This is a genomic window from Methanosarcina baltica, assembly GCF_055394095.1.
On record NZ_AP042463.1, the window covers coordinates 2,652,592 to 2,708,311 of the forward strand.

Below are 55,720 nucleotides of genomic sequence, written 5' to 3' on the forward strand. Positions count from 1 at the left end.
TAATCCAACTGTATGTATAAAAAATAAGTGTAAATGAGTGATAAGATGTATGGTTCTAATTATTTATTCAATACTGGAGATTTAAGAAATTTCCTCCAAGAACAAAAGGAGTCTGCGCTTAGAGAAATCAAAGATAAAAATTCTAATTATATATTAAATATAAATGTCCCTGATTACTCTAAGTACTTAGTTGAAAAATATACACTTGCACCACCTATTCTTCAAGAAGAAAAAATTTCTATTGACTCTAATGAAGTAGAAATTGATGTATCGAGAGATCCAAGTCTACACTTTAGAGATAGTAATAAGCCCTATTATGTGACTGGAACAAAGATTACCTTGTATATCCCTTTTGAGGGGGATTCAGTTTTATTTAAATACAAGCCTTCACGTTCTTACGTTGGTCAGATTTTTGAAGGTACGTTAGTAGGTCAAGAAATACACGTCCCTTTCTCTTTTAAAGATAAAACATCTGAGTTTGTAAACAATGGAATTGATAGACAAATTGGTTATATAAAAGATTACTTGGGTTTTGTTGAGAAGGACGTGAGACAATTTAATAATTCTATATCTCAAGCCATCGAGCAACAAATAATATCTCGAAGAGAAAAACTACTGAGAGATAATAATCTTGTCTCAGCTCTTGGCTTCCCTTTGAGAGAAAGAAGTGGAATGCCCACAACCTACAGCGTTCCTACAATAAGAAAAAGCATCCCTAAACCTCCAGTAGCTTCAACAGAGAGTTTCGTACCAGAACCAGCATTAGATATGGAGAACTACGAGCATATTCTTAATGTAGTCAGCAACATGACTCTAGTTATGGAACGGAGCCCAAAAGCGTTTAAAGATATGGGTGAAGAAGATATTAGACAACATTTTCTTGTTCAATTGAATGGACACTATGAAGGCCAAGCAACTGGTGAAACATTTAACTATCAAGGAAAAACGGATATATTAATTAGAGAGAATGGGAAAAATATTTTCATTTCAGAATGTAAATTTTGGAAAGGCGGGGGTGTTTTCAAAGAAACTATTGATCAGATACTTGGTTATTTGAGTTGGAGAGATACAAAGACTGCTATATTCATATTTAATAGAAATAAGGATTTATCCAATGTCTTGTCTCAAATTCCAGGAATAGTAAAGGAGCATCCCAACTTTAAAAAAGAAATTAAGTACAACTCAGAAACTGGGTTCAGGTTTATACTTGGCCATAATAACGATTCCAATAGAGAAATATATTTAACAATATTGGTCTTTGACGTGCCAAAATAAAGTATATCAAGAGAAAAAAACTCTTCTGTAAATAACAAACAGATTTAGTTTTGAGACATATCACATATTTTAATATAGATTAAGACAAAAACATATATTGATGGTTTCCAATGAAAGCTCCTTACATAAAACCTTCTTACAGAAGTAACGGATTTAATTGTCCTTATTGCAAATTTTTTGCACATCAAAGCTGGTATATTATTTTTCATACTTATGATGATCAAATAGATCGGTTGCCCATTTACAAAGAAAGCAATGATTTGCAGGGTAATTCTAGGCAATTGGATCCGGGTTCTTCGATTCGATGGAAGTTAGGTGTTGAAAATGTTTGCGATACTTCATTAAGTAAATGTAGTCACTGTGGCAAATACGCTTTTTGGATTGAAGACAATATGATTTTTCCAAGAGTTTCTCTTGCACCATTGCCTTCTGATGATATGCCTGAAGATGTAAAAGCTGATTATTTGGAGGCCATGTCTGTTGTTGAAACTTCACCTAGAGCTTCATCGGCACTATTAAGGCTTGCTTTGCAAAAACTCATGCCTCATCTTGGAGAAAAGGGACAAAATATCGATGGTGATATCGGTAACTTAGTCAAAAAAGGTTTGCCTCCCGAAGTCCAAAAAGCTCTTGATTTGGTACGTGTTATTGGGAATGAATCAGTTCATCCTGGAATATTAGATTTGGAAGACGATAAGGAAACTGCTTACACTTTGTTTAAATTATTGAATTTTATTGTTGACGATAGAATTACTCGAAAAAAAGAAATTGATGATCTATACTGCAAACTACCGCCATCGAAATTAAAAGGTATAGAAAATAGAGATTCGAAATGTTGAGAGGTGCATAAGGTAACTGATTAATTCCGGCAGCCTTTTGCCGCAGTTTCTCAAAAAAGAAATGTTTGTTTTTTGTGATATGAACTCCTTTTTCATAGTTACCTCATATAAACGAAAACTCCATGCCTTCTGAATGATCTATACTCACTGAAAGCACCTAACAGCATCATACAAACTCCAGAAATCCAGAAAATATTAGAAGAAGCGTTTTGAGTAAAGGCCATTACAAAAGTCCCGCTACTAAACACTACAAAACCAAAAAACATTAAAATAATGCCTAAAATGCGTATCCCCCAGCAATACAGATCATTTTCGAGATTAGCGCAGGAGAAATTATGAAATTGAGCATGTTTTCCTTTCAAAAAACGAAATTCAAACAATCTACAAGGTTTCAAAAAGATCAAATATCAATAAGGATAGGATAAAGCTTTATAGATTCTCATATACAAAGGATTAGAAGAGATAAGAATAAATTCCTAAGAAGCGGAAAAAGATAGGAATAATAAAGAGGAAAAGCTCCAAAAGTTCTCCTTTGAGTAACTTTACAATACCTTAATACAATTATACCTTATGAGGGAAAATTAGTGATATTTGATATTGAAAATCTGGGTGCAGTTATAAAAGGTCAAGTTGAAATAAAACCATTAACTGTTTTTATAGGACCTAATAATACTGGAAAAACGTGGGCTGCTTATGGGATCGCGGGTATTTTTGGTCCAATGAGTTGGAAAATTTACACTAGTTCTTTTTTAGATGGAAAGCTGGAAGAAAAGTATCCAGAAATTGAGGCCCTTATAGAGACTCTTTTTGATAGAGGAAATGCAAAAATTGACATTATTACATTTTTTAAAGACAATGGGGTCTCATATTTTAATAATCTTTCAAAACTTTTACCTTTGTGGCTAAACAGGTTCTTCTCCACAGACAATGTTCCATTCAATAATTTATCGATATCTATAACTGGAGATATTAATCTAAAAAATCCAATAAACAAACTTTTGCAAGAATCTATTGATAAACAAATATCCCCTGATAAGGACGGACAGCCAATAGTCAAAATACATAAAGATGAGCAAGATTCTTTAATTTATTTTTATCTCTCAGAAAATAGGAAAGAGGAATTGCCAAAAAAAATATTGATTAACTCGATTTACAAAACTATTTTTCGGTCTATACACAGAGCTTTGTATTACAATGTGCGGTATTTACCGGCTGAAAGAACTGGTATTCTAGCCCTTCTAACCTCAGAGGTTATTGTGAGTAATAAAACAAATGATAAGGAGCAAGATAGTCAATTTGATTCGATGGATTCCATTATGCCTCCTATGCCAATAAACAATATGATTTATTTATTAGGAATAATTAAACAATCTTCAAAATATAATGCAACACTTAAAAAAAGGATGAATAATAAAAGTTTAAATAAGTTTTTTGATCTGGCAAATGTTTTAGAAAATGAACTTTTGAATGGAATGCTGGAGTGTAATGAAGATAAAGAAAACAATGGAGTCTCTAACCTTTATTATAGATATAAGGAAAATAATAATGTACTCCTTGAGTTACCAATTGTATCCTCTACAGTTAAAGACTTAGCACCTTTATCCGTATATTTAAAGTGTTTTTTAAATAATAATGATCTTCTTGTAATTGATGAACCAGAAATGAATCTTCATCCTATTAACCAAGCAAAATTTATTGAATTTTTAGTGATGCTTGTGAATTCTGGGGTTAATTTGATGCTCACTACCCACAGTCCTTATATGGCAAACCATCTTGAGAGTCTAATTAAGGCCTTTGATAGTGAACAGCTAAACTTGGAAAGCTCATTTTACTTAAAAAGACGAGATGCCTTCATTTCAAAAGAAAACGTTTCAGTGTACTATTTTGGGAACGGCGGTATTAAAAGTATACTTGAAGAAAATGGAAGTATTGATTTGGAATCGTTTAGTGAAGTTGGCGAAGAAATTTCAGAAATTTACTATGAAATTGAGTGAGGTATTTTATGCCCTTCAATATGCTTGTCACTTCGTGCTATGTGCAAGGAACTTCGTTTAAAGATATAGATCCTAAAAGTCCAAAATTGAGCTTTACATTAAAAGACTCAAACTCTGAAAGAGCTATGTTTTTTTTAATAGATGATGAAAATAACCCAAAATCAAAATTTCGGGAATTCTTTAATATGAATGAACCCGGTGAAAAAATTTGTGACTTGCTTGTCTATTATTCAGATGATGCTACCGGAAAAAACTCTCTTATTATTACTGAGACAAAAGGAACTGACTTTGAAGGAGCAGCAAATCAGATAATAAATACTTATAACAAACTAAAATTAAATAATGGTTTCTGTAAAAATGGTTATTGTAAAGATCTGAATTTAAAGGCATGCTGCGTTTCAAACCGTGCAAAAAAAGTTGGGGTCAATAATAAAAAAAAGAAAGCTATGGATAGAATAATTAAAACTACCAATCTTAATAAAAAAGATTGTGATTTTATTGAACCTAACATGTTCTATAGTTTTATCACAGGTAATAAGCAAAAAATGAAAAAATAAATGAGAATAGTTTCTGTGAGGGAATAGAGATGAGGAATAAACATTGAAACAAAGAGTGAAAAAGGATTATGTTTTTATAGCAATAGTCATTAATTAGATGAGTTCAATATGTGTAGGGTCACATCTCGTAATTGACATAGGCATAATATTCATAATATTTATGATTGGCATAGGGAACGTAATTCTAAGCATCCTGTGTACATACATTTCAGGAGAAATTATGATTTTGAAAGGAACATTTACAATGGAAAGCATCCTTGGTGCAGGGATTTAGAATATAGCTTTCCCTTGTTATATGCCCTTGAGTTATATGCCTTTAAATGCGAGAATCATACCTGCACCAAAGATGAAAGAGGGTGCAAATCCCTCGCCCTGCTATTTCTTTTATCCTAAATATCTTGGTGTTCAAGGCACCATATAAAAAAGTCGTTCTTTTATTATCCTGTTGTATACGCCAGTCAAGAAGCTTTTATCATCTATAGAACTTGTTTTTTTATGTTTGTTAGTCCCAAAGTTTAGGGAAAGGGAACTCATCCTTCAAAATAGAGAAGGGCCTTTTTTATTTTTTCCCCGGTTTCACTTTAGCAGGCCCCCGGGGTTTTTATGTTGTATTCGAGTTTGCATCAGCCGGGAATGGGGAATGTGAGCTTCTTCAGGAGATGTCGGCTGCCGGTAGGGGCTCGAAGCTTGAGGTTTTTGGGGGGAGATTCGGAGAAGTGAGCTATTGTAGCAGGTTCGTTAAGTCAAAGGCTTCAGAAGCTTATTTGCCGGGTTCGGTAAAAGAGGAAAGGAAAAGAGAAAAAAGATCGTAAAGGAGGGCTATAAAATGTTATGTGGGCCAAAAGTAATAAATTAACAACTAAGAGCAATTCCCTGGTTGCTTACTGGAAGGTTCATGCTGTTTAACCCGAGGGTTTCCATGCATTTACCTCTCGTAGCAGAAGGCCCCTTCCTCGACAGTTCCGACTTTGGAGGAACTGGCAGGTGGGGGATGAATGCGTCGTTATGTATTGTTTAATCTGGGTATTATTTAGCATGGTATCTGTTTATCTATCCAACAGAATCCTTTCCCATATTTCACGATTTTAACTTTTTTAGAGTTGATCGTGTTGGCCGATTTTTGTTCGGGATCTTTAACTCTTATGTATTTTCCGTATGTGATTGATCCTGATACATAATACAATTTTTCATCGGATACAATCAGATCCATTGGTTGGAATGGATAATGCTTTTTTCTGACGCTATATCTTCCTTTTTTTTTTCATTCCGATTTTCATATAAATTTTTATTTTGCAGTTGCTCGCTTCAGAAAACCCCTTATACTCTGATATGCATATATTTCTATAAATTCCATCCTATAATATAGGGGTTGGGTGGATTTTTGTAACATCTGTTTCTCATTCCATTTCAGATTTTACTTATAAAGGGGAGTTCTACATGGGGATTGATAAATTCATAAAAGAGTTATTTTTGATTTTAATACTGGGAATACTTATCGGGCCTGCGACAGCTATTTCGGGTTCCATGGGGGACCGAATCTGGGACGAAACTACCAACCAGAGCCTTAGCTATACCTGGACCCCGCAGACCTATTCGGGGTTTTACTATGACCTGGATACCGGGGAAGGCTCCGAAAATATGACGATTTCACTTACCAATGGCAGCCGGAGCATTGAAGATAAAAAGTTGCAGTATTTCACAAAACCCATAGAAACGGACTTTGAATACGGGGATTGGGGCTCATACCAGGTCATAGGGTTTATGGCCGAGCGCTTCTTTGCCGGGTATACGGATAATTCCAAGTTTGCGGATGACTCTCTGAGCCTTATCTCGGATGGCCAGCTTTCTAAAGTGCTGATCGATTCCGACGACAAAAAATCTCTTTATACCGGCTCTTCGCTGCTCCTTGAGGAAGACTATACCCTCAGTGTCCTGGAAGTCGATTTGAACGGGGACACGGTATGGGTAAGGCTCGAAAAAGATGGAAAGGTCATGGATGACGCTTTTCTTTCCTCAAACGAGGACTACGTCTATGAAACGGAGCTCGGGGGCGCCGAGGACGTGCCCGTAATTATCGTTTATTTTTCCCAGATCTTCAGCGGGGCCGAGACAAACGCCGTCTTTACGGAGGGAGTCTTCCAGATTTCGGACAACTACATTGAAATTGAAAATGGGGACGAGTTCGGAGAGCTTGAGGTAAGTTCGCTCTCAAGATCAGGTATAGAGATGGAAAACAAAGACTCCATTTCCCTGAGCAGGGACAAAACGGTTGACATAATGGGTAAACTCAAAATCCGGGTCGCGGATGCCGAAGAACTCCGTTTCGCCCCCGAGGTCGATATGTCCGAGTCTGGAATGTATGAACTTCGGGGGACCGTGTATGACGAGGATTTCAAGACACTTGAATGGACTCCTTTCAATTTCGAAGGTTTCTATTATGACCTTGACGAAAACGTTTCCACCGAGTCCCTGCTGATAGAGAACCTCGACGGCAAAACAATCGATGAAGGAAAGCTCGTCTATACCACGCGCCCGAAACCTGTGGAGTTTGAGAGAAAAGAATGGGGCAGCTACGAGGTCATCGGCTTCCTTGCGGAAAAATACTTTGCGGGCTATCCCGAAGGGGCCTTTGGCAGTTCAAAGCAGGTAAACGTGCTTTCGGACAGTCTCCTTTCCCGTGTGATCATCGACGAGGACGACAAAAAGTCGCTCTATACGGGTTCATCCCTTTTCCTGGAAGAAGACTATTCCCTCAAAGCGGCCCAGATCGACGTTAACGGGGACAAGGTCCTGATGGAACTGTACAGAGACGGAAAACTCCTTGACACGGAAGCCCTGGCCAGCGGCAGCGACTACATTTATGAAATCGATGTGAATGGAGCCGAAGATGTCCCGCTTATTGCCGTCCATGTCAGTGAGATCTTCCGCGGAGCCGAGACAAACGCCGTGTTTCTGGAGGGGGTCTTCCAGGTCTCGGATGAATTCCTGGAAATCGATTCTGACACCTCATTTAAGGAAATGAAAGTAAGTTTGGTTTCAGGGGATGGGATAATACTTGAAAACGAAGACTCGATTTCCCTTTCAAGAGATGATACCATTGAGCTGATGGGAGATGTCAGTTTCAGGGTGGCCGATTCTGATGTCCTGAGGTTCTATCCCTTTGTGGAGATCGAAAGCGGAGCCGAAGGGCAACAGCTTGAAATCGATCTGCCCGATACGCTTGTCCTGGGCCAGCCGGTTGAGATAATGATAACTGCCCGGGGGGCGGCCGTGGGCGGAGCCGAGGTCCTTATCGAGGAAGAAAGCCTCGGGACCACTCCTGATTCTGGAAATATAAGCTACACCCCGGAGAAAGCAGGCAGTTTTACAGTCCATGCGAAAAAGGAAGGTTATATCTCCGCAAGCTGGGACTTTGACGTCATTGAGGAAGGAGCACGGAAACTGCACATCACGATTTCCCCTGACCCGGCTTTTGTAGGGGATACGCTGAGCATCCTGGTCAGAGATTCTATTCCAGGAAACCCTGTTGAAGGGGCCGATATCTATTTCGGAGGGCAGAAGCTTGAGGAACAGACCTCGAAGGAGGGGACCGTCGCCTACAAGCCGCTTGCGCCCGGGACCTACATGGTCAATGCCACATTCCTGGACTTTGAAGAAGGAAAGACGAGCATCGAGGTAAAGGCCCTGGCTGCGGAATTCATATTCTCGGAACTCCTTATTGAGCCTGACCCGGTCGAAGCCGGGAAGGCCGTGAAGATTAGCGTAAACATCGAAAATTCCGGGAACCTGGCAGGAGAAACCGAAGTCGAGCTCCGGATAAATGGCAGTGTCAAAGACACGAAGACAGTAAAGCTTGAGCCCGGGGTGGGCACGGGTCTGGAATTCGAGCATGTGGAAGAGGAAGCCGGGACCTATCTGGTCGAGCTTGGCTACCTGAGCAAAAGCTACATCGTTTCGGAAAAAGCGCCTTTTGTTAGCGGAATTGTAACCCTGGGCCTCTTCTTTATGGCCGTGCTGCTGCTGAAACGGGGGAGTAAAAAATAATTTAAGGGAGTTTAAGGCTCCAAAACTATTAAATCCCTTTAATTTTCTTTTTCTTTTTTGATGCTTGAACCCTTTATCTCTTTCTTAGCTTTCTTTCTTGCCGAGTATGGTTATCTGAACCTGTTCGTCTTCAGTTTTCTGGCTTCCACCATCTTCCCTTTTGGCTCGGAGGCCCTGCTTATAGCCCTCGTTTACCAGGGTTTCAACCCTTTTACCCTGGTAATGGTCGCAACCGTTGGGAATTTTCTGGGGTCCTGTACCACCTATTACCTGGGGTTAAAAGGACGCGATGCCCTTGAAAAATACCTTTCCGCATCCGAAAAAAGCCTGAAAAAAGGGGAAGAATTCTTCGAAAAATACGGGGTCTATGCCCTCCTTTTAACCTGGCTTCCCGGAATAGGAGACGGAATCACCATGATGGCGGGAATTATGAAGCTCTCTTTCAGGAAATTTTCTGTCCTGGTGTTTATAGGAAAGTTCGGCCGGTATTTTGTACTCGCCTATTTCATTGATTATTTGAACCATGTAGTCTGATTTCCGGATCCTGGTTTGATTTCCGGATTCTGGTTTGATTTCGGAAATCCGGTTTGATTCCTGAAACATAATGGCCGGTTCATTGATTTTCGGGTTGCAAAATATCAGTGGTTCGTGAATCACGGAGTATTTTATTCATAAAAAAGCATAATATAAGTCATTCATTATGTTCTTTGGTTAATCAAGTTTGTTTGTTCTGGCAGATTTAACTCACAATCCATTAACTATTTTTAACATTGAGTCATCTATTTAAGTAACTGGTTTACTTGTTTTAATACCGTAAGCTTTATCTATTAATTTACACAATTTAACTTGTCTTTATCACAATAATAATTAACTGAATTTAAATAATATTTTATATTAATTTATCTTTATACAAGTGATATTATGCACATAATGGAAGGTTTTTTGCCCACTCCCTGGTGGCAAATCTGGTTTGCGATCTCCATCCCCGTGATCGCTTACGGAATTTATAAGCTGAATAGACTTGTAAACGAAAAACGTGAAATATTACCTCTCCTTGCGGTGGCCGGTGCATTCGTTTTTGTCCTATCATCCCTTAAACTGCCCTCGGTTACGGGAAGTTGCTCGCACCCCACGGGAACCGGTATGGCTGCAATAATCTTCGGGCCGGCGATTTCGGCTGTTTTGGGGGTAATTGTGCTGCTTTACCAGGCCCTTTTCCTGGCTCACGGTGGGCTAACCACTCTTGGGGCAAACGTCTTTTCCATGGGCATAGTCGGGCCTGTGGTGGCCTACCTGGTCTATAAGGCAGGCATGAAAGCCAGGCTCAATTTCTTCCTTGTCGTCTTCCTGGCAGCAACCCTCGGGGACTGGGCGACCTATGTGACGACTTCGGTGGAACTCGCCCTTGCCTTCCCGGACCCGACCGGAGGGTTCGCAGTTTCATTCGGAAGGTTCGCAACCATCTTTGCGCTAACCCAGGTGCCTCTCGCAATCATGGAAGGCGCAGTTACGGCCCTGCTTTTCAAGTATGTGATCAGTGTCAAGAGCGACATCCTTGTGGAACTTAAGGTCGTCGAGGAAGCCGTGGTCAACAAAATCAAGGGAGTTACAACATGAGCAGAAAACTCGAACTTATCGTAGTTGCAATCTTTCTGGTCTTTACAGCCCAGTTCCTTTACATGTCCTCCACAACCGATGCCGAATACGGAGGAGCTGACGGAGAAGCCGAGGGCGTAATCATGGAAATAACCGATGGGAATTACGAACCTATCGCAGAACCTCTCTGGGAGCCTCCAAGCGGGGAAATCGAAAGCCTGCTCTTCGGACTCCAGGCCGCCTTCGGAGCCGGGATCATTTGCTACTTCCTTGGATATTACAGGGCCAAAAACAAGTATGAAAACAAACTTGGCTATCAGGACAATAAGGAATCGAAAAGTGAACCCCGATCTCTCTGACCAGTCTCCCGGACCAGGGCCCTGAACCGGGCCCATAATATTTTTTTATAATTTCCGGTACTATATAAATAACTCCACAAAACTTGCTTTCTCTTTCCCCCCGGAAAGGAAAGCTTTTATTCTTTGTCTCTTCTTTTTATCTTTAGGCTTTATTTGCTCACCATCACTATCTGTATTTTATCTGCCCATCATCCATACATGTCTGCATCTGTACGTTGTACACCTGTACATTGTATCTGTGTTCCCAGTTCTGAAAAATAGATGTACTGATAAATATGACAAATATCCTTGACGATTATGCCCTGATAAGTCCCCTCAGGTACCGGAACAACTGGCTGAAACTGACAATCGTAGCCTTTGGCCTGCTTGCGGGAGTCTCTTCAAGCTCTCCCATCCCTCCTTTTTTCATGACTGTTTGCATGGCTTTTGCGACCGTCTTCCTGGGGAAAGCTCCCCCGAAACTTTACCTCAAACTTCTCGTAGCACCCTTAGGTTTTGCAGGGATAGGAGTCCTTATCATAGCCTTTTTTTCCGGAACCGGCCAGGAACTGTATTCATATTCCCTTCTCGGCTATCCCCTGATCATCCGGGCGGACGGGCTGGCCCTGGCACTCCTCGTGTTCGCAAGGTCCGTAAGCGGGATGTGCTGCCTTTACTTCCTGGCCCTGACGACTCCAATGGTCGAACTTTTCGCCGTCCTCAAGGCCACCCGGCTGCCTGACTCCGTAATCGAGCTTTCCATGCTGATCTACCGCTACATCTTTGTCTTCCTGGACATGGCCCTGAGCATAAAATATGCCCAGACGGTCCGGCTCGGCTACGGGAATTTCAGACACTCATTTAATTCATATTCGATGCTTGTGAGCACACTCTTTATCCGTTCTTGGGAACAGGGAGAAAGGCTCTTTGTGTCCATGGACTCCAGGTGCTATAACGGAAAAATGGCAGTTTTTGAAAACAAAAGGCCTGTAAAGGCCCCTGAATTGCTGCTCACCTCAGTGTATTTCCTGACCACCCTTGCGCTGCTCTACTTTACAAAAAACCTATCAATCATTTGAGGTAAAAAAATGACAATTCTCGAAACCAGAGGGCTTACTTACTCCTACCCTGACGGAACCGTGGCCGTCCAGGACCTTGATATCGAAATTAAGACCGGGAAGAAGATTGCTTTCGTGGGAAAAAACGGTTCGGGAAAGTCCACGCTTTTCCTGCTCCTCAACGGGACCCTGAAACCGAAAAAAGGCGAGGTCCTCTTCCATGGAGCCCCTTTCAAATATAGCTCAAAGGCCCTCAGGGAAGTCCGCAAATCCGTCGGAATAGTCTTTCAGAACTCTGACGACCAGATCTTTGCCCCGACAGTCTATCAGGACGTTGCCTTTGGTCCAACAAACCTTGACCTCTCGAAGGAAAAAGTAGGGGAACTGGTAGACCGGGCCCTTGAGCAGGTTGGGCTTAACTCTCTGAAGGAAAAGCCTCCCCACCATCTGAGCGGAGGCCAGAAAAAGAGAGTTGCAATAGCGGGGATCATGGCAATGGAGCCCGAGGTCATCATTCTGGACGAACCCCTTGCAAACCTGGATCCGGTCGGAGCGGATGAGATAATGGACCTCCTCAACGAGTTCAACCATTTCGGAAGCACCCTCATCATCTCGACCCACGACGTGGACCTGGCCTACCGCTGGGCTGACTACATTTACCTGATGTCAAACAGCAAACTCATAGGAGAAGGTGTCCCCGAAGATGTCTTCAGGGATGTGGAGCTTTTAAAGGAAGCAAACCTGCGCCAGCCCTCGACCCTTGAAATCTATAACGAGATCGAACGGAGAGGCCTGACCAACGGGAGAAGCTCTCCGAAAACCGTGCCCGAACTCGTAAATGCACTCAAACCTCCTGACCTTATGTGGGTCGATACCCCTCCCGGCGTCAAAGAAGGCGACACCATGAACCTCGGGGTGCTCTACGGGGAATACGCCCAGAGTTCCCCCTACGAGGCCATAAACGCCAGAGTCCTGCACATCTACCCTGACGGAAAAGCCATTGCGGAAATCAGTCGGAGGGGCTTCAAGGCAGGCTGCATCCTCATCTACGATACGGACAGTTACTCCCATTCCGAAGTAAGAGAAGTAATCAATGAAGGAGAAATTGATTTCGTGGGGGCCATGGGCAAGAGGAGCAAGACCCTCGCCGAAGGAGACGGCATTTACCTCGACGTTAGCTCAGGCGTAATCGACAAATCCCTCCTGACCGCCCTCTGTGGCAAACGCTGCCTCATCCTGACCGGCGGCGGGATGGTTGACCATGCCCTGCAGCGCATCCGGGAATATGTGAAAAAAAGTGGAATAGAGCTGAATGTCGGAACAGTTAACAGAGACGGCAAAGGGCTCTGCTGGCTGGAAGGCTTTGAGGAACCGGTGGAAGGAGTGCACCAGGTTCTCTAAACCTTAATCAGCTTTTCTAAAAAATTCGGAATGCATCTAAAAAATTTAAAACATTTCTTTTTTACAGGGCCTCGTAACTTTTCTTAAGCAGCAAAGCGTCCTCTTCAAGGTTGGGACTCTCACAGATAAGGAGGCCCTTTACCCCGAACTCTTTCAGCGCCCTCAGGAGTTCGGGATAGTTGAAATCGGATTCCTGAAGGAGGAGATGTTTCTTTTCCCCGTTTTTGCTGTAGTCAATCCCCGAGACGTGCATGTGCATGTCGTGCAACCCCTCTTTTCCGAGCACCTTTTCGACTTGCTCCAGAATGCCCGTAAATTCGGGATAGGAGTTTTCCTTTCCTTCCCTCGCGTGCATGTGGGAAAAGTCCAGGCAGGGCCGTAATCCCTCGATTTCGGAGCTTAAGGAAAGAAGTTCTTCAAGGGTGCCGAACTGGGAACGTTTACCCATGGTCTCGGGCCTGAGGACTGCCGGAATTCCTTCGCTCCGCAGCCTCTCAGAAAGTTCTCGAAGGCTTTTAGAGACTTTCGTGTAGGCTTCCTCTTTGCTGCTTTTCTGATAGAAGGCCGCGTGAAAAACGATGGACTCAGCTCCGCAGAGGCTCCCTATCCTTGCGGCCTGGTAGATTCTCTCGATGCTGGCTTTCAGTTTCTCTTCTTCGAGGGAGTTGAGGTTGATGTAGTAGGGAGCGTGGACGCTGAGGGCCACACCTTCCTTTTTTGCGGCCTCCATAACCTTTTTCGCCCCGTTTTCCCGCATCCTCACGCCCTGCACGAACTCGAGTTCCATGCAGTCCAGGTCCAGTTCCCGGATGCGTTCGATTCCGACAACGCTGTTTCTTTTCGAGGCGCTGATGGGGATTCCTGCGGTCCCGAAGAGCAGTTTTTCCTGTGCCATGTTTTCTCTGTGTTCTCTAAAATGTTTTCTCTAAAAAAGGTATTTGCTTAAGGTCAGAGCTCTGATCAGATTTCGGATCTCAGATAATCCCGATATGGTCCTTTATTTCCTTTGCCCGTTCAGGTGAAATTTTTTCAGCCACAACAGCGATAAACTCGTCCCGGTCCTCGTCCAGAGAACGGATATCTTCAATTTCATCCAGAACAAGCCCGACCAGGTAGTCGAGTTCTTTCGGATTCAACCGCTCCAGACGCTCCCGAAAGTCTTCTGAGGATTCGGCAAACTTATGTGAGATGGGCCTCAGGATGAAGGGGAAATGGTGCCCTCCTTCGGGGGATACGAAATTTCCCCGGGCTTCGGGGGCCAGCTTGTCAAAAATATCAATGTCCATTTTGGAGAATTTTCTTGTCATGGTATCTCTTATCTCTTTTTTATGATTTATAATTATTGAAAAACCGGGCTTGGTCAAAGCTGAAAATTTCAGAAACCGGAGCAGGCTTAATAGCCGTCTTCCGTTATTCTTGTCACGCGCGCAGCGCGGCCGTTTCGTGATGACTGGACAGATGAAGCGCCATTCACTGCTCTGATCACGAAATTTAGATGAAACCACCTGTAAACGGGCCAGATATGGGCATATCAGCTCAAAAAAGAAATCTTGAGCCATCAGAGGAAGAAAATAGATACAGGAATTCCAGCTACGGTTTAGTTTGGGATTTTTGTAAATGGTTGTGATTATGATCTTCCTTGTGTCCTGCTGCAATAGGCGTTCCAATTCATCTTTGAATCTGTAATAACGACATTCGAAACATTGGAATTGTTAAAGGTTGCACTTATCTGAGAATTGAGATCGATCCTGTCCACAACCACAAGCACAGTAGGACTCTTTAGTTTTGGATTCTGTCGAAGCTGCATAGTTGCAAGACCATAAGCAAGGATTTGCCAGAACCCTGGAAATGCCATATAAGACCTTTCTTTATCCTTCCATCAATAACCCTTTGAACGATTTGTTTTGCAGCTTCATACTACTACACAGATTCCAAAACATTGTCATAAATATGAACTTTTAAATCTGCCTGCAAATCAAGGTAAAGAACCATGGATGAACACGAATTTCGGTTATCTGTGTTTATCTGTGTCCATCCGTGGTTTATTCATAAACTTTGGAATCGATGTACTACTAATAACGTATCTATTCAGCTACCTCTGTTTCTAACTTATATTTCGTATAAACTCAACAATTACTTTTTTCATATAGATTAATATAAAAATCATCGGATTTTGGAATGAGGTTTATGAAATGTGAAGAGATTCTTACTCAATGCCGTTCAGACCCTGAATCCATTGTTTCATATATTGAGGATCTTGAGTCTCGGTATGAAGATCTTGGATCTCGGTATGAAGATCTTGGATCTCGACACGAAGAGCTTGAATCTCGGTATGAAGATCTTGGATCTCGACACGAAGAGCTTGAATCTCGATATGAAAATCTTGAATCCGAAAACACCGAACTTCGAGAAAGACTTAATGAGTTAGAATCTCGCCTAAAAAAGAATAACCAAAACCAAAAAAGAAATCGACTTCCCTCTACTAACAATTCTACTGATAAAATACCTCAATCAAAAGGTTCACAAAAAGGAAGTTTTAGACGTCCTGGCGGCCAAAAAGGGCATCCTGGTTCTACATTAAGGATGATTAAAAATCCTGATAAAACAATCATTTATAAGCTACATAAATGTGAACATTGTGGTTGTAACATTGAGAAGATTGAAGTTATAAATTACGAGAAGAGACAAGAATTTGAAATAATTGTAAGGCGTAAAGTGACCGAACATCGTGCTGAGATCAAAAAATGTCCTTATTGTAACCGCAAAAACAAAGCTGCTTTTCCGAAATCAATTACAAAACCTGTCCAATATGGCAATATGGTTTTAACAATTGCAATTTACCTCCGAAACTACCAATTGATTCCCTATGACCGAATCAAGAAATTATTTAAAGATGCCTTTGGATTTGATATAAGCGTTGGTACAATAATTAGGGCAGAAAATAAGTTATTTCACAAGTTGAAAGGTGCTACAAACCACATCAAGAAGCAACTGATAAAAGAAAATGTCATCCATGGTGATGAAACTGGAATCGACGTTGGTGGTCAAGGGGAATACTGCCATTTAATCTCTACAAAAAAATATACATACTATTTCCATAATAGGAGTCGAGGATCAAAAGCAATGAATAAAATGGGAGTGTTGCCTAAATATAGAGGAATTATAGTCCACGATTTCTGGAAACCCTATTTTAAATACAAATGTGAACATGCGGCATGTAATGTCCACATTCAAAGAGAACTTAAAGACATTTATAACATATTCAAGCAAGTGTGGGCTGAGGAGATGTCTGATCTCCTATATGAAATTAAAAAATGCGCAGACTTTGCCAGAAAACAGGGCATACAAATAGATGAAGATACGCTCAAGACCTTTAAAGAAAAGTATCAGTCAATACTAATGAAAGGATTTGAGGACAATCCTCCACCTGAAATCTCGAAAGACAATGGGGTTAAAAGAGGAAGAAAAGCGCAGAGCGATGCAAAAAATCTCCTTGATAGACTTTCAAAGTATGAAAAAGAAATCTTGAGGTTTGCTACGGATCTAAGAGTTCCTTTCAGTAACAACCAAGCAGAAAGAGATCTCAGAATGATAACAGTTCAGCAAAAAATATCGGGAGATTTTAGGAAACCCCATGGAGCAGATGTTTTCTTTAGAATTAGGGGATACATATCTACACTAATAAAGAATAATATACCTACTATAAGTTCACTTCATGCGGCGATTGAAAATGTGCCACCCTTACCCTGAATAGATACCTAATAACGACAGAGAATCTTGATCTTCTGACCGCCTTTTGTAGTGCTGTACAAGGTGAAGTCTTTCAGTAGCTCAAGCACAATTTCAGGTTTGAGTATCCTTTTAACTGAGCTTTTGATCTCTTCCAACATATCGAAATCATCTTCATCAGTCTCTCTCCAAGGTATCCATTTTTCTATTGACAGCTTTATGGAATCAACACGATACACCTGCCTTCCGTAGCAAAGCAGAATACATAAGGTACAAAGATCTCAAGAACATAGTTCTGGTACTCATCTAGTTGAACAGCTCCATCAACTCATGATACCGCAGGCCTTACATGGCTTTTTGCCTCCCCGATAACCAGAGGGATGCCATTTACCAGCAGAACAAGATCAGGCCGTCTTTCCGGACCAGTCTTAAAACTGTATTGGGTCGTTACAATGAGATCATTATTTTCAATATTGTCAAAATCTATGAGCCTAACAGAAACATGCCCCTCGTTCTCCCCAAAAGGCATTGTCTTTTCATTATGAATCCATTCGGAGAACTCCTCATTTGCTCTTATAAGTCCCATTCCCTTTGCACTCTAGATAATTACACGAAGCCTGTAGAGAACCTCCTTAGCACGGCTCACATCTTCAGCAATAGAAGGATTCAGTCTGATAAGAGAATCTATGAGAAGCTTCTCAACCAGTACCGCAGTTTCATTCCTTGGAAGCTGATCTTTTGGTACAAATTGCCATCCTATATCTATCAGAAGGTCTCTGACTAAATTCTCGACTGAATTTTATTCATTGAACACATTAATCATTCTCCTGAGCAAGCGAATTTAAGAACTGTGTGAAATCATTTCTTAATTCATCACTATAATAAATTCCTCTGTCCCAAACCATTCGATCGTGATTATGCTCTACAGGATATTTGAGAAAATCTATGAAAGACTGATTTACTCTTGAATACATACACACTTTATCTTTAATGGATTCCTTATATTTTTGTAACTATTCAGCGTAAGAAAAACAATATCAATAGGCATCTTCTTAAATATGAAACGACCAAAATCATCATATCTCATATTATGAAATTGTTGGCTATTGATTGCGTTTTTCGGTTTTACGTAAGTTGGTAATTCGATACCTTTGAAACATGATAATCAGTATCAATCGGCTGCTTTTTGGTACGCTGAATAGATACATATTTTTCTACATATTGTGACATTTTCTCTTTGTCGTAATGTGCTGCAAGTTCAAAATAATTTTCGATTACTATTCCTCGGAGATAACTTTTAAATGCATTTCGCAATTTCGAAGAAGAAGATATTTTTTCTATTACAGCAACAACCATTTTTATAGAGTATTCTATAATTAGATTATTTTCAGGAGTTGACTCTTCTTTTTCAATATATCTTATCCAGTTTCTAAGACAACTAACAATGAGATATAAATTATATTCATACATGTTTGCAAATTCAGCATTTTCATGATCTTCATACTTTATGTTGTGTAGTATGTGTTCAACCCAATGATCAAAGTACATTAGCCACATATGATCATGGACATTTTGTTCCAAAGCTTGATCAACCATTATCTCGAAGAATTTGATTCCAGAATATAACTTTGAGTTATTCATTCTTTCTTGATATTCTTCATAAAAATTATATTCATCAATATCCTTGCGACCTTGTTCTCTTAAGTGTTGTATTACATATTCTCCAATTGGCATCCATAAAAGCCATTTTTCACACTTTTTAACATCATCAAATAGAAAATCAAGAATTTTTGTTTGTCTAGATTTTTCATTGCCGAGTTCTTTATAGAGCTTACTTTTTTCATTAGAGATTAATTGTGTTCCAATTACAGACCAAACATCCTCTTTACTATATGGTAACTTATTATCAAGAAGCATGAACATCAAATCAGTATTATTCATTGCAACATATTCAAGAAACTCACTATTCCCGGTAAGTTCATAATAATAATTGTTTATAAGTTGGCAATAAGATTCTCTTTCACTCCTTATAAACCTTAAATGATGAATAAAATTTTGAATTGAACTCTTTTTTTTCTTTTTATTAAGAGTTGAAGCACGCATCCATCCGATACTTTCTGAAATTTCTTTTTGTTTCATTTTATAAGCTTTGTATGAAATAAGCTCTCCTTGTATATTTTTAATTGTCACTTTCGGAGATCGTACATTTTGGATGTTAATATTGTTTTCCAGAACTTTTTCTATAAATTTAATATAGTTAAAAAAGTAATGTGGTTTGGTCTTTGGTGGCTTATACGATTTGAGAAGACCATAATGGAACAACTCAAGATCAGCAGCAACTTCAGCGTATTGTTGTCTTCCAAGTTTATCAAGAGAATTAGCAACAAAACCCTTTTTCTGTTTTAATTTAGTTGAATTTAATTTTCCTCTCGTAAACAGAAAAAGGATAACAGAAACCGTAAAAGCAGGAACTGAATACAAAAAAGAGTAAGTAATTTTATAACCATTTGGTGAACCTACATCATAAATAAATGGGGTTTCTGATGATGAAATATTAATGTATGTTTCTGATGCTTGATCTGACCAAAAATTAGCTGAAAAAATTGCGAATATTAGAATTACTGCAAAAAAACTTAAAAATGCTTTATCGAACCAACCAAATTTAAATATGAAATTCCTTTTTCTAGATTCTTCACTAATTTGATAAATAGAAATGATAAAACCTATGACAGTAAGAGGTAGCAAAAAGTCCATTTAAAGTCACACATCTCCTTTAAGATATTTATGGGTTAATTTTCTCTTCAAATTCTTTAAACATTCAACATGCAATAAAGTGTTTTTCTCGACAGTATGAAAATCATCAAGTTTACTCGAAATTATTTCTTGCTCATTCATTGGGGGAACTGCAAGAGGTAATTCAATATAGGTAGCTTTTTTCAGTTTGTACTTTCCTGCTCCCCGTCGAGTTAGATGTGAGATGATGTCACGATGTCTAAAGTAGTGAAAAACCTACTCTGTTGAACAATTATTAATTCCTCTAATTACATGAGCATGATTGTTTACATCCTTAGGGCCCGCAACGAAATAACCTATGCAATTTAGCATTCATTGTGATTTCTATTGGCTACCTTGATATTGAAAACTAACACATTAAATAGAAATTATGCATAAGTTATTCAGTGACGAGTCCTTAGTTCCCAAATTTTAAGCGCATATAAATATTTTTACAACTCAATGGCCAATAGATGCCGATTTTAAAATACAGCCAAAAGAATGACGTGCTTAAAGTTAAGCGTATAATTCGGCATCAAGAGACATTTATACGACTAAAAATGCGGAATGCAGGTTTACATTGAATTTTCCTACAACAAGTTGTGTCATTGACCAATCCTTGTACTTGAGGAAGTGATCGACGTCTTCACCTATCAAAACTATGGTGTCATTATGGGGTTGGAAATATTGATTTTGGAGAGCCTATTTTCAATTGAGTATTCGTCTTCAAGCTATCGTTTTTGTTACGCCTAGTAGTTGTTTTACTACGGTTCCACTACAATATAATTACCAGTCTGCAGTAAAAAACGCCATATTAGGCACGTAAAAGTAGAATGGACTGCTATGGTGGGATTTTTGTGAACCAAAAATCCAACCTCATTTTGACCCCATAGTAATAGGTCTATGTAAATTTTTAAATATGTTGACTATACAGTTAAGGATGAGGGTTTTTTGTGTCTTACGTTGATTTATTATCGACAATTTTTGAATCGCCAGAACAATTTGTTTCCTTTATTTTAGAGAATTTTCTCCCAATAATGGAATTGTTAATCACTTCAATCATTGTTCCATTAATATATTTGAAAGTTAGTATAACATCAAATGAAAAACAGATCAAAAATTTGGAAGGTTTATGGAAAGATGTAATTCGAAGGAACAGATCAGTGAATAATTGTTTTGCTGACTTCAAAAAGTCCGGTTATAAAAGCTCAGAATGGATCTGGTACGTTTATTTAGGAGTTTTAGCTGGTATTATATTCACTCTAATTTCCCTGTTTTTATCCCTAAAATTATCTCAACGGATAGAATCATTTTCTGTAACTATTCAGCCATACTTTGAACAAAGGCAATTTTTCCTCGTTTCGAGGAAAAATTGCATATAAAATAACTCTATCTCTTCAGTATCATGCTTACACGTGAAGAGATTCTTGAAATCTATGAAGAAGGCCCTGAAGCAGTCGTTGCTGTAATTCAGAGACTTGAGACTATCATAGAGAAACAGGCTTCTCAAATTGCTGAACTTGAGGAACGTGTAAGGGTTTTAGAGGCTCGTCTAAATCAAAACAGCCAAAACAGCAGTAAACCTCCTTCTACTGACGTTTTTGTGAATGAAAAACCTAAACCTAAGAGTAGCCGCACAAGAAGTGGGAAAAAACCTGGTGGTCAAAAAGGTCATTCTGGAAGTACTTTCGAAATGGTTGGGGATCCTGACCATATAATATTTCATTCCCCTCACTGCTGTGAAAATTGTGGTCATGATCTTGAAGATACTGAAGTTCGGGACTGTGAACGCAGGCAAGAAGCTGATATTCCTCCTGTGAACATCATATTTACCGAACATCGTGCTGAGTCCAAGAAATGCCCTCACTGTGGGAAAATAAACAAAGGTACTTTTCCAGACTCTATAAAATTCCCTATTCAATATGGACCTCGCCTTTTATCCTCTCTTGTATATTTAAGGAACTTTCAATTGATTCCTTATAAACGGATTTGTGATTTGTCAGAGGACTTTTATGGAATACGTATCAGCCCTGCTACCATAAAAAGAGCTGAAAAGGAATTATTCCAGAAATTGGAACCTTTCGAAAAAGCTGTTTTCGAACATCTACGGGTAGCCTATTCTGTACATTGTGATGAAACAGGAATGAGGGTTTTAGGGACAAAATGGTGGCTCCATGTTGTTTCAAACAGTCTGTGGACATACTATTTTGTACATCCAAAAAGAGGATCAGAGGCAATGAATGCTTTGGGTTTTCTTCCAGAATACAAGGGGGTAGTAGTTCATGATGGTTGGGCATCATACAACAAATATGGATGTGAACATGCTCTCTGCAATGCTCATCTTAAGAGGGACCTCACTGGAGTTGAAGAGAATTTTGAGCAGCAATGGGCTAAAAAAGTAAATGAACTTCTGAGTGAAGTAAAAAAATATACCGACGAATGCAGAGAAATGGAAATTCCAATAGATCCAATAAAAGTCAGGGCATTCGAGGAAATATACGATAAAATAATTAAAGAGGGAATTGAAGAAAATCCACCTCCTGACCTCTCAAAACAGGTTAAAAAAAGAGGAAGACCAGCACAAACAAAAGCAAAGAATCTCCTTGATAGGTTCATAAAATACAAGGATAGGATTCTGAAATTCCTCAATGACCTGAGAGTTCCATTTGATAATAATCAAGCAGAGCGAGACATCAGAATGATGAAGCTACAACAGAAGATTTCGGGAACTTTCCGAAGCATCGAAGGAGCGGTAGCTTTCTGCAGAATTCGGGGATACATATCCACTATTAGAAAGAATAGCTTGAATGTCATGGATGCTATTCGAGCGGCGCTCAATGGAGCGCCGCTATTATCCGATAGTTGCAACATTAGCTGAAACTATGCTTTTTTTATCAGTAGGCTGAATAGTTACCATTTTCTTTTATAAATGTTATTTTGAACGAGGACGATAGCCACAAAGATGCAATATTTGAATTCTGTTACATATTAATTGTTTCTTCATTTTCTGTATCTATTCAGGGTAAGGGTGGCACATTTTCAATCGCCGCATGAAGTGAACTTATAGTAGGTATATTATTCTTTATTAGTGTAGATATGTATCCCCTAATTCTAAAGAAAACATCTGCTCCATGGGGTTTCCTAAAATCTCCCGATATTTTTTGCTGAACTGTTATCATTCTGAGATCTCTTTCTGCTTGGTTGTTACTGAAAGGAACTCTTAGATCCGTAGCAAACCTCAAGATTTCTTTTTCATACTTTGAAAGTCTATCAAGGAGATTTTTTGCATCGCTCTGCGCTTTTCTTCCTCTTTTAACCCCATTGTCTTTCGAGATTTCAGGTGGAGGATTGTCCTCAAATCCTTTCATTAGTATTGACTGATACTTTTCTTTAAAGGTCTTGAGCGTATCTTCATCTATTTGTATGCCCTGTTTTCTGGCAAAGTCTGCGCATTTTTTAATTTCATATAGGAGATCAGACATCTCCTCAGCCCACACTTGCTTGAATATGTTATAAATGTCTTTAAGTTCTCTTTGAATGTGGACATTACATGCCGCATGTTCACATTTGTATTTAAAATAGGGTTTCCAGAAATCGTGGACTATAATTCCTCTATATTTAGGCAACACTCCCATTTTATTCATTGCTTTTGATCCTCGACTCCTATTATGGAAATAGTATGTATATTTTTTTGTAGAGATTAAATGGCAGTATTCCCCTTGACCACCAACGTCGATTCCAGTTTCATCACCATGGATGACATTTTCTTTTATCAGTTGCTTCTTGATGTGGTTTGTAGCACCTTTCAACTTGTGAAATAACTTATTTTCTGCCCTAATTATTGTACCAACGCTTATATCAAATCCAAAGGCATCTTTAAATAATTTCTTGATTCGGTCATAGGGAATCAATTGGTAGTTTCGGAGGTAAATTGCAATTGTTAAAACCATATTGCCATATTGGACAGGTTTTGTAATTGATTTCGGAAAAGCAGCTTTGTTTTTGCGGTTACAATAAGGACATTTTTTGATCTCAGCACGATGTTCGGTCACTTTACGCCTTACAATTATTTCAAATTCTTGTCTCTTCTCGTAATTTATAACTTCAATCTTCTCAATGTTACAACCACAATGTTCACATTTATGTAGCTTATAAATGATTGTTTTATCAGGATTTTTAATCATCCTTAATGTAGAACCAGGATGCCCTTTTTGGCCGCCAGGACGTCTAAAACTTCCTTTTTGTGAACCTTTTGATTGAGGTATTTTATCAGTAGAATTGTTAGTAGAGGGAAGTCGATTTCTTTTTTGGTTTTGGTTATTCTTTTTTAGGCGAGATTCTAACTCATTAAGTCTTTCTCGAAGTTCGGTGTTTTCGGATTCAAGATTTTCATATCGAGATTCAAGCTCTTCGTGTCGAGATCCAAGATCTTCATACCGAGATTCAAGCTCTTCGTGTCGAGATCCAAGATCTTCATACCGAGATCCAAGATCTTCATACCGAGACTCAAGATCCTCAATATATGAAACAATGGATTCAGGGTCTGAACGGCATTGAGTAAGAATCTCTTCACATTTCATAAACCTCATTCCAAAATCCGATGATTTTTATATTAATCTATATGAAAAAAGTAATTGTTGAGTTTATACGAAATATAAGTTAGAAACAGAGGTAGCTGAATAGATACCATTTTCTTTACTATATTTTCAGATCTCAACAAAAATTGATGATTACAGAAAATCGATCATTGAAAAAAAGAAGAAACCGAAAAAAGAAACTTTGTTCAAGTGTTATAATAATTTTATTAATTATTCATTTAGTAACGCTTCATCTGTGTTAGTATTCTCTTTTTTTTTATACCCTTCATTGTTTGAAATCCTTAAATTTGAGATATTAAATAGTTATAAATCCTCAAATATAGTCATCCCCCTATCCTTACTTCCACCAATAATTTCAATATTAACTTTGCATATTTTACATTTAAGTCAGAGAAATTTCATAAGGCATATTAAAAATTATTTGAATGACGACTATTACAATAAATTTCCTTTTGTTTATATCAGAACTACAGTTGGAGGGGAAATAAAGGGTAAACTAACTGATATTTTTAACTCTAAATGTATCGTTTTAAGGAAAGGGAATTTTGGAAATGAGGAAATTGAAATAGCTCTTTTCAGATCAATTGACATTTTAAAAATAAATAGTGGAAAAACAGGTAGTGACATATACAAACAAACGAAACTAATTGACTATGATAAAAATAGGTAATTTAAGGACCCGTCACTAAATAACCTATGCATATTTCATTTGAACATATTGATTTTCAAGATCAAGCTTACCAATCGAAGTTACAATGTATCTATTCAGGGTAAGGGTGGCACATTTTCAATCGCCGCATGAAGTGAACTTATAGTAGGTATATTATTCTTTATTAGTGTAGATATGTATCCCCTAATTCTAAAGAAAACATCTGCTCCATGGGGTTTCCTAAAATCTCCCGATATTTTTTGCTGAACTGTTATCATTCTGAGATCTCTTTCTGCTTGGTTGTTACTGAAAGGAACTCTTAGATCCGTAGCAAACCTCAAGATTTCTTTTTCATACTTTGAAAGTCTATCAAGGAGATTTTTTGCATCGCTCTGCGCTTTTCTTCCTCTTTTAACCCCATTGTCTTTCGAGATTTCAGGTGGAGGATTGTCCTCAAATCCTTTCATTAGTATTGACTGATACTTTTCTTTAAAGGTCTTGAGCGTATCTTCATCTATTTGTATGCCCTGTTTTCTGGCAAAGTCTGCGCATTTTTTAATTTCATATAGGAGATCAGACATCTCCTCAGCCCACACTTGCTTGAATATGTTATAAATGTCTTTAAGTTCTCTTTGAATGTGGACATTACATGCCGCATGTTCACATTTGTATTTAAAATAGGGTTTCCAGAAATCGTGGACTATAATTCCTCTATATTTAGGCAACACTCCCATTTTATTCATTGCTTTTGATCCTCGACTCCTATTATGGAAATAGTATGTATATTTTTTTGTAGAGATTAAATGGCAGTATTCCCCTTGACCACCAACGTCGATTCCAGTTTCATCACCATGGATGACATTTTCTTTTATCAGTTGCTTCTTGATGTGGTTTGTAGCACCTTTCAACTTGTGAAATAACTTATTTTCTGCCCTAATTATTGTACCAACGCTTATATCAAATCCAAAGGCATCTTTAAATAATTTCTTGATTCGGTCATAGGGAATCAATTGGTAGTTTCGGAGGTAAATTGCAATTGTTAAAACCATATTGCCATATTGGACAGGTTTTGTAATTGATTTCGGAAAAGCAGCTTTGTTTTTGCGGTTACAATAAGGACATTTTTTGATCTCAGCACGATGTTCGGTCACTTTACGCCTTACAATTATTTCAAATTCTTGTCTCTTCTCGTAATTTATAACTTCAATCTTCTCAATGTTACAACCACAATGTTCACATTTATGTAGCTTATAAATGATTGTTTTATCAGGATTTTTAATCATCCTTAATGTAGAACCAGGATGCCCTTTTTGGCCGCCAGGACGTCTAAAACTTCCTTTTTGTGAACCTTTTGATTGAGGTATTTTATCAGTAGAATTGTTAGTAGAGGGAAGTCGATTTCTTTTTTGGTTTTGGTTATTCTTTTTTAGGCGAGATTCTAACTCATTAAGTCTTTCTCGAAGTTCGGTGTTTTCGGATTCAAGATTTTCATATCGAGATTCAAGCTCTTCGTGTCGAGATCCAAGATCTTCATACCGAGATTCAAGCTCTTCGTGTCGAGATCCAAGATCTTCATACCGAGATCCAAGATCTTCATACCGAGACTCAAGATCCTCAATATATGAAACAATGGATTCAGGGTCTGAACGGCATTGAGTAAGAATCTCTTCACATTTCATAAACCTCATTCCAAAATCCGATGATTTTTATATTAATCTATATGAAAAAAGTAATTGTTGAGTTTATACGAAATATAAGTTAGAAACAGAGGTAGCTGAATAGATACGTTACAATGAGTAATAAGTTGCACAGATTATTTCGTTGTGGGCCTCAGTTTTTGCTAATCGAGGACATGTTGGTCAGTGAGTCCTTTTCGACGTGGAAGACGTGGTCCGCAGAATCGATCAGGGACTCGTCGTGGGAAACCACGATGATCTGGCCCACCCCGATGTTTCGCATCAGGTCAATGAGTTTAAGGAGCTGCTGAATGTGTCCCCTGTCCAGGAAAACGGTTGGTTCGTCCAGGATCATGGGGGGAGGTTTGTCGCCTCTTTCTCCTGCGAAACCTAAGGAGAGCAGGCGGTAGATGGCACAGCGCAGGATGAGGTTGAAAATGGCGCGTTCCCTGCCGCTCAGGAATTTGGGCTCCAGAGGAACCCCGTCTTTTCGGTACACGGTCAGGTTGTACTCAGGGTCCAGCTCGATATGGGAATAGGCGTTGTTCGTGTACATGAAGGAGAACATCTCATTCAGGAGCTTGGAAAGCGCCCCGAGGTTCTGGATTTCGGCTTCAAGTCCGGAAATCCGGTGTTCTATGTTTGTTATGCCAAGCAGGTTTTCCCTGAGTTTTTTAGCCCGGCCCAACAGTTTTTCAGCTTCAGAATGGGCCTTTTTCCCTGCCTCTTCTTTATCCCTCAGGGCCGAAATGTCCAGCTTGAGTTTTTCGAGCTCAGCTTTTCCTTCGGTTTTCCGGGCCTCATACCCTTTAATCTTCTTTTCAAGTTCTCCGGCCCTTTTCTCATAGCTCTCGATCAGGGTTCCTGCGGCCTGGATTTTTCCTTTGAGTTTCTCAATTTCCGAGGCATTCTCGGAAAGCTTTTTCTCAAAGGCTTTTGCTTACCCAAGGAGTTTTTCACTCACTCAAACCCATCGCAACTTTATTGATTTTTATAAGTGTTCTTATATTTTTATGTACAAAGTCTTATTTACTATAAAATGTTACATTTATCACCGTATTAATTAATTATGAGAGGTATAGTTATGGTCAGTGTTGGACAGGAATTGTTGAATGTCCCGTTCGGGGACATGATTAGAGAAATGGCCCTTGCAATTGCGGAAGGGCAGATGGCGCTTGACATGAATTCGGTGCAGGTCGCGCAGACTCTTGCTGCGACTGAACTGGATACTGGCAGTGTGGTGATGTACATTGAGGAGACCGTGGATGGAGACGGGAACGTAACGGCCACGAAAGTGGTCACAAACGACAGTCCTATGTCGCTTCTGACCTACGGACTGGAACCCCGTTTCTATGAGTTTACGGAATCCATAATTGAGGTCAAGATGGCAATCTCCATGATGAGGGAGTATTCCAGCGAAAAGAAATATGGCAGGGAGTTTAAGCTTACGAACCAGTCAAAGGTCAGCGGGACCTGGCAGTCAGGTGGACTTTCAAGCATCCTTTTCGGAAAGAGTAAAGCCAAGTACGAAAACACGACAACGGTTGCCTACACCTCCACCTACAACGCCAAATACAATTCTAAATATACCTTCAAGGAGTCGGGCACAAGCCTTCTTCGGACGACGCTCAAACCGGTGCCAGCCCCTGAGAGGGCCGTGCCAACGGTGAGAGTTCTGGAAAGCGGGAGCACAAGCTAATTCCCGTAACAAATTCCCGGAAAGCCCTCTGGAGGGAGGGGAAAAATAAATAAGGAGTAGAGAAACTGTCACTGCCCCTTCCCTTCTCAAGGCTTCAGGGTTTTTCGTAGGTTGTTTTTCAATTCATTTTTTTTCACTTTTTTCTAATTAATAAAAGGAGTTGTCAATGTGACCGATACCGGGGAAGAGATCGAAGAAGTACTGGTAAACCCTCTTTCAAAGCTTCTGGGAGAAATAGGGCGCTCCGTTGCGGAGACCCAGTGGGCCCTTGACCGGAATTCTATCCGGACCCAGCTAGAGCTTGAATCGGACGAGGCCCTGAGCAAATACGACATCCAGGCCCCCTGGTACCATATCCCTGAAGTCGAACTCGAACTCAAACTCTCGCTGACGATAAAGCTGGAAGAGGAAAGGGATTCAAAGAACCGGGTCAGGGGTTTAAGACCTGTACTGAATGCGTCACCTTTGAATGCTTCGCATAACACACTGTACAATTATAATGTGAATGGTTCAAGCTGCATAAAGGCCAAAATCGTGTCTATCCCGGCTTCCGTAAAGCTCAGGGAAGAATAAAGGAAAGATGGCAGTTTTTTCAGGGACCAGAGAATTTCGGAGGGGCTGCATGGAAAATATCAAGGAACTCAGGACAGACCTGGTAAATTATAAAAAATCAAGAGGAACTGACGTCAGGACTTATACAAAGATTGAGACTCGTTTGAAGGACGTGGAACTTGAATTCGAAACCCGGGAGAAGGAAATTGCATTTCACAGGGAAAAATCAGCTAACTATCTGAGAGATTCCCTCCTGCTAAAACAGGAAAAGGACGCGCTTTCGGCCCAGGTGACCCTGCTCGCAAAGGAAAAAGGCAAACTCGAAGCCCGGCTTGGACTAATGCAGAGGGAGAGACCCACTCTCTCTTCGGCAAATCTGATTGGCACTTTTAAAACGTCCCTTTCTGAAATGAACCTGGGCCTGAAAAAAGCTCCTGAAAGGACAAAGTACCATGTAAGTAGCATGAATGTGAAACTCCGGGCCAACCTGGCTCTCGAAGGGACGGAGCTTAAGTTCCAGATGCCAAAAGCAGACGACATCATCCCCCCTGAGAACCTGAGCGAAATAGAGTTCACCCTTCAGGAACTTCCCGATAAGACGGGCTCATCCGGGTACAGAGAAGTCCCGGACCTTGCGGGACTCTCCCTTGAAGTCGCCAGAGACAAACTTGAGGAGGCCGGATTCAGTCTCGGGGAAGTGCTCGAAAAGGAAAGTAGGGGAGGGGTCCCACAGGGAACCGTACTTGCCCAGCTGCCTTCCGCCTATGCCCTGGCCGAAGCAAAGGCCCCGGTGGACCTGATCATATCCCGGCGCTCTTCCGTGAAGGTTCCGAATCTGCTCGGGCTTGAACTTGGAAGTGCAAAGGAAGTCATAGAAAAATCCGGGCTCAAAACAGGCCCGATAAAAAAGCAGGCAACGGACACAAAGCCCGGGATAATAATAGCCCAGAGCCTCCGGCCGGGGACGGATGTGGGGATCAAGTCCGGAATCGGCCTCGTGATCTCGGTGAAAAAACCCGTATTCCCTATAAAAGAAGTGGAAATAGAAAAAGAGATAGAAAAAGAACCAGGTGACCTGCGGGAAAAAGCTGAAGAAGAAAAGAAGACATTGGGGAAAGATACTCAACCCCCCCGTCCCATGCCTATTCGAAAAACTCCGGTCATCTCCAGGGTAGAAACCCCGGTCATTTCCAGAGTGGAAACCCCGGCTGGTGCAGGAAAGAGTACGAAAAAGGTCCCGAAACTGGTCGGTCTGCCGATTAAAAAAGCGCTTGATATTCTGGAACAAGAGGGCATTAAAGTCGGGAAAGTATCGAAAATCAATTCAAGAACAGCTCCTGAAACGGTGTTAGGGCAAAGCCCGAAAGCAGGGACAATAGCCAATCCGAAAATCCCCGTGGACCTGATGGTCTCGAAGGGAAGTTTAAAGCCCGGTAGTATCCTTAGGCCACAGGTATCTTCCAGATCAAGACGCCTGTCCTGATATATTTTGGAGGGGTCATGACCGTAGAAACCCACCTCATAAGGCTTTCTGATGATGCCACTGCCCCCCTGATCCAGGGGGTTCTTGCAGCGGTCCTCGGGCATGGGGGTAAAATCGAAATGGCGGCCGGAAGGGTAATTATCGCAAGTTTTGACAGCGCATACGCTGATAGAATTAGGAAAAAACCGGGTGTAAAACTGATAGGCGGGATAGGCTATCGGGGCCGGAAAATCCCGAAAATCGTAAAAAAAGTGACCCGTTCGGATTAAGTAATAGTAACATGCAGGGTTTTGCGGGGGCAGGTTCCCCCCGCAGTAATATATAGGCCTTTTTTTGGGGTTTACTAATGCACAGGTCTATTTTTCGAGTTCACTAATATACAGGCCCTTCGGGTCCATCCTTTGTTTGTGCCCCTGAAGAAAAATATTGAACACCATTTTTTGAATTACTCTCTTAATTATTCTTCAGCCGGTTCCTTTTTGTACAAAGCTTTTATATACTAGATATACAATGTAAGAGCGCAAAGTACTGTGAGAATAGTAGGAATAATCGGTATTCAGGTACATCGGTGCTTGAGATCGACAGCTTTGAGATAAACTTGAGACTTTGAAGATTATACTCCGGATTTCCGGGGGTAATTGAGCTTTTTGCTGTCCGTTACGGCAGAATACTCAGCATTGAAAACAATCCAGTGAGAAACGTCGGATCGACATGAGTGTCAAAGGGCCAATGCTTTGAAACGCCCGCTTTTGATGCCCCCAGGGGCGTTCGAAATCGCACGAAAATGCCAATTTTCGAGAAGATGCGTAAAAGTCATTGTATGTTTCAAATCAGGTCTTAACCGCCTGAGTTTGGTTCTACCGGGACGGTGGAACAGTTCCATAAGGAGATCCCGTTTTATACGGGCCTGCAGGAACTGTAAGCCTTTATACCAGATACCCGAAGGGATTAAGGTACGGGAGCTTTAAGGCTTTAGACTGCTCGAGGCATTTTGCCAGGCAGGTCTGGATACGCCCGGTAACGTTAGAGAACTCAGGAACAGGGTTTTTTTTCACTCATGTGCCGCCGGAGAGGCTGGCATTCCTATTGAAACATAACGGAGTAGAAATATGGCAGATATACACCGACCAAATCGAGGTTCTCTCGCATTCAGCCCACGTAAAAGGGCCAAGAGCCACATCCCGAGGTTCAGGTCATGGCCGGAAGCGGCAGGTGAGCCAAGACTGCAGGGTTTTGCAGGGTACAAGGTGGGTATGACCCACGTGATCATGATAGATGACGTGAAGCACAGCCTGACCGAAGGTACGGAAATCTCCGTACCTGTTACCGTGATCGAAACTCCTGCAATCCGGGTAGCCGCCATCCGAGCCTATGGAATGGACGCATACGGCGAAAAAGCACTCGCTGAAGTCTGGGCCACGGAACTGGACCCAGAACTTGAGCGCCGGATCATTGTGCCTAAAAGTGAAAGCAATGACGACTCCTTAGAAGAGCTCGGCAAGCTGATCGAAGAAGGCAAGGTTTCCGACATCAGAACCATTACCTACACCCTTCCGAAGAACCTTAGTGGAATTCCCAAGCAAAAGCCGGACATGATGGAAACCGGGATTAGTGCAGCGAACATCGGAGCCAAATTCGAGTACGCAAAAACTATCCTCGGAACCCTCGTGAAAATTACCGATATCTTCAAGAACGGCGTTCTTGTAGACACGGCCGCAATCACCACAGGTAAGGGGACTCAGGGTCCTGTCAAGCGCTGGGGCATCCAATTGCAGAAGGGGAAACACTCCCGTCAGGGCAGTCTCAGGCAGGTAGGAACCCTCGGACCATTCCACCCGGCCCGTGTATCCTGGCGTGTGCCCCAGATGGGGCAGATGGGATACCACCAGAGGACAGAATTCAACAAGCGCATCCTGAAAATCGGGACTGATGGCTCGGAAGTTACCCCGGACGGCGGGTTCATTAACTATGGACTTGTCAAGGGGGAATATGTACTTATCAAGGGCAGCGTACCCGGACCTTCCAAGAGACTTATCAGGCTCAGAGACCCTGTCAGGGCAAAGAAGGATGGCTTTGGCGAACCCCATATCCAGTACATAAGTAAAGAGTCCAAGCAGGGGTGATCTAAGATGGCTACAGCAAAAACCATAGACCTTTCAGGAAACGTTGTAAGAGACATTGAGCTCCCCGCCGTTTTTGATGAGGACTACCGGCCAGACCTGATCAAGAAGGCAGTGCTGGCAGCACAGGCAAACAGGCTCCAGCCTTACGGCCCCCGCCTCTACTCAGGAATGGACACCTCTGCAAGGTCCTGGGGTTCAGGGCGTGGAGTTGCCCAGATCCCGAGGCTTACAAACGGCAGCAGAGCTGCAAGGGTTCCTCAAGCAACAGGCGGAAGAAGAGCCCACCCACCAAAACCTGAAACCGACAGAAGCGAGAAAGTCAACACCAAAGAGCGTCGCTACGCGATCCGCTCGGCTATTGCAGCCACCGCAGACCCCATTCTTGTGAGCCTGCGCGGGCACGTCTACGAAGGCGAACTTCCAATCGTTGCGGACAACGCAATCGAAGGCCTTGAAAAGACAAAGCAGGTCATAGACTTCCTTGAAGCTGCAGGTTTATACAGTGATGTCATCCGGGCAAAGGAAGGCAGGCACATCAGGGCAGGTCGCGGAAAGCTCAGAGGCAGGAAATACAAGCACAGAAAGAGCATTCTGATCGTCACAGGGGAAGAGGCATCTATTACAATAGCTGCAAGGAACCTCTCCGGAGTGGACATTGTGACGGCGGAAAAACTCAACACTGAAATGCTGGCCCCGGGTACACACGCAGGGCGCCTGACCATCTGGACTGAATCCGCAATTGAGAAACTGGAGGGTGCATTCCAATGAATTCGATTAAGTATCCCTTCATAACAGAAAAAGCGATGATGCTGATGGACCAGAACAAGCTCCAGTTCATCGTGGACACTCGCTCGAACAAGCATCTGATTAAGGATGATGTCGAAAAACTGTACGGCTTCAAGGTAATCTCCGTACGGTCCATGACAACAATGAAGGGTCAGAAAAAAGCAATCGTCACTTTCGAAGAAACCGAAGCGGCACATGAGATTGCGACCCGAATAGGACTGATGTGAGGTGTGATGTATGGGTAAGCGAATCATATCACAGAACAGGGGTCGAGGCACCCCTACCTACAGGGCTCCCTCTCACAAGTATAAGGCAGAGCTTAAGCACCCTCGTGCAGATGACCATGTTACCCTGAAAGGGGAAATCATCGGAATCGAACACGACCCGGCCCGCTCCGCCCCTATCGCAAAGGTAGTCTTTGAAAACGGAGAAAAGTTCTTCATCATTGCCTCTGAAGGTATGGCAGTTGGAGCAGAGCTTTCCTGCGGAGATGAAGCCGAAATCAAGCAAGGCAACACTGTACCTATCGGAGAAGTGCCTGAAGGGTTTTTGATCTGTAACATTGAAGCAAAGCCAAATGACGGCGGCAAGTTTGTCCGTTCTTCAGGGGTTTACGCAACCGTTGTGACCCAGGAAGCTAACAGGACCGCAGTATCAATGCCTTCCGGGACTCTCAAATGGCTGAACCCTAGCTGCAGAGCGACCATTGGCATCGTTGCTGGTGGCGGCAGGGTAGACAGGCCCTGGCTCAAAGCCGGTAAGAAATATCACAAGATGAAAACAAGGGCTGCAAAGTACCCGAGAGTTTCGGGCGTTGCCATGAACCCAATTGACCACCCATTCGGTGGAGGTAACCGGAAGCACCCCGGTAAATCGACCACGGTTAGCAGAAACGCTCCCCCTGGAAGAAAAGTAGGGTTGATCGCAGCACGCAGAACCGGAAAGAAGCGCTGAACGAGGGGTATTAAATATGGCAAAGAAATCAGCATCAAGGTTACCGAAAAGAAAGGGTGAGTATACCTATCGCGGCATGACCATCGCTGAACTTCAGAAACTCAGCCTGGAGGAATTCGCCGAACTCCTGCCCGCAAGGGAGCGCCGCAGCATCAAGCGCGGGTTTTCCGACGGACAGAAGAAGGTCCTCCACGAGTTTAAGGAAGTTGCGGAAGGCAAGTCGGTCAGGACTCACTACAGGAATATGATTATCTTCCCCGAGATGATCGGAAAGATGGTAGAAATCTACAACGGGAAAGAATTTATCAGTGTGGAATTCCAGCCAGAAATGGTCGGACACCGCTTCGGAGAATTCTCCCCATCGAGACCAAGAGTTTCCCACGGAAGCGCAGGTGTCGGTGCAACCCGTTCAAGCAGGTTCGTACCGCTGAAGTGAGGTGAGACAGGATGGCAAAAGTTAATTATTCTGTTGAAATGGACCCTGAGAAAAGTTCCAAGGCAATGGGTTCAGAACTTCACATTTCCCCAAAGAAATCCCGCGAAATCTGCACTCATATCAAGGGCATGAAAATCGGGGAAGCAAGGAAGTTCCTTGAAGACGTGATCATTCTTAAAAAGGCAGTGCCTTTCAAGAGACATAACGATGGAGCTGGACACCGGAAAGGGCCCATGGCCGCCGGCAGGTACCCCGTCAACGCCTCGAAGGAAATTTTAAAAGTCCTCAAAAACGCTGAGAGCAACGCCGAGTACAAAGGACTGGAACCCAGTCAGATGTGCATCTCCCATGTGATAATGCAGCGCGGAAGAGTGATCCACGGAATTATCCCAAGAGCAAGAGGACGCGCCACACCCAAGAACACAGAAACAGTAAATATTGAGATGATCCTTTCCGAGGTGCTCTAAAATGGCAGTAGAGAAAAAGTTCGTCCAGGACGGGTACGTCAAAGCTTCCATGAACGAGTATTTCGCAGATCAGCTCAGCAGGGCTGGCTACGGCGGAATGGAGCTTAACAGGACCCCAATGGGGACCCAGATAGTTATCTATTCCGAAAAGCCCGGGATGGTAATCGGAAAGGCCGGAAAGGTCATTCGCAAGCTTACCCGTGATGTCGGAATCAAGTACAATCTGGAAAACCCGCAGATCGATGCTCAGGAAGTCAAGAGGCCGGAATTAAACGCTCAGATGATGGCATCCAGGCTTGCTTCCTCCATTGAGAGAGGCTGGTACTTCAGGAAAGCCGGACACAACACAATCCGCGCAATCATGAGTGCAGGAGCCCTCGGCTGTGAAATCGTAATCTCAGGCAAGCTCACTGGAGCAAGGTCCAGGGTCGAGAAGTTCGTGGACGGGCATGTCAAGCACGCCGGAAAGCCAGCTGAAGAACTTGTGGACCAGGGCTTTGCCGTGGCTGTCAAGAAGCTCGGAACCCTTGGTTGCAAGGTCCGTATCATCCACCCCGGGGTTGTCCTGCCTGACGCATTCAGGGTAAAGGACGCTTCGGAAGTTGTGGAAGATGCCCCTGTAGTGGAAGAAGCCGAAGTGGAAAAGGCTGTGGAAGCTGAAGCCCCTGTAAAGGCTAAAGCTAAAGCCGCAGAAAAAGTCACTGAAGAAGCTACCTCCAAAAAGGTAGCAGAACCTGAAGCCGCAGAAGAAAAGGTCGCAGAACCTGAAGCCGTAGAAGAAGAGGTCGCAGAACCTGAAGCCGTAGAAGAAGAAAGCGAAATCATTCAGGTTGAAGGTTCCGACGAGCTCCGCAGACAGATCGGCGGGGTCTGGCAGCACAAGCATGAGAGCTACGACTACTGGCATCCCATGGCAAGAGTGCATAAGGAGGCTAAGGACTGATGGCTATCCTGAGACCCAGTGACATCCGGAACATGACTCCAGAGGAAAGAGCTGACGAACTGGAAAAACTGAATAATGACCTTATTCGGGAACGTGCCCTATCCTCTGCTGGCGGGGCGCCGGACAACCCGGGCAAGATCGGAGAAGTCCGAAGAACCATTGCCCGGATAAAGACAATCCAGAACGAGCTAAATGATATCTGATGTGGAAATCTTACCTTCGAACCTGATCTATCACGAACTGATAGGTCTTTTCGTCAAGGTAGTCAATTCCACCAATTCATCATTGATCGGAATCCAGGGCTCTGTGATCGACGAGACAAAAAACATGTTTCTCGTTGAAACTTCACAGGCCCGGGAACTTATGATCCCGAAAGCGGGGACGGAATTTATATTCCGGATTCCCGCCAAGCTCTCTGAAAAAGGCCGCAGATCCGATACATTCGTTAAGGTTCAAGGAAACCTTTTGCTCTCACAACCCGAAAATCGGATAAAAAGCATAAAGAAACTACGTAAATGGGGCTGAAAGCTTATGGCTAGAGATATTGGATTAAACATACCGGCGCCATCTGAAGAATGCGAGGACGTTAACTGTCCTTTCCACGGAACACTCCCTGTCAGGGGTCAGATCCTTGTAGGGACCGTGGTCAGCAGCAAGATGGATAGCACGGTAGTTATTGAAAGGCAGCACATGAAGATGGTGCCAAAATATCAGAGATACGAAAAAAGGCGTTCGAAGATTCACGCACACAACCCACCCTGCGTCGGTGCAAAGGTAGGCGATATCGTTACAATCGCAGAATGCCGTCCGATTAGCAAATCCAAATCATACGTGGTGGTTAAGGCGGAGGTTCCGCAATGAGGGGTATTCGCTCAAGCATTCCGCGAGCCCTCAACGCCGGAGCCAAGATTCCCTGTGTGGACAACACAGGGGCCAAGGTGCTCGAGATTATTTCCGTTAAAAAATACCGTGGTGTCAAGAACAGAATGCCCCGGGCGGGTATCGGGGACATGTGCGTTGTTTCCGTAAAGAAGGGTACACCTGAGATGAGAAAACAGATTCTCTTCGCAGTGATTATCCGGCAGAAGCAGGAATTTCGCCGCCCGGACGGGCTGCGGGTCTGCTTTGAAGACAACGCAATGGTAATCACAGACGAAAACGGTATTCCCAAAGGGACCGATATCAAAGGCCCTATTGCAAGGGAAGCTGCGGAAAGATTCCCGAAGATCGGAACTACCGCATCCATAATTGTCTGAGGTGACAGGCATGGTCTCAAAACAGCCAAGAAAGCAGAGAAAAGAAAGGTACAACGCACCTCTCCACAAGCGGCAGAAATACATGGGTTCCAGGCTCAGCGACGAGCTTAGCAAGGAATACGGAACCCGGAGTGCCGCTGTCATCAAAGGTGACACGGTAAAGGTCATGCGCGGGGATTTCAAGGACAAGGAAGGAAAAGTCCAGTCCGTATCCCTTAAGGACGGAAAAATTGCGGTCGACGGAGTTATTTCCACCAAGGTGGATGGAACTGAAGTCCCAAGACCGATTTATCCCTCCAATGTCATGATCATGAAACTGGAAATGAAAGACCCGCTGAGAGCGTCGAGTATTAAGAAGTGAGACAGGTGATTCTGTGACACACCAGAAACGATTATCTATTCCAAAAAGCTGGAAATTCGGCAAAAAATCTAATAAGTGGGTCACCGCTACCCGGTCCGGACCACACAACAGAGCGCACAGTCTTCCTCTCGGAGTTATTATTCGAGACGTTCTCAAGCTTGTGGACAACCGCAAAGAGGGTAAAAGGATCCTTGCAGAAAGCAAGATCCTTGTAGACGGGATTCCCAGAAAGGACGTAAAATTCCCTGTAGGGCTTTTTGACGTCATTTCAATCCCCCCCATGGACGTTGCGTACAGGGTACTTCAGGATGAAAAAGGGCGTTTAACCCTTCACAAACTGAGTGAGCCCGGGGCCAACAAACTGTGCAGGATTGACAACAAGACCACCATCACAGGTGGAAAAACCCAGCTCAATCTGAACGACGGGACAAACATTCTCGGATCCAACGATTACAATACAAAGGACTCTTTGATCCTTTCCATTCCTGACAAGCAGGTCGTAAAGCACCTGGTGTACAAGGTCGGAAACCTGGCAATGGTCATTGGCGGCCAGCACTCAGGGGAAATCGGCACTATCAAGGAAATCAGGGAAGTTAAGAGTTCCAAGCACAACACGGTTCTGATTTCCGGAGACAAGGAATTCGAAACCATTGAGCCTTACGTGATCGTAATTGGCGAAGATAAACCCGAGATCAAGCTCGGAGGTGAGTCTGTTGAGTAATCCGATGCGAACTCCTATGGTCGAAAAGGTTATTGTCCATATGGGCGTCGGTGAAAGCGGACAGCACCTGGTAGATGCGGAAAATATCCTCAGGAAAATCACCGGTCAGGAAATCGTAAGGTGCTTTGCAAAGAGGACTCTTCCGGCTTTTAGCATTAAGAAAAGCGAACCCATCGGATGTAAGATTACTCTGAGAGGCCCCACGGCCCAGGGTTTCCTGGAAACCGCTTTCGGCATCATCGAAAAGAAGGTCCAGAGGTATCAGTTTGACGCCCTCGGGAACATTTCATTCGGGATTGAAGAACACACGGACTTTCCAGGTATGAGATACGACCCGAAGATCGGGGTCTTCGGAATGGACGTGACCGTTGTTATCAAGCGCCCGGGAGAAAGGATCAACAAAAGGAGAATTGCAAGGCACAAGGTTCCTACCTCCCACAGGCTTACTGTAGACGATGCGGTTGCTTTCCTGAATGAAAGTTATGGCGTGGAGGTCGAATAATGGTTCAGACTAAGAAGAGCTTTGGAAGAGGCGCGAACGAATGCAAACGCTGCGGCAGGAAACAGGGCCTGGTCCGGAAATACGGTATTTACCTCTGTCGGCACTGTTTCAGAGAAATGGCCCACGAAATGGGCTTCGAGAAATATTCATGAGGTGAAAAAAAATGGTATTATTGGATCCTCTTGCAAATGCCCTTACCACAATCAAGAATGCTGAAGTTGTTGGGAAAAGTTCCTGTGTAATCAGGCCTGCCTCAAAAACAATCGGTAACGTGCTCAATGTTATGCAGGACCTCGGGTACATTGGCGAGTTCGAGTTAATTGATGACGGGAAAGCTGGCATTTATGAAGTGAGCCTTGTGGGAAAGATTAACAAGTGCGGAGCAATCAAACCCAGGTATTCCGTAGGGACTGAAAACTTCGAACGCTGGGAAAAGCAGTTCTTGCCTGCAAAGAACTTCGGAGCTTTAATTGTGACTACCTCAAGTGGAGTCATATCCCAACACGATGCCCGTGAGAAAAAGATCGGCGGGCAGCTTCTTGCGTATGTATACTGAAACTCGGGAGGGAAACTGAATGGCAAAAGAACTTGCAAAAACAATAGCTATTCCCGAGGGAGTAAATGTTTCCTATACTGGAAATGTCTTTATCGTAACCGGGCCCAAGGGGTCAGTTGAAAGACAAATTTGGTATCCGGGGATAAATGTTCAGATCACGGATTCCGAAGTTCTTGTGGACTCTGCAATCACCAGAAGAAAGCAGAAAGCCATGGTCGGGACCTTTACCTCTCACATCAACAACATGATCAAAGGCGTAACAGACGGTTTCGAGTACAAGATGACTATTGTCTACGCTCACTTCCCAATGCAGGTCAAGGCCGCTGGAAATGTGTTTACGGTCGGGAACTTCCTTGGAGAGAAAAAGCCAAGGACCTCAAGTATTCTTGGGGAAACCAAGGTAAAAGTGAGTGGAAGCGAGGTCGTTGTTTCCGGAATCAACAAGGAAGACGTCGGGCAGACTGCGGCAAATATTGAGCAGATGACCAAGATCAAGAGATTCGATCCGAGGGTTTTCCAGGATGGAATCTACATTGTAGAGAAGGCCTGAAGGTGTCATTATGGTAGAGCAGATTAACGAAAAGGAAGTTTCCGCCCTTGAAATGGACCCTGAATCCAGGCGTTTATTCAACGTAAGAAAGGTCCAGAAAGGGAAGAAGCCCCAGTTTAAGAGAACCTGCAGCCACAAGTTCAAGAGGCTCGACTCTAACTGGAGGCGTCCCAGAGGTCTGCAGGGCAAACAGCGCAGAAAATACAAGGGGAAAGGTACCGTAGTCCAGGTAGGATTCGGTAGCCCCGTTGCTGTAAAGGGCCTGCACCCGTCCGGCTATGTGGATGTACTTGTTGCAACCACAGGTGACCTTGAACTTGTCGATCCTGCCTTTGAGGCTATAAGAATCTCTGCCACAGTAGGGGCAAAGAAGAAAGCCTTAATCCTGGAAAAGGCCGGAGAGCTTGGCATCAAGATACTGAACCCGGGAAGGGGTGAATAAATATGGCAGATCTTTCCAACCAGAGGAAGATTGCTTCCAGTGTCTTTGACTGCGGGCTTGACAGGGTCTGGCTTGACCCAACTGCTGAAGAGGAGATCTCTTCCGCAATCACAAGGGAAGATATCCGCGGCCTTATTGCAAACGGCACTATCAAGGCAAAAGCCGTGAAGGGTGTCAGCAGAGGCCGGGCAAGGATTAGAGACGAAAAGCGCAGGTACGGGCACCGAAAAGGACAGGGTTCCAGAAAAGGTAAGAAAGGAGCCCGTAGCCCGAGTAAAGAACAGTGGATAAGGAAGATCAGGGCTCTCAGAAGAAAGCTCAAGGAACTTCGTGCCGAAGACAAGCTTGAAAAGTCCGTGTACTGCAAGCTGTACCGGAAGGCAAAGGGCGGAGAGTACAGGAGCGTTGCTCACCTTGAGGCGCACCTTGAGTCCGAAAAACTGATCAAGAAGGTAGAATAATGCTTTTACTTACGTGGAGGAGCTAAGAATGGCTACAGGACCAAGGTATAAGGTTCCGTTCAGAAGAAGAAGAGAGGGACGCACAAATTACCATATGCGTCTTAAACTGCTTCTTTCAAAGCAGGACCGTGTGGTCGTAAGAAAAAGTACCAGGAATATGCAGATCCAGTTGGTAGCTCCAACCCTTGAAGGGGATTTAACCTATTCATCAGCCGTTTCCACCGAGCTGGCAAAATTCGGTTACACCGGACCTACAGGAAACACAACGGCTGCATATCTTACAGGGCTTTTATTCGGCTTAAAGAGCTTGAAGAACGGTTACGAGGAAGGAATACTGGACATAGGCCTGCAGGCTTCGTCCCGTGGTTCCAGAGTCTATGCCGCGCTCAAAGGCATTGTAGATGCCGGTTTTGAAATTCCCTGCGACCCGGATGTGTTCCCGTCTGATGAAAGGATCAGGGGAGAACATGTTGCTGAGTACAGGGAAGGTTCGGACCTTCCGGAGCAGTTTGAAGCAACCAAAGAAAAAATCTTTGCTGAATTTAATTAAGGTGATTGAATGAGATACGAAGATGAATGGGTTCCAAAGACAAGGCTAGGGAAGCTGGTTGTCGATGGCCAGGTTGCTACAATGGAAGAGGCAATCGAGTCCGGTCTTCCCATCAGGGAACCCCAGATTGTGGATATGCTGCTTCCGAACCTGGAAGACGAAGTGCTTGACATTAACATGGTCCAGAGGATGACTGACTCCGGCCGCCGTGTTAAGTTCAGGGCAACCGTGATCGTCGGAAATGGAGACGGTTACGTGGGGCTCGGGCAGGCAAAGGACGTGCAGGTAGGGCCTGCAATCCGCAAGGCAATTGATGCTGCAAAGCTCAACATTACTTACATCCGCCGTGGTTGCGGGTCCTGGGAATGTGCCTGCGGGCTGCCGCACACCGTACCTTACACAGTTAGTGGAAAGGCCGGAAGTGTCACCGTAACCCTCATCCCCGCCCCAAGAGGTCTTGGAATTGCAGCAGGTAACACTGCTACCAAGGTGCTTGAAAAAGCAGGTATTAAGGATGTCTGGACCAAGACTTTCGGGACTACCAGGACTACCCTCAACTTCGCAAAGGCAACCTTTGAAGCCCTGCGCAATGTCAATGTCATGAGGCTGCCTGTAAATTACAGTATGGAGGAAGCCTGATGTATGCAGTAGTCAGGGTTCGTGGCCCGGTAAATGTCCGTCATACCATTGAGGACACAATGAAGATGCTTCGCCTGCACAGGGTAAACCACTGTGTGGTTGTGCCGGAAGACACCCATTACAAGGGCATGGTCCAGAAAGTCAAGGACTATGTTGCATATGGAAAGGTGGACGCAGAGACCGTTGCCGAGATGCTTAAAAACCGCGGTAGACTTGAAGGCGGAGCCTGCCTGACCGAGGAATACGTGAAGGAGAACTCGGATTACGAGTCCATTGACGCCTTTGCGGAAGCTTTGGTGGAAGGAAAGGCAACGCTCAAAGACATCCCCAAGCTTAAACCGGTCTTCAGGATGCACCCTCCCAGAAAAGGACATGCAGGCATGAAAAGGACTGTACAGCAGGGCGGCGTACTTGGAAACCACGGGGAAAACATCAACGTGCTCCTGAACAAGATGAGGTGAGTTTATGGATACTAAAAAGTTCAGAGGTACCAGGACCTGTGGTGGCGGCACCAGCAAGAACAGACGTGGGGCCGGAAACCGTGGGGGCCGTGGGAGAGCCGGTGGATGCAAACACCATTTCGTCAGAGCCATGCAGAGGGGCTACAGCTATGGAAAGCATGGCTTCAAGCTCCCTGCAATAGTGTCAAAGGACGTTTCTATCGCGAACGTCGGGGAACTGGACGAACTTGCTCCTTACCTTGTGGAAGAAGGGCTTGCCAGGTTCGAAGACGGGATCTACCATATCAATCTTGAGGATATCGGGATTGAGAAGGTACTCGGAAGCGGACGTGTTACCAGAAGTCTGTCGATAACTTCAGATGAATTTTCAGTATCTGCCCGCGCCAAGATCGAAGGCGCAGGTGGAAACTGCATTGAAGCCGAATAAGTGCCCGCAACGAAATAACCTATGCAATTTAGCATTCATTACAATTTCGATTGGCTACCTTGATCTTGAAAATCAATACATCCAATAGAAATTATGCATAGGTTATTCAGTGACGAGTCCTAAGTAGTGTCATTTCTGACATTACTTTTTTCTTATATTTCGGCATTACTTTTTCATACTAGATGTGCTATATAGCAAATGCTACATGTAAAAATTAATTTGAGCAATGCGAAAATACAGCAATGCTTATAATGTGCAGATGCGAAAGATAGCAAACCTACGTGAGGGAAATAACGTACAGGTAGGTTAAATAATTGATATTTTGAATGGTGTGTAATCGATGACTCTCAGGGATACGCTGGAACCGCTTTTTAATAGGTTACCTGCAGTTGCAAGTCCGGAAAAGCATGTTCACTTCAAAGATAAACTCTGGTGGACGCTTGGGATTCTGATGCTGTACTTTGCTCTTGCGAATGTACCGCTTTTCGGGATGTCCCAAAATTCGATCGACCTTTTTGAATCATACCGTGCATTCTTTGCCGGGGCCTCAGGTTCTTTGATCCTTCTCGGTATCGGGCCAATCGTCACGGCATCTATTGTTCTGCAGCTCCTCGTTGGGGCGGATATTATTAATCTTGACCTTTCGGATCCCAGAGACCAGGCTTTCTTTCAGGGAGCTCAAAAATCCCTTGTCTTTGTTATGATTCTTCTGGAAGCTCTGCCGCAACTTCTTGGCGGATATATCCAAGCGGACGAAGGACTTGCCATAGCTCTTGGTATACCCCTGGGAGTGATTACACTCTTCCTTCTGGTCCAGATCTTCATTGGAGGCGCTCTGGTCCTTTTCATGGATGAAGTGATCTCTAAATGGGGTATTGGGTCAGGTGTGGGGCTTTTCATTGTAGCGGGAATCTCTCAACAGCTTGTGGCAGGGATCTTTAATTGGCAACTTGACACCAGCGGGCTTCCCGTAGGGTTGATCCCGAAATGGATCTATATCGCGCAGAATGTCGGGGCTGATTACCTATTCTCAGGAGAGGGCCTGATGTTCCTTCTGGTAAAGGGAGGAATCCTGGCACTTTTGAGTACTGTAATTATCTTCCTCCTCGTGGTCTTTGTGGAAAGTACGAGGATTGAAATTCCACTTGCCCACAGTGCGGTAAGAGGGGCCAGAGGCCGCTTCCCGGTGAAGCTTATATATGCTTCAGTTCTTCCCATGATCCTTGTAAGGGCGCTTCAGGCCAACATTCAGATGATTGGGATTCTGCTCTATGGACGCGGGATTACCATCCTGGGAGAATTCAGTGGCTCAAAGCCGATTAACGGGATCATGTATTATCTGGCTCCGATCCACAGCCCCTATGATTGGGTTCCTTCTCTTGTGAAGGAATCGTTCGCAGGCTACGGGATGGCGTCTCCGGCGATCTGGCAGATAATCCTGCACGTATCTATGGATGCCGTCATGCTGATCGGAGGAGGTATCATCTTTGCCCTCTTCTGGATCGAGACCACGGGCATGGGTGCAAAGCCGACCGCTCAGAAAATCTTCAATTCCGGGATGCAGATTCCGGGGTTCAGGCGGAACATCGGCAGTATTGAAAAAGTTATGCAGCGCTATATTCCGAAGGTAACCGTTATTGGTGGGGCCTTCATCGGGCTTTTGACCCTGGTCGCAAGTCTGCTCGGTACTCTCGGTAGTGCCGGAGGGACAGGGCTTTTGCTTACGGTGAGTATCGTCTACCGTCTCTATGAGGATATCGCCTCGGAACAGATGATGGAGATGCACCCCCTGATGAGGTCGTTCTTCGGGGAACAGTGAGACGTTCTCCGGGACAGTCAACTACCCCACGAAAGCAGTGGGGTTTCCTGCCTGTCTCATGAACGCATAGTCAACTACCCGTTAAATCTAAAGATTTAACGGGTTTTTTGTTTTTATAAAAAAAATCAACGAAAAATGGGGATTTTTGAATGAATGTTATACTATTCGGGCCCCCAGGTGCAGGAAAAGGCACTCAGGCCAAAAAACTGGTTGAATTCTACAACATCCCGCAAATTTCAACAGGAGACATCCTGCGAGCAAATTTAAGAGAAGGAACCGAACTCGGCCTTGCCGCCAGGGAATACATGGACAAGGGTGAGCTGGTCCCCGACGAAGTATTGATCGGGATTATCAAGAATCGCCTCAAGGAAGAAGACTGCGAAAAAGGCTTTATGCTGGACGGCTACCCGAGGACAGTACCCCAGGCCGATGCTCTTGCCGGAATCTTGGTGGAGATTGAAAAGCCAATCGATGTCGTCCTTAACTTCGAGGTCCCGGATGAGAACCTTGTTTCAAGGATCGCCGGCAGGCTCATGTGCAAATGTGGCGCAAGTTATCATAAGACCTTCAACCCTCCAAAAGAAGACGGCATCTGCGATGCCTGTGGGGCCGAGGTCTACCAGAGGGCTGACGATACTGAGGATGCTGTCAAAAACCGCCTCGATGTCTACAAGAACCAGACCCAGCCCCTCATTGACTACTATGAGGAAATGGGCATTTTAAAGACTCTCGACGGCACGAAAGATATCGATGTGGTTTTTGAGGACATCAAGTCAATTCTGGCAGAATTCGCCTGATTTTCTCTTTTTTTCTTTTTTCTTTTCCGGATCGTTGTTTTCGAATTTTTTCCACGCATGCTATGAAAAGTACTAATTAGTATCACAAACTATTATGAATTTGTGATATAAACTGTTCTTTGTATAGTGGATTAACACTAACAGGGTGAAGCACAACACCCTCTATCCCCTCTACAAAGGCATTAGGGATTGCTTTTCTAATCATATTATATGCTGCATTGACATCAGCGTTAAGAAGAACTCCCGTGGCACTTCGGAAAAGCCCTCTTTTGACCCGTTTTCCGAGATATTCTTCATGGTGTTCCATTAGCTCATTATCAAGGAAAGAGCATTTGCTTGTATAGGACTCTTCGATCCGTTCAACCGAAATTCCAACCTCTCCAGCCTTGTACTCGACCATTGAAATAAGGGTACTGTGGGGGATCTGAGCAAAATTCTAATTATTTTTCTTGCCCATGTTGGTTTTCTGTTTCCAGAAAGGGTTGCTTCCGATAATGATATTCTCCACGTTCATTTCCAGAGCATAGTTGATTATTGCCCTGCTCAGTTTGTGGAGTACGTCTTTAATCCGTGAGTTTCGTTTATGGGTAAGTACTTCTACACCCTTTCCGGTCTTTATCTCATGTTTCTCATAAGTGCTCTGGAGCTTTGCTTTCTGCTTGTTGTAAAACTGGTTTACTGACTTGGCAACCCCGCCCTTAACAATAATTGGGTTTTCTCCAAAATTGTTTGCAATAGTTGCAAGGTTGACAACTCCAAGATCAATTCCCAGGACTCGACCGGAAGTAAGAGGTATGGGATCTTCGATTTCTTTTTCAAAAACAATTTCACAGGTGTATCCTGCGTGTTTTGGAATGATCCTGACTTCTCTCAAATTAGTATCATCAGGAAGTCTTGTCTGGATGGATAACGGAACTACTTTGGGAAACTTGAGCACTCCGTCTTTGATACTGACCTGCTGATTTGTAAAAATTAACAGGTATTCCCCGTTTTTTTCCAGGTACTTTGGAGGCTTTGGTTTGCCTGTGAAAAGTTCAGGATTCTTTTTGTAAGATTTTAAAGCTTCGAAAAAAGATTTCCAGTTACGGTCAAGTACTTTTAGAGTCTGTTGAGCAGATTTAGCAGGAAGCTCTTTGTAAGGCTCAGAGGCCTTCACAAGCCCATAAAGTTTATTGTACCTGATCCATTTTCCGTTATTGAAGAACTCCTGTCTGATAATATAATCAGAGAAGTTATACAGGTTTTTGGATTTATGGCACAAATCCCCTATTTCCCTGGAATGAAACTGGATTTGCTCAACACGTTTAATTATCAATTTGGCTCGACCTCGATTTCTAATCTTTCTTCTTTTCTTTTACTTTAATGCTTCATGGAATAGCAATGGAGCATTGAAATTATTTCGTCAAATATTTCTGATGCTTAATGTATTTCTTGATACCTTTAGCAGATTGAGCACTTCTTTTGCTTTTATAGTGGATACAATATAATTTATTATGGATACTAATTATATCTATTGGGTACTTTTACGTACTATACCATTTTACCCTGAATCCCTGCAGGGTAAATGTTTTAATATTTTTTCATATACACTCATGTTCAGTTAACTATCCCACATGCTAGCCTTCAGCTGTTGAGGAAGAAAACTTTCCGCCTGAGAGTTAAATTATAAGTATTATGTGGCGGTTCACTTTCATCAGTCATCAGGACGGATTCGATGGAAAATATGACTGAAAATTCAATCAATGAAATGCTCAGGTGGATTATTAGCGTTGACCGCCGGTTGGTAATTATGGAATCCATGAAAAAGCATACCGTGGTAAAAGCTTCGGATATTGCCCATGAGACCCACAGGTCAACCCAGAATATCAGCCATGCTCTGAAAGAACTTGAAGACAGGGGCTTAATCGAATGTTTGACCCCCGAGAAGACCACCTGGAAAAAATACATTCTTACCGATGCAGGTAAACAGGTTCTGGAAAAACTGGTGGAAAAATATATCTGATTATTTTTCCCGGTTTGTTCTGAGTCTTCTTTTCTGTTTATTTTCTGTTTATTTTCTGTTTATTTTCGGTTCTTCTTTTCTTTCTTTCGGTTCTTCTTTTCAGCCTTTTCCAGTTCCCTGTAACCCTGTACAAGCTCGATATTTGCCTCAATAACCTTTTTTTTAAATTCAGCCAGCTTTTCAGTCAGTTCTTCAAGGTTTAAGCTATCGTTCTGGTAGTTAAGGGTCGTCCCGTCCGGGACTACCCTGCGGGAGGGAATTTCAACTCCACGGACTGTGGAATTGTGGAGAACCAGGGAATCACTCCCAATTACGCAGTCAAAGACCACGGCCCCGAAGCCGACAAAGCAGCCCTCTCCTATCCTGCAGGGCCCGTGAACTATACAGCCGTGAGCAAGCGAACTGCTGCCGTCTATGAGGACTTCCGAACCTGCAAGGCCGTGGACCACCACATTGTCCTGTACATTGCAGTTCTTTTTGATTACAATGGACGAACCCGGCTCATCCGCCCTTATGACGGCATAAGGGCCCACAAACACGTTGTCTTCAATGGATACCTTTCCAATTATGACCGCGGTTTCGGATATCCAGGCTTTTTTGCTTATTTTAGGGTACTGTTTTTGGGGATTTTGAGAAATCATCGGGATTCGGCCTCCTCTCTTCTTCATGCCGGAAAATTTGCTATAATTTCGGTCCTTTTTTGACCAGGTGTTAACTCTGAAGCTTGATATGATAAATTATGACAAATTATTTAAATATATTTCCTGAATCCGGATCATATTTAAAAAATTATGGCCGCAGGAAAACTGTATAATTAATGTTTAATGGGGACGAAATGGCTGATGAGCTTATTCATTGCAGGCAGGGCCTGTGAGCATGGTTAATATTGTACAGGACTTCAAATCATTATCTTTATCTATATAAAACAGGATATATATTTGAAAAAAGAAAAGCTTTGATTAAATATGCTAGTGGAAGAAAGCATATCTCCGGATTCCAGCCTATCGAATTCGGAGGAAAATATGCGGGGCCGGGACAGTGGGGGAAATTCTAAGATAATGGAGTTGAAAATATTCCGGAAAAGCGAGGCAGAGAATCCGTAAAAGGGGTTGGAGAACTTCAAAACCGTGATGAAGATGAAAAGCTTCTGCTGGAAGAAAAAGAACACCTCAGAAGGCTGAGAAAACAGAGAGAAGAGCGAATAAAAGAAGAAATGCAGGAGCTTAATGCACAAACTGAAAATAATGCTCCGATCCGGACTTTCCCTTCCCCCGCCGAAAACCCGGATAATGTTTCAAAAAACAAAGCATCCGGAAAAAAAGCAGGAAAAGTTTTGCTGCTTGTCGCCTTCTTCTGCTTCCTGTTATACGGAGGCTGGCCCCTGACGCAGGGAGATTCTCCTTATCCACCGATCTCATTTGGGGATGCAGAAGAGCTTGGCAGTGAATCTCTCTCTGGAGCGGAGGAACTGGCGGTCTCTGTTCCTCTAATGTCCTCTGTTCAGGAGGAACCTGTTCAGGACAATGAAAAAACCCGGGTGGCCTCGGAGTCTCCGCAGGAAACGACCCTTAGGTCGTCCCCCGAGTCTTCTCCGGAAAAGGTGCAGAGGGGAAGCCTTACAGCTCCTCCGGCCCCTTCTGAAAATTTCACAAATTCCGTGGAAATGGAGTTTGTACTTATCCCGGCAGGGGAGTTTTTAATGGGCTCTCCCGAAACTGAAACCGACAGGCAGCAGGATGAAAGCCCCCTACACAGGGTGCAAATTGAAAATTCATTCTACCTGGGGAAATATGAGGTCAGCCTGGAAGAGTGGCAGAAAGTCATGGAGACGGAGACTTCCTCTTCCGGAGAACCTGGACTTCCCGCAACAAACATCTCCTGGGAAGAGGCCCGGGTCTTCGTAAGCAAACTCAATGTGCTGGAAGGCACGGACAGATACCGCCTGCCCTCGGAGGCCGAGTGGGAATACGCCTGCAGGGCTAAAAGCACGGCAAAGTTCTCTTTCGGAGATGACAACTCCAAACTTTCCGAATACGCCTGGTGGAAAGAAAACTCCGATATAAGGACCCCTTCCCCGCACCCGGCAGGTCTGAAAAAAGCAAATTCGTGGGGTCTCTACGATATGCACGGCAATGCCTGGGAATGGGTAGAGGACTCCTGGTACGCTGATTACAGCGAGGCCTCTTCGGACGGCAGGGCCCGGGAAAACGAAGACAGTTTTTACCGAATAGCCCGGGGGGGAAGCCTGAAAAGCTCCTCTTCAAGCTGCCGGGTCGCAAACCGGGCCTGGTTCAGTTCGGATGTCCACAATTCTGATATGGGCTTCCGGGTTTTGATGGAGGTCTGAGGCTTTCCGGCTTCCTTTATTTTTTCATTTTTTCCGGGAAAACCAGGCCCGTTTTGAAGTTTTCGTTTTAAGGGATTTCGGCCGCCGATTTTGGATCGGATTCAAATTAAACGGGGCTGGGTTTCCGGGCGAAGCCCGGGCGGGGCAGGAGAATGATGATGAAAAAGATTCGGAGACAATTTGACAGATGGCCGTTTTATTGTTTTTCTAATGATTTTGTGGTGGCTCCGGTCTGTTTCTCGAAAAAAAATCAGAATTCAGGCCTCGTTTTTTTATTTTTGATTTCCATGTAAAACGTCTGCAAAGTAGGCCTCTTCAATATAGTTGCACAGTTCCAGCACCCGTGTCTGATGCGTTTCCTCAAGTTTACGGAACGGGTCCTCGTAAAGAGCATCCAGCATTTTATTGATGTTCTCAAGGTGATTCAGGGCCTTTTCATCCTTTACCTTTTTCTTCAGGACTTCCACGGTTACCTTGACGGAAAATGCTTCCTCGTTTACGCACTGGGCCCGGAGTTCGTTCAGGGTTCTGGCAATGTCAAGGGCGGCGAGTTCTCCTTCCCTCCGTTCACCCCCTTTTTCGGCCTCCATTTTCATTATCTCGATTTTTGCCCCGGCCATCTTTGCTTCGTTGTCGATCTGCTGATAGCCGGTGGCGTCTTCTCGTTTGATTGATTTTAGCTGGCGGAGAAGTTCGAGGCCTTCGCGGGCCTCTTCCATGTCGGATTTGAGCTCGGCTGCGTCTTCGGCCTCAGAACTTCTGTCCCCTATGATTACGGAATCTGTTATGGTTATTGACTTCCCGGACTTTATGTTCATGTAAACCTCATTATATTTTTATTGCACTTATATCTGGGCCTTTTCAAATTAAAACAAAATTTTTATATAATATCATACAGAAACACTTCCCATCATTATCCAAAGAGTAATACGCTGCCCGAAGTCGAGAGGTAAATAAGATTGGACTCTCAAATTGAGATTAAGCGTGGAACCGAGTTCTACCAGGGTTTTATACGCTTAAAGATGTCTGTTTCCAACAAAGATCCTTCTGTAATAACAGACGTCACTCTCGACTTTCTTTTTGAAGATGACATCCTCCGGATAGACCATTACGAACCGCTTTTCGAGATACGGAACGGCAAAATCCTGCTGAGCAACATAAGCGGGGGCACGTCCAAATCCATAGCCGTTAATTTTGATCCCCTTATGTGCACAAGGGGCGCTGAGATAAACTGCCAGGTAACTTTCAAGGACGCCCATGGAAAGCTCAGCTCTGTTTTTATGGAGCCAAAACTTATCAGCGTGGTCTATAAAAGACAGCTGATCTGAAGCGTTTAATACAATATGCATCCATGTGTCTTCGGTTAAGTGAGGAATCGTGATGAATTCCCTCCATCTTCGCAACAATATACCAGAATTTGCTTTGATTGAGGGATGGAACAAGATGTCGATTTTATGTATGTTATCAGATATGATGAGCTAATTTCGGTTCCAAAATCGATAGCATACAGGTAAGAAAATTCCTTAATCGATGACCAACGAAATCATTAACAACCTTGGTTCCCAAATTTTAAGCGCATATCAGCATCTTTATAAATGTATGATCTTAATATATTCCGATTTTGATATTTGGCCTAATGAATTATGTGCTTAACTTTAAACACCTAATTCGACATCAAGAGACGTTTATGCGTATAAAAATACGGAATTCTGGTTAACAATAATTTGCATTTATCATTTTATTTATATTTTATGCAATTAAGGAAGGGAATTAATGTGAGATGTTCTGAAGTTGTTGTTGTTGTTGTTTCAATATTTATTGTTTCATTTTTTGCAACGCCATGTTCTGCGGTATTTATAGATGTGCCTCTATCTGAAAACAATTCTTTAGATAATTGGATTCCCTGGAATGAGCCAGCTTCTGATGGCGGTCGGATTATCACAACTGCTGAACTGCAGGAAATTATCTACTACTGGTTGAACGAGATGGCCACTCCTGAAACTGGATCTAATGAACCTGTCATCCCTGAACCGGAATCTGCCCCACAGGCAAATATTAATGTAATCGTTTTCAATCAGAGTTCTATAAAGCTCATGCACCTTGGTGGAGATACTATTATATTAAATGATAATTCGACAACAGTGCTTAGGCTAACACGTGAAGATGGGGCTTCCTTTGAGCTTGATGCAATCGTTTGTACTGATCCTTTCGATGTAGGAACTGAAATGATTCTCCCTCTTATGAATGGAAATTTTGCCGTAAAAATGAATGTCGGAGAAATTGTGAATTTCCAAATGATTGATGTTAAAACAAATCAGCTTATCGTTGACAAAGATTTGAGGTTCTAAAGTTTTCCTGAAAGACGAAAACCCCTGTGTCTTTAGCTCATGGGTAATTCATTCCATCCCATTACCCTCCTGGTTCTGAATCTTCAAAGAACCATCTACGAGATAGTATTGCGATTCCAAATCATTACCATAAATTTGGACTTTGAAATCGACCTACAGGTTAACGCAAAGAACCACGGATGGCCACGGATAAACATGGATTGAAGGCATCCGTGTCCATCTGTGTTTATCCGTGGTTTATTCTCTTATTTTGGAATCGATATAATAGGTTCTCACAGGGAAAGTTCCTCCAAATAGTATACCTTATATATAGACCGAAACTTATTAACCTGAAAAAACCTGTGAAATCATCTAAATACGGCACTTTTACCGGGCCGGCTTACAACTTTACGTTTATCAATATCAACTATCAGGGCTTCATTCTTTTCAAAAGGACTTAAAATAACGTTTATCAAACTCAAATGGTGAGGTAATCTTGCTTTCAGAGGACTTAAAACAGAACATTGACCGTATTCTGCTGGCCGTCGGTTTTTCCCTGATGATAGGGATTATGATTCTCGGCCAGGAATTCCGCACGGCTGTGGGAAATACCGTGGGAATTTTGATGGACCCCATAGCCGCATTTGTGGGGCCTGAAAATTTCCATATAATCCTGCTCGTGATGGCGGCCATTACCGCAATCTACGCTTCGCTTATCCAGAAGTACGCTATCGACTGGGACCTTATGAGGGGTACTCAGGAACGCATGAAGTCGTTCCAGAAAGAATACAGGGAGGCCCAGCTTTCCCAGAACACCTACATGCTCAAGAAGCTTGAGGACCAGCGCAAGGAGATGATGGACGACCAGATGAAGATGTCCAAGCAGCAGTTCAAGCCCATGGCTTACATCAGTATCCTCTCCCTCCCGCTTTTCATGTGGATGTATCACTATATCAGCGGGCACGGAGCCGCAACCATGGTGTTTCCCTTCTGGGGAATACAGCTGCTCACGGACAAGGCTTTCGGACCCTTCCAGTACTGGCTCTTCTGGTACTTCATCTCCTCTCTCGGAGTAAGTCAGCTCGTGAGAAAGGCGCTGAATATCGGTGGGGTCTGATGCTGTTAACAATAAGCGGACTTCCGGGGAGTGGGACAACGACAATTTCCCGCCTCCTCTCCGAACATTACCGAGTTGAAGTGATCTCCTCGGGCGAAATCTTCAGGCGGCTTGCAAAGGAGAGGGGAGTTAGCCTTTCCGAATTCGGGGTCATGGCCGAAGCCGACCCGGCCATTGACCTGGAAATCGACCGGAACCAGAAGGAAATCGTGCACAGTTACGATAACATCATTCTGGAAAGCCGACTTTCGGGCCACATGGCCGACGGGGTGCCCAACGTCATCAAAGTCTGTATAAAGGCCCCGAGGCTTCTCAGGGTCAAAAGGATACAGAAACGGGAAAGGATCTCCTCTTTTGATGAAGTGCTTGAAAAAACCGTGGAAAGGGAAAAATCCGAAAACCTCAGGTATAAGAAATACTACGATATTGATATCGAAGACCTCTCCATCTATGACCTTGTCATAGATTCCTCAAAATGGAACCCCTACCAGACCCTGAACATTCTTAAAGTCGCAATCGATTCCTTCGGCGGGTTTTGAACGGGCGAGCAGAGGGTGTTCCTTCACCCACCTGCATCCATATCGATATCCGTATTTTTATAGTCATATAGAAATTCTTTAACAGATGTCAAGCGAAGATTCGGACCCCGGAAGGACACGGAAACCGGCCTTTAGCACCCGAGTTTCGCTTCGGCACCCGAGTTCCGCTTCGGCACCCGAGTTCCGCTTCGGGAGCACGGTGTCCTTTTCGGGAGCTACGCCCCCTCAAGAGGACTAAACAACACCAGAACAACCTTAATTATCGTCTTCAGGCCGTTCTTTTTCCGTGTATTCCGTGTGTTCCGTGGTTTGAATTCACCCACAAAATATTGGGCAATTCCCAAACTGAATATCTGAAGTTATATTTTTACCATCCCTAAAAGAAAAATCAACGATTTTTCCGATCTCGAAGCTGAACTCGGGATTTAACGCTTTTTACGACGATAAACATATATTGTAAACGGAGTTTTTGAGTACCATGTCAAAGTCACCTGGCAAATTGCCGGCCGAAGCAGAGAGGAAACTGGTCAAAAAGGCCAGAGCCTGGACCGACCCCGCATACGGTTGTCTCCCGGAAAAACGCCCAATCAGGGAATATATCGAAAAGGGAGTCGTAAACCTCGACAAACCCAAAGGCCCCACGAGCCATGAGGTTGCGGCCTGGGTCAAGCAGATCCTTAACGTGAACCGGGCGGGCCATGCCGGGTCTCTCGACCCGAAGGTAGCCGGGCTTTTGCCGACTCTCCTTGGGAAAGCCACAAAGGCCGTCCCCGCCCTCCGGCTTTCCGGAAAAGAATACATCTGCCTCCTGAGATTGCACAGGAAAATACCTGAAAAGGAAATCCGGCAGGTCTGCAGGGAATTTACGGGCCCCATCCACCAGATGCCCCCCATCGTCTCCGCGGTCAAGCGAGCGCTGCGGGTCCGGACAATTTACTACATTGAGGTGCTTGAAATAGAGGATACATCCGTCCTTCTCAGGGTGGGCTGTGAGGCTGGCACCTATATCCGGAAACTCTGCCACGACATGGGGCTGGCCCTCGGCTGCGGGGGGCACATGCAGGAACTCAGGCGGACAAAAGCCGGGCCCTTTACGGAAGAGGGCATGATTACCCTGCAGGACCTTAAAGACGCTTACGTTTTCTGGCAGGAGGACGGAGACGAAGCCGAACTCCGGCGGATGGTCATGCCCATGGAACGTGCAATCTCCCACCTCCCGAAAATAATCCTGCGGGACAGCGCAATAGATGCCGTATGTTCGGGAGCGTCCCTTGCGGTGCCGGGAATTGTGAGCCTGGACGCCGCCCTTAAAAAAGGAGTACTTGCAGGGATCTTTAGCATGAAAGGAGAAGCTGTTGCCCTTGCAAAGGCCGAGATGAGTACGGAAATGATACTGGGCGCCTCATCAGGCATAGCTGCGACCCCCATAAGGATCTTCATGGAAACAGGAGTATATCCGAAGGGCTGGACTAAATCCGAGCTAAAGTCATCAGCTTTACCTTGAAAATTCCTTTCTTCTCTTCTATTTTTAGGGTAAAGTATATATACGAGCTTTTCGTTATGGGATAGGTCGAGCCATGAGCGGTGGGCCGAGGTAGTCTAGTGGTAGGGCGCAAGCCTGGAAAGCTTGTGGGGCTTAGCCCCTCGGGAGTTCAAATCTCCCCCTCGGCGTTAAATATTTTCTCAATAATTTCTGTTCTTTTAATTTTGTCAATTTGTTTTCTATTCAGATCCGTTTTTTACTCTGATCTCAACCCGGGGCCACTTTTCTGGTTTTTCTGTATTAGCCTTTGTAGCGTCCTTTTTTGAGCCATTCGTATGTGAAAATCGCCTCCGGTGACGTTTGCAGATAAGATTATATACTGGAAGTGGCATGT

General features: G+C 43.5%; 63 protein-coding genes and 1 tRNA gene. 51 read left to right on the forward strand and 13 right to left on the reverse strand.

Annotated elements, in window-relative coordinates:
• Window positions 1-33 precede the first annotated feature (33 nt).
• The 10 genes from ACZ5QV_RS11610 (at window position 34) to ACZ5QV_RS11655 (ending at window position 13,102) form a co-directional block, all read left to right on the forward strand.
• A complete protein-coding gene (locus tag ACZ5QV_RS11610) occupies window positions 34-1,275 on the forward strand; it encodes a hypothetical protein (RefSeq protein ID WP_464599958.1) in 1,242 nt (413 codons plus the stop codon).
• Window positions 1,276-1,385: 110 nt separating this feature from the next.
• Window positions 1,386-2,114: a DUF4145 domain-containing protein gene (locus ACZ5QV_RS11615; RefSeq protein ID WP_464599959.1), complete on the forward strand. Its 729-nt coding sequence runs from the start codon at window positions 1,386-1,388 to the stop codon at window positions 2,112-2,114.
• Window positions 2,115-2,698: 584 nt separating this feature from the next.
• Window positions 2,699-4,108 (forward strand): AAA family ATPase, encoded by a 1,410-nt coding sequence (locus ACZ5QV_RS11620; RefSeq protein WP_464599960.1) that lies wholly within the window; start codon window positions 2,699-2,701, stop codon window positions 4,106-4,108.
• Window positions 4,109-4,116: 8 nt separating this feature from the next.
• Window positions 4,117-4,665 carry a hypothetical protein gene (locus tag ACZ5QV_RS11625; protein WP_464599961.1) on the forward strand — a complete coding sequence of 183 codons (549 nt, stop codon included), beginning with the start codon at window positions 4,117-4,119 and terminating at the stop codon, window positions 4,663-4,665.
• A 1,437-nt stretch (window positions 4,666-6,102) separates the two neighbouring features.
• The gene (locus ACZ5QV_RS11630) at window positions 6,103-8,709 is read left to right on the forward strand and encodes an S-layer protein domain-containing protein (RefSeq protein WP_464599962.1); all 2,607 of its coding nucleotides are present in this window, start codon (window positions 6,103-6,105) and stop codon (window positions 8,707-8,709) included.
• Window positions 8,710-8,769: 60 nt separating this feature from the next.
• Complete coding sequence (locus ACZ5QV_RS11635; RefSeq protein ID WP_464602100.1) at window positions 8,770-9,243, forward strand: YqaA family protein; 474 nt, start codon at window positions 8,770-8,772, stop codon at window positions 9,241-9,243.
• Between the two features lie 387 nt (window positions 9,244-9,630).
• Window positions 9,631-10,326 (forward strand): energy-coupling factor ABC transporter permease, encoded by a 696-nt coding sequence (locus ACZ5QV_RS11640; protein ID WP_464599963.1) that lies wholly within the window; start codon window positions 9,631-9,633, stop codon window positions 10,324-10,326.
• Window positions 10,323-10,664 (forward strand): energy-coupling factor ABC transporter substrate-binding protein, encoded by a 342-nt coding sequence (locus tag ACZ5QV_RS11645; protein ID WP_464599964.1) that lies wholly within the window; start codon window positions 10,323-10,325, stop codon window positions 10,662-10,664. Before ACZ5QV_RS11640 ends, ACZ5QV_RS11645 begins: the two co-directional genes overlap by 4 nt.
• A gap of 275 nt (window positions 10,665-10,939) precedes the next feature.
• Entirely contained in the window at window positions 10,940-11,722 is a 783-nt protein-coding gene (cbiQ, locus tag ACZ5QV_RS11650) for a cobalt ECF transporter T component CbiQ (RefSeq protein ID WP_464599965.1), read from the forward strand.
• 9 nt (window positions 11,723-11,731) lie between these two features.
• Complete coding sequence (locus tag ACZ5QV_RS11655; RefSeq protein ID WP_464599966.1) at window positions 11,732-13,102, forward strand: energy-coupling factor ABC transporter ATP-binding protein; 1,371 nt, start codon at window positions 11,732-11,734, stop codon at window positions 13,100-13,102.
• Between the two features lie 61 nt (window positions 13,103-13,163).
• On the opposite strand, the gene ACZ5QV_RS11660 is transcribed toward ACZ5QV_RS11655, so the two are convergent.
• The 4 genes from ACZ5QV_RS11660 to ACZ5QV_RS11675 form a co-directional block, all read right to left on the reverse strand.
• Window positions 13,164-13,997, reverse strand: coding sequence for a TIM barrel protein (locus ACZ5QV_RS11660; protein ID WP_464599967.1), 834 nt, complete (start codon window positions 13,995-13,997; stop codon window positions 13,164-13,166).
• Between the two features lie 79 nt (window positions 13,998-14,076).
• Entirely contained in the window at window positions 14,077-14,409 is a 333-nt protein-coding gene (locus ACZ5QV_RS11665) for a hypothetical protein (RefSeq protein ID WP_464599968.1), read from the reverse strand.
• Window positions 14,410-14,729: 320 nt separating this feature from the next.
• On the reverse strand, window positions 14,730-14,909 hold the full coding sequence (locus tag ACZ5QV_RS11670) for a hypothetical protein (RefSeq protein WP_464602101.1): 180 nt from the start codon (window positions 14,907-14,909) through the stop codon (window positions 14,730-14,732).
• On the reverse strand, window positions 14,882-15,001 hold the full coding sequence (locus ACZ5QV_RS11675) for a hypothetical protein (protein ID WP_464602102.1): 120 nt from the start codon (window positions 14,999-15,001) through the stop codon (window positions 14,882-14,884). The genes ACZ5QV_RS11670 and ACZ5QV_RS11675 overlap by 28 nt, the downstream gene beginning before the upstream one ends.
• A gap of 288 nt (window positions 15,002-15,289) precedes the next feature.
• Between ACZ5QV_RS11675 and tnpC (ACZ5QV_RS11680) the strand changes: the two genes are divergently transcribed.
• The gene (gene tnpC / locus ACZ5QV_RS11680) at window positions 15,290-16,852 is read left to right on the forward strand and encodes an IS66 family transposase (RefSeq protein WP_464599444.1); all 1,563 of its coding nucleotides are present in this window, start codon (window positions 15,290-15,292) and stop codon (window positions 16,850-16,852) included.
• Between the two features lie 307 nt (window positions 16,853-17,159).
• Here the strand turns inward: tnpC (ACZ5QV_RS11680) and ACZ5QV_RS11685 are convergent, their stop codons facing one another.
• Both ACZ5QV_RS11685 and ACZ5QV_RS11690 read right to left on the reverse strand, forming a co-directional pair.
• Entirely contained in the window at window positions 17,160-17,417 is a 258-nt protein-coding gene (locus ACZ5QV_RS11685; RefSeq protein ID WP_464599969.1) for a type I restriction endonuclease, read from the reverse strand.
• 539 nt (window positions 17,418-17,956) lie between these two features.
• Window positions 17,957-19,585, reverse strand: a complete 1,629-nt coding sequence (locus ACZ5QV_RS11690) for a hypothetical protein (protein ID WP_464599970.1) — start codon at window positions 19,583-19,585, stop codon at window positions 17,957-17,959.
• A gap of 971 nt (window positions 19,586-20,556) precedes the next feature.
• Between ACZ5QV_RS11690 and ACZ5QV_RS11695 the strand changes: the two genes are divergently transcribed.
• Both ACZ5QV_RS11695 and tnpC (ACZ5QV_RS11700) read left to right on the forward strand, forming a co-directional pair.
• Window positions 20,557-20,985: a hypothetical protein gene (locus ACZ5QV_RS11695; RefSeq protein WP_464599971.1), complete on the forward strand. Its 429-nt coding sequence runs from the start codon at window positions 20,557-20,559 to the stop codon at window positions 20,983-20,985.
• A gap of 23 nt (window positions 20,986-21,008) precedes the next feature.
• On the forward strand, window positions 21,009-22,481 hold the full coding sequence (gene tnpC, locus ACZ5QV_RS11700; RefSeq protein WP_464599339.1) for an IS66 family transposase: 1,473 nt from the start codon (window positions 21,009-21,011) through the stop codon (window positions 22,479-22,481).
• A gap of 139 nt (window positions 22,482-22,620) precedes the next feature.
• Here the strand turns inward: tnpC (ACZ5QV_RS11700) and tnpC (ACZ5QV_RS11705) are convergent, their stop codons facing one another.
• On the reverse strand, window positions 22,621-24,183 hold the full coding sequence (tnpC, locus tag ACZ5QV_RS11705; protein ID WP_464599444.1) for an IS66 family transposase: 1,563 nt from the start codon (window positions 24,181-24,183) through the stop codon (window positions 22,621-22,623).
• A gap of 439 nt (window positions 24,184-24,622) precedes the next feature.
• Between tnpC (ACZ5QV_RS11705) and ACZ5QV_RS11710 the strand changes: the two genes are divergently transcribed.
• Window positions 24,623-24,871: a hypothetical protein gene (locus ACZ5QV_RS11710; RefSeq protein ID WP_464599972.1), complete on the forward strand. Its 249-nt coding sequence runs from the start codon at window positions 24,623-24,625 to the stop codon at window positions 24,869-24,871.
• A gap of 95 nt (window positions 24,872-24,966) precedes the next feature.
• On the opposite strand, the gene tnpC (ACZ5QV_RS11715) is transcribed toward ACZ5QV_RS11710, so the two are convergent.
• Together tnpC (ACZ5QV_RS11715) and ACZ5QV_RS11720 are read right to left on the reverse strand one after the other, a co-directional pair.
• Entirely contained in the window at window positions 24,967-26,529 is a 1,563-nt protein-coding gene (gene tnpC, locus ACZ5QV_RS11715; protein WP_464599444.1) for an IS66 family transposase, read from the reverse strand.
• 151 nt (window positions 26,530-26,680) lie between these two features.
• Window positions 26,681-27,214 carry a hypothetical protein gene (locus tag ACZ5QV_RS11720; RefSeq protein WP_464599973.1) on the reverse strand — a complete coding sequence of 178 codons (534 nt, stop codon included), beginning with the start codon at window positions 27,212-27,214 and terminating at the stop codon, window positions 26,681-26,683.
• A gap of 396 nt (window positions 27,215-27,610) precedes the next feature.
• On the opposite strand from ACZ5QV_RS11720, the gene ACZ5QV_RS11725 reads away from it, so the two are divergent.
• The 29 genes from ACZ5QV_RS11725 to ACZ5QV_RS11865 all read left to right on the forward strand — a co-directional run bounded on the left by ACZ5QV_RS11725 (window position 27,611) and on the right by ACZ5QV_RS11865 (window position 45,511).
• Entirely contained in the window at window positions 27,611-28,225 is a 615-nt protein-coding gene (locus tag ACZ5QV_RS11725) for a hypothetical protein (protein ID WP_464599974.1), read from the forward strand.
• 168 nt (window positions 28,226-28,393) lie between these two features.
• Window positions 28,394-28,798 (forward strand): hypothetical protein, encoded by a 405-nt coding sequence (locus tag ACZ5QV_RS11730; RefSeq protein ID WP_464599975.1) that lies wholly within the window; start codon window positions 28,394-28,396, stop codon window positions 28,796-28,798.
• Window positions 28,799-28,847: 49 nt separating this feature from the next.
• Window positions 28,848-30,260, forward strand: a complete 1,413-nt coding sequence (locus ACZ5QV_RS11735) for a PASTA domain-containing protein (protein ID WP_464599976.1) — start codon at window positions 28,848-28,850, stop codon at window positions 30,258-30,260.
• A gap of 17 nt (window positions 30,261-30,277) precedes the next feature.
• Window positions 30,278-30,529: a hypothetical protein gene (locus ACZ5QV_RS11740; protein ID WP_464599977.1), complete on the forward strand. Its 252-nt coding sequence runs from the start codon at window positions 30,278-30,280 to the stop codon at window positions 30,527-30,529.
• A gap of 840 nt (window positions 30,530-31,369) precedes the next feature.
• Complete coding sequence (gene rpl3p / locus ACZ5QV_RS11745) at window positions 31,370-32,383, forward strand: 50S ribosomal protein L3 (RefSeq protein ID WP_464599978.1); 1,014 nt, start codon at window positions 31,370-31,372, stop codon at window positions 32,381-32,383.
• A gap of 6 nt (window positions 32,384-32,389) precedes the next feature.
• Entirely contained in the window at window positions 32,390-33,151 is a 762-nt protein-coding gene (gene rpl4p, locus ACZ5QV_RS11750; RefSeq protein WP_464599979.1) for a 50S ribosomal protein L4, read from the forward strand.
• Entirely contained in the window at window positions 33,148-33,396 is a 249-nt protein-coding gene (locus tag ACZ5QV_RS11755) for a 50S ribosomal protein L23 (protein WP_464599980.1), read from the forward strand. The genes rpl4p and ACZ5QV_RS11755 overlap by 4 nt, the downstream gene beginning before the upstream one ends.
• Window positions 33,397-33,406: 10 nt before the next feature.
• Window positions 33,407-34,123 carry a 50S ribosomal protein L2 gene (locus ACZ5QV_RS11760; protein WP_464599981.1) on the forward strand — a complete coding sequence of 239 codons (717 nt, stop codon included), beginning with the start codon at window positions 33,407-33,409 and terminating at the stop codon, window positions 34,121-34,123.
• A gap of 16 nt (window positions 34,124-34,139) precedes the next feature.
• Window positions 34,140-34,559 carry a 30S ribosomal protein S19 gene (locus ACZ5QV_RS11765; RefSeq protein ID WP_464599982.1) on the forward strand — a complete coding sequence of 140 codons (420 nt, stop codon included), beginning with the start codon at window positions 34,140-34,142 and terminating at the stop codon, window positions 34,557-34,559.
• 11 nt (window positions 34,560-34,570) lie between these two features.
• Window positions 34,571-35,026 (forward strand): 50S ribosomal protein L22, encoded by a 456-nt coding sequence (locus tag ACZ5QV_RS11770; RefSeq protein WP_464599983.1) that lies wholly within the window; start codon window positions 34,571-34,573, stop codon window positions 35,024-35,026.
• 1 nt (window position 35,027) lies between these two features.
• On the forward strand, window positions 35,028-35,969 hold the full coding sequence (locus ACZ5QV_RS11775) for a 30S ribosomal protein S3 (RefSeq protein ID WP_464599984.1): 942 nt from the start codon (window positions 35,028-35,030) through the stop codon (window positions 35,967-35,969).
• On the forward strand, window positions 35,969-36,172 hold the full coding sequence (rpmC, locus tag ACZ5QV_RS11780; protein ID WP_464599985.1) for a 50S ribosomal protein L29: 204 nt from the start codon (window positions 35,969-35,971) through the stop codon (window positions 36,170-36,172). Before ACZ5QV_RS11775 ends, rpmC begins: the two co-directional genes overlap by 1 nt.
• Window positions 36,162-36,494, forward strand: coding sequence for a ribonuclease P protein component 1 (rnp1, locus tag ACZ5QV_RS11785; RefSeq protein ID WP_464599986.1), 333 nt, complete (start codon window positions 36,162-36,164; stop codon window positions 36,492-36,494). Before rpmC ends, rnp1 begins: the two co-directional genes overlap by 11 nt.
• A 6-nt stretch (window positions 36,495-36,500) precedes the next feature.
• Window positions 36,501-36,830 carry a 30S ribosomal protein S17 gene (locus ACZ5QV_RS11790; protein WP_464599987.1) on the forward strand — a complete coding sequence of 110 codons (330 nt, stop codon included), beginning with the start codon at window positions 36,501-36,503 and terminating at the stop codon, window positions 36,828-36,830.
• Complete coding sequence (rpl14p, locus tag ACZ5QV_RS11795; protein WP_464599988.1) at window positions 36,827-37,225, forward strand: 50S ribosomal protein L14; 399 nt, start codon at window positions 36,827-36,829, stop codon at window positions 37,223-37,225. Before ACZ5QV_RS11790 ends, rpl14p begins: the two co-directional genes overlap by 4 nt.
• Window positions 37,226-37,235: 10 nt before the next feature.
• A complete protein-coding gene (gene rplX, locus ACZ5QV_RS11800) occupies window positions 37,236-37,586 on the forward strand; it encodes a 50S ribosomal protein L24 (protein WP_464599989.1) in 351 nt (116 codons plus the stop codon).
• 13 nt (window positions 37,587-37,599) lie between these two features.
• On the forward strand, window positions 37,600-38,307 hold the full coding sequence (locus ACZ5QV_RS11805) for a 30S ribosomal protein S4e (protein WP_464599990.1): 708 nt from the start codon (window positions 37,600-37,602) through the stop codon (window positions 38,305-38,307).
• A 4-nt stretch (window positions 38,308-38,311) separates the two neighbouring features.
• Window positions 38,312-38,809: a 50S ribosomal protein L5 gene (locus ACZ5QV_RS11810; protein ID WP_464602103.1), complete on the forward strand. Its 498-nt coding sequence runs from the start codon at window positions 38,312-38,314 to the stop codon at window positions 38,807-38,809.
• Complete coding sequence (locus tag ACZ5QV_RS11815) at window positions 38,809-38,961, forward strand: 30S ribosomal protein S14 (RefSeq protein ID WP_464599991.1); 153 nt, start codon at window positions 38,809-38,811, stop codon at window positions 38,959-38,961. Before ACZ5QV_RS11810 ends, ACZ5QV_RS11815 begins: the two co-directional genes overlap by 1 nt.
• Before the next feature lie 11 nt (window positions 38,962-38,972).
• Window positions 38,973-39,365: a 30S ribosomal protein S8 gene (locus ACZ5QV_RS11820; protein ID WP_464599992.1), complete on the forward strand. Its 393-nt coding sequence runs from the start codon at window positions 38,973-38,975 to the stop codon at window positions 39,363-39,365.
• 19 nt (window positions 39,366-39,384) lie between these two features.
• Complete coding sequence (locus tag ACZ5QV_RS11825; RefSeq protein ID WP_464599993.1) at window positions 39,385-39,915, forward strand: 50S ribosomal protein L6; 531 nt, start codon at window positions 39,385-39,387, stop codon at window positions 39,913-39,915.
• A 10-nt stretch (window positions 39,916-39,925) separates the two neighbouring features.
• Window positions 39,926-40,357: a 50S ribosomal protein L32e gene (locus ACZ5QV_RS11830; protein ID WP_464599994.1), complete on the forward strand. Its 432-nt coding sequence runs from the start codon at window positions 39,926-39,928 to the stop codon at window positions 40,355-40,357.
• 2 nt (window positions 40,358-40,359) lie between these two features.
• Window positions 40,360-40,818, forward strand: coding sequence for a 50S ribosomal protein L19e (locus ACZ5QV_RS11835; RefSeq protein ID WP_464599995.1), 459 nt, complete (start codon window positions 40,360-40,362; stop codon window positions 40,816-40,818).
• Between the two features lie 28 nt (window positions 40,819-40,846).
• Window positions 40,847-41,368: a 50S ribosomal protein L18 gene (locus ACZ5QV_RS11840; RefSeq protein WP_464599996.1), complete on the forward strand. Its 522-nt coding sequence runs from the start codon at window positions 40,847-40,849 to the stop codon at window positions 41,366-41,368.
• A gap of 9 nt (window positions 41,369-41,377) precedes the next feature.
• Window positions 41,378-42,007: a 30S ribosomal protein S5 gene (locus ACZ5QV_RS11845; protein ID WP_464599997.1), complete on the forward strand. Its 630-nt coding sequence runs from the start codon at window positions 41,378-41,380 to the stop codon at window positions 42,005-42,007.
• Window positions 42,007-42,468: a 50S ribosomal protein L30 gene (locus ACZ5QV_RS11850; protein WP_464599998.1), complete on the forward strand. Its 462-nt coding sequence runs from the start codon at window positions 42,007-42,009 to the stop codon at window positions 42,466-42,468. The genes ACZ5QV_RS11845 and ACZ5QV_RS11850 overlap by 1 nt, the downstream gene beginning before the upstream one ends.
• 4 nt (window positions 42,469-42,472) lie before the next feature.
• On the forward strand, window positions 42,473-42,895 hold the full coding sequence (locus ACZ5QV_RS11855; protein ID WP_464599999.1) for an uL15m family ribosomal protein: 423 nt from the start codon (window positions 42,473-42,475) through the stop codon (window positions 42,893-42,895).
• A gap of 340 nt (window positions 42,896-43,235) precedes the next feature.
• Window positions 43,236-44,714 (forward strand): preprotein translocase subunit SecY, encoded by a 1,479-nt coding sequence (gene secY / locus ACZ5QV_RS11860; protein WP_464600000.1) that lies wholly within the window; start codon window positions 43,236-43,238, stop codon window positions 44,712-44,714.
• A 149-nt stretch (window positions 44,715-44,863) separates the two neighbouring features.
• Complete coding sequence (locus tag ACZ5QV_RS11865) at window positions 44,864-45,511, forward strand: adenylate kinase (protein ID WP_464600001.1); 648 nt, start codon at window positions 44,864-44,866, stop codon at window positions 45,509-45,511.
• An 82-nt stretch (window positions 45,512-45,593) separates the two neighbouring features.
• Here ACZ5QV_RS11865 and ACZ5QV_RS11870 read toward each other — a convergent pair whose 3' ends face one another.
• Both ACZ5QV_RS11870 and ACZ5QV_RS11875 read right to left on the reverse strand, forming a co-directional pair.
• Window positions 45,594-45,935, reverse strand: coding sequence for a zinc ribbon domain-containing protein (locus ACZ5QV_RS11870; protein ID WP_464602104.1), 342 nt, complete (start codon window positions 45,933-45,935; stop codon window positions 45,594-45,596).
• A 12-nt stretch (window positions 45,936-45,947) separates the two neighbouring features.
• Window positions 45,948-46,826 (reverse strand): RNA-guided endonuclease TnpB family protein, encoded by an 879-nt coding sequence (locus ACZ5QV_RS11875; RefSeq protein ID WP_464600002.1) that lies wholly within the window; start codon window positions 46,824-46,826, stop codon window positions 45,948-45,950.
• A 408-nt stretch (window positions 46,827-47,234) separates the two neighbouring features.
• Between ACZ5QV_RS11875 and ACZ5QV_RS11880 the strand changes: the two genes are divergently transcribed.
• Entirely contained in the window at window positions 47,235-47,513 is a 279-nt protein-coding gene (locus ACZ5QV_RS11880) for a helix-turn-helix domain-containing protein (protein WP_464600003.1), read from the forward strand.
• 59 nt (window positions 47,514-47,572) lie between these two features.
• Here ACZ5QV_RS11880 and ACZ5QV_RS11885 read toward each other — a convergent pair whose 3' ends face one another.
• Complete coding sequence (locus ACZ5QV_RS11885) at window positions 47,573-48,154, reverse strand: LbetaH domain-containing protein (protein WP_464600004.1); 582 nt, start codon at window positions 48,152-48,154, stop codon at window positions 47,573-47,575.
• A gap of 572 nt (window positions 48,155-48,726) precedes the next feature.
• On the opposite strand from ACZ5QV_RS11885, the gene ACZ5QV_RS11890 reads away from it, so the two are divergent.
• The gene (locus tag ACZ5QV_RS11890) at window positions 48,727-49,860 is read left to right on the forward strand and encodes a formylglycine-generating enzyme family protein (RefSeq protein ID WP_464600005.1); all 1,134 of its coding nucleotides are present in this window, start codon (window positions 48,727-48,729) and stop codon (window positions 49,858-49,860) included.
• A gap of 272 nt (window positions 49,861-50,132) precedes the next feature.
• Here the strand turns inward: ACZ5QV_RS11890 and ACZ5QV_RS11895 are convergent, their stop codons facing one another.
• Window positions 50,133-50,678 (reverse strand): hypothetical protein, encoded by a 546-nt coding sequence (locus tag ACZ5QV_RS11895; RefSeq protein ID WP_464600006.1) that lies wholly within the window; start codon window positions 50,676-50,678, stop codon window positions 50,133-50,135.
• 141 nt (window positions 50,679-50,819) lie between these two features.
• Here ACZ5QV_RS11895 and ACZ5QV_RS11900 point away from each other — a divergent pair, with 141 nt between their 5' ends.
• The 6 genes from ACZ5QV_RS11900 (at window position 50,820) to ACZ5QV_RS11925 (ending at window position 55,514) form a co-directional block, all read left to right on the forward strand.
• Window positions 50,820-51,188 (forward strand): hypothetical protein, encoded by a 369-nt coding sequence (locus tag ACZ5QV_RS11900; protein ID WP_464600007.1) that lies wholly within the window; start codon window positions 50,820-50,822, stop codon window positions 51,186-51,188.
• A gap of 447 nt (window positions 51,189-51,635) precedes the next feature.
• Entirely contained in the window at window positions 51,636-52,208 is a 573-nt protein-coding gene (locus ACZ5QV_RS11905; protein ID WP_464600008.1) for a hypothetical protein, read from the forward strand.
• A gap of 475 nt (window positions 52,209-52,683) precedes the next feature.
• Entirely contained in the window at window positions 52,684-53,304 is a 621-nt protein-coding gene (locus tag ACZ5QV_RS11910) for a DUF106 domain-containing protein (RefSeq protein WP_464600009.1), read from the forward strand.
• Window positions 53,304-53,843 carry a (d)CMP kinase gene (gene cmk / locus ACZ5QV_RS11915; protein ID WP_464600010.1) on the forward strand — a complete coding sequence of 180 codons (540 nt, stop codon included), beginning with the start codon at window positions 53,304-53,306 and terminating at the stop codon, window positions 53,841-53,843. The genes ACZ5QV_RS11910 and cmk overlap by 1 nt, the downstream gene beginning before the upstream one ends.
• A 478-nt stretch (window positions 53,844-54,321) precedes the next feature.
• Window positions 54,322-55,347 carry an RNA-guided pseudouridylation complex pseudouridine synthase subunit Cbf5 gene (locus ACZ5QV_RS11920; RefSeq protein ID WP_464600011.1) on the forward strand — a complete coding sequence of 342 codons (1,026 nt, stop codon included), beginning with the start codon at window positions 54,322-54,324 and terminating at the stop codon, window positions 55,345-55,347.
• A gap of 84 nt (window positions 55,348-55,431) precedes the next feature.
• A tRNA-Ser gene (locus ACZ5QV_RS11925) sits at window positions 55,432-55,514 on the forward strand.
• Window positions 55,515-55,720 lie beyond the last annotated feature (206 nt).

What these genes read in the sequence shown, in the direction of transcription:
- ACZ5QV_RS11610 (WP_464599958.1), top strand. Translation starts at nt 34, where the DNA reads ATGAGTGATAAGATGTATGGTTCTAATTATTTATTCAATACTGGAGAT.
- ACZ5QV_RS11615 (WP_464599959.1), top strand. Translation starts at nt 1,386, where the DNA reads ATGAAAGCTCCTTACATAAAACCTTCTTACAGAAGTAACGGATTTAAT.
- ACZ5QV_RS11625 (WP_464599961.1), top strand. Translation starts at nt 4,117, where the DNA reads ATGCCCTTCAATATGCTTGTCACTTCGTGCTATGTGCAAGGAACTTCG.
- ACZ5QV_RS11630 (WP_464599962.1), top strand. Translation starts at nt 6,103, where the DNA reads ATGGGGATTGATAAATTCATAAAAGAGTTATTTTTGATTTTAATACTG.
- ACZ5QV_RS11635 (WP_464602100.1), top strand. Translation starts at nt 8,770, where the DNA reads ATGCTTGAACCCTTTATCTCTTTCTTAGCTTTCTTTCTTGCCGAGTAT.
- ACZ5QV_RS11640 (WP_464599963.1), top strand. Translation starts at nt 9,631, where the DNA reads ATGCACATAATGGAAGGTTTTTTGCCCACTCCCTGGTGGCAAATCTGG.
- ACZ5QV_RS11645 (WP_464599964.1), top strand. Translation starts at nt 10,323, where the DNA reads ATGAGCAGAAAACTCGAACTTATCGTAGTTGCAATCTTTCTGGTCTTT.
- cbiQ (WP_464599965.1), top strand. Translation starts at nt 10,940, where the DNA reads ATGACAAATATCCTTGACGATTATGCCCTGATAAGTCCCCTCAGGTAC.
- ACZ5QV_RS11655 (WP_464599966.1), top strand. Translation starts at nt 11,732, where the DNA reads ATGACAATTCTCGAAACCAGAGGGCTTACTTACTCCTACCCTGACGGA.
- ACZ5QV_RS11660 (WP_464599967.1), bottom strand. Translation starts at nt 13,997, where the DNA reads ATGGCACAGGAAAAACTGCTCTTCGGGACCGCAGGAATCCCCATCAGC.
- ACZ5QV_RS11665 (WP_464599968.1), bottom strand. Translation starts at nt 14,409, where the DNA reads ATGACAAGAAAATTCTCCAAAATGGACATTGATATTTTTGACAAGCTG.
- ACZ5QV_RS11670 (WP_464602101.1), bottom strand. Translation starts at nt 14,909, where the DNA reads ATGCAGCTTCGACAGAATCCAAAACTAAAGAGTCCTACTGTGCTTGTG.
- tnpC (WP_464599444.1), top strand. Translation starts at nt 15,290, where the DNA reads ATGAAATGTGAAGAGATTCTTACTCAATGCCGTTCAGACCCTGAATCC.
- ACZ5QV_RS11685 (WP_464599969.1), bottom strand. Translation starts at nt 17,417, where the DNA reads ATGGGACTTATAAGAGCAAATGAGGAGTTCTCCGAATGGATTCATAAT.
- ACZ5QV_RS11690 (WP_464599970.1), bottom strand. Translation starts at nt 19,585, where the DNA reads ATGGACTTTTTGCTACCTCTTACTGTCATAGGTTTTATCATTTCTATT.
- tnpC (WP_464599339.1), top strand. Translation starts at nt 21,009, where the DNA reads ATGCTTACACGTGAAGAGATTCTTGAAATCTATGAAGAAGGCCCTGAA.
- tnpC (WP_464599444.1), bottom strand. Translation starts at nt 24,183, where the DNA reads ATGAAATGTGAAGAGATTCTTACTCAATGCCGTTCAGACCCTGAATCC.
- tnpC (WP_464599444.1), bottom strand. Translation starts at nt 26,529, where the DNA reads ATGAAATGTGAAGAGATTCTTACTCAATGCCGTTCAGACCCTGAATCC.
- ACZ5QV_RS11725 (WP_464599974.1), top strand. Translation starts at nt 27,611, where the DNA reads ATGGTCAGTGTTGGACAGGAATTGTTGAATGTCCCGTTCGGGGACATG.
- ACZ5QV_RS11735 (WP_464599976.1), top strand. Translation starts at nt 28,848, where the DNA reads ATGGAAAATATCAAGGAACTCAGGACAGACCTGGTAAATTATAAAAAA.
- ACZ5QV_RS11740 (WP_464599977.1), top strand. Translation starts at nt 30,278, where the DNA reads ATGACCGTAGAAACCCACCTCATAAGGCTTTCTGATGATGCCACTGCC.
- rpl3p (WP_464599978.1), top strand. Translation starts at nt 31,370, where the DNA reads ATGGCAGATATACACCGACCAAATCGAGGTTCTCTCGCATTCAGCCCA.
- rpl4p (WP_464599979.1), top strand. Translation starts at nt 32,390, where the DNA reads ATGGCTACAGCAAAAACCATAGACCTTTCAGGAAACGTTGTAAGAGAC.
- ACZ5QV_RS11755 (WP_464599980.1), top strand. Translation starts at nt 33,148, where the DNA reads ATGAATTCGATTAAGTATCCCTTCATAACAGAAAAAGCGATGATGCTG.
- ACZ5QV_RS11760 (WP_464599981.1), top strand. Translation starts at nt 33,407, where the DNA reads ATGGGTAAGCGAATCATATCACAGAACAGGGGTCGAGGCACCCCTACC.
- ACZ5QV_RS11765 (WP_464599982.1), top strand. Translation starts at nt 34,140, where the DNA reads ATGGCAAAGAAATCAGCATCAAGGTTACCGAAAAGAAAGGGTGAGTAT.
- ACZ5QV_RS11770 (WP_464599983.1), top strand. Translation starts at nt 34,571, where the DNA reads ATGGCAAAAGTTAATTATTCTGTTGAAATGGACCCTGAGAAAAGTTCC.
- ACZ5QV_RS11775 (WP_464599984.1), top strand. Translation starts at nt 35,028, where the DNA reads ATGGCAGTAGAGAAAAAGTTCGTCCAGGACGGGTACGTCAAAGCTTCC.
- rpmC (WP_464599985.1), top strand. Translation starts at nt 35,969, where the DNA reads ATGGCTATCCTGAGACCCAGTGACATCCGGAACATGACTCCAGAGGAA.
- rnp1 (WP_464599986.1), top strand. Translation starts at nt 36,162, where the DNA reads ATGATATCTGATGTGGAAATCTTACCTTCGAACCTGATCTATCACGAA.
- ACZ5QV_RS11790 (WP_464599987.1), top strand. Translation starts at nt 36,501, where the DNA reads ATGGCTAGAGATATTGGATTAAACATACCGGCGCCATCTGAAGAATGC.
- rpl14p (WP_464599988.1), top strand. Translation starts at nt 36,827, where the DNA reads ATGAGGGGTATTCGCTCAAGCATTCCGCGAGCCCTCAACGCCGGAGCC.
- rplX (WP_464599989.1), top strand. Translation starts at nt 37,236, where the DNA reads ATGGTCTCAAAACAGCCAAGAAAGCAGAGAAAAGAAAGGTACAACGCA.
- ACZ5QV_RS11810 (WP_464602103.1), top strand. Translation starts at nt 38,312, where the DNA reads ATGCGAACTCCTATGGTCGAAAAGGTTATTGTCCATATGGGCGTCGGT.
- ACZ5QV_RS11815 (WP_464599991.1), top strand. Translation starts at nt 38,809, where the DNA reads ATGGTTCAGACTAAGAAGAGCTTTGGAAGAGGCGCGAACGAATGCAAA.
- ACZ5QV_RS11820 (WP_464599992.1), top strand. Translation starts at nt 38,973, where the DNA reads ATGGTATTATTGGATCCTCTTGCAAATGCCCTTACCACAATCAAGAAT.
- ACZ5QV_RS11825 (WP_464599993.1), top strand. Translation starts at nt 39,385, where the DNA reads ATGGCAAAAGAACTTGCAAAAACAATAGCTATTCCCGAGGGAGTAAAT.
- ACZ5QV_RS11830 (WP_464599994.1), top strand. Translation starts at nt 39,926, where the DNA reads ATGGTAGAGCAGATTAACGAAAAGGAAGTTTCCGCCCTTGAAATGGAC.
- ACZ5QV_RS11835 (WP_464599995.1), top strand. Translation starts at nt 40,360, where the DNA reads ATGGCAGATCTTTCCAACCAGAGGAAGATTGCTTCCAGTGTCTTTGAC.
- ACZ5QV_RS11840 (WP_464599996.1), top strand. Translation starts at nt 40,847, where the DNA reads ATGGCTACAGGACCAAGGTATAAGGTTCCGTTCAGAAGAAGAAGAGAG.
- ACZ5QV_RS11845 (WP_464599997.1), top strand. Translation starts at nt 41,378, where the DNA reads ATGAGATACGAAGATGAATGGGTTCCAAAGACAAGGCTAGGGAAGCTG.
- ACZ5QV_RS11850 (WP_464599998.1), top strand. Translation starts at nt 42,007, where the DNA reads ATGTATGCAGTAGTCAGGGTTCGTGGCCCGGTAAATGTCCGTCATACC.
- ACZ5QV_RS11855 (WP_464599999.1), top strand. Translation starts at nt 42,473, where the DNA reads ATGGATACTAAAAAGTTCAGAGGTACCAGGACCTGTGGTGGCGGCACC.
- secY (WP_464600000.1), top strand. Translation starts at nt 43,236, where the DNA reads ATGACTCTCAGGGATACGCTGGAACCGCTTTTTAATAGGTTACCTGCA.
- ACZ5QV_RS11865 (WP_464600001.1), top strand. Translation starts at nt 44,864, where the DNA reads ATGAATGTTATACTATTCGGGCCCCCAGGTGCAGGAAAAGGCACTCAG.
- ACZ5QV_RS11880 (WP_464600003.1), top strand. Translation starts at nt 47,235, where the DNA reads ATGACTGAAAATTCAATCAATGAAATGCTCAGGTGGATTATTAGCGTT.
- ACZ5QV_RS11885 (WP_464600004.1), bottom strand. Translation starts at nt 48,154, where the DNA reads ATGATTTCTCAAAATCCCCAAAAACAGTACCCTAAAATAAGCAAAAAA.
- ACZ5QV_RS11890 (WP_464600005.1), top strand. Translation starts at nt 48,727, where the DNA reads ATGCAGGAGCTTAATGCACAAACTGAAAATAATGCTCCGATCCGGACT.
- ACZ5QV_RS11895 (WP_464600006.1), bottom strand. Translation starts at nt 50,678, where the DNA reads ATGAACATAAAGTCCGGGAAGTCAATAACCATAACAGATTCCGTAATC.
- cmk (WP_464600010.1), top strand. Translation starts at nt 53,304, where the DNA reads ATGCTGTTAACAATAAGCGGACTTCCGGGGAGTGGGACAACGACAATT.
- ACZ5QV_RS11920 (WP_464600011.1), top strand. Translation starts at nt 54,322, where the DNA reads ATGTCAAAGTCACCTGGCAAATTGCCGGCCGAAGCAGAGAGGAAACTG.